General features: G+C 67.2%; 62 protein-coding genes and 1 tRNA gene (1 of these 63 cut by a window edge). 29 read left to right on the top strand and 34 right to left on the bottom strand.

Annotation, left to right across the window (positions count from 1 at the left end; translation table 11 throughout):
* Positions 1-707: MBL fold metallo-hydrolase (locus tag A5658_RS01240; protein WP_067330034.1), on the bottom strand; the 707-nt coding region annotated here is incomplete at its 3' end.
* Between the two features lie 29 nt (positions 708-736).
* Between A5658_RS01240 and A5658_RS01245 the strand changes: the two genes are divergently transcribed.
* The gene (locus A5658_RS01245) at positions 737-1402 is read left to right on the top strand and encodes a nitroreductase family protein (protein ID WP_067330037.1); all 666 of its coding nucleotides are present in this window, start codon (positions 737-739) and stop codon (positions 1400-1402) included.
* Here A5658_RS01245 and A5658_RS01250 read toward each other — a convergent pair.
* Positions 1399-4296, bottom strand: coding sequence for an aminotransferase class I/II-fold pyridoxal phosphate-dependent enzyme (locus tag A5658_RS01250; RefSeq protein ID WP_067330040.1), 2898 nt, complete (start codon positions 4294-4296; stop codon positions 1399-1401). The two genes, A5658_RS01245 and A5658_RS01250, sit on opposite strands and share 4 nt — an antisense overlap.
* A gap of 148 nt (positions 4297-4444) precedes the next feature.
* On the opposite strand from A5658_RS01250, the gene A5658_RS01255 reads away from it, so the two are divergent.
* Positions 4445-4951 carry a hypothetical protein gene (locus A5658_RS01255; protein WP_067330043.1) on the top strand — a complete coding sequence of 169 codons (507 nt, stop codon included), beginning with the start codon at positions 4445-4447 and terminating at the stop codon, positions 4949-4951.
* Between the two features lie 11 nt (positions 4952-4962).
* Positions 4963-5394, top strand: coding sequence for a nuclear transport factor 2 family protein (locus A5658_RS01260; protein WP_067330047.1), 432 nt, complete (start codon positions 4963-4965; stop codon positions 5392-5394).
* A 71-nt stretch (positions 5395-5465) separates the two neighbouring features.
* Here A5658_RS01260 and A5658_RS01265 read toward each other — a convergent pair whose 3' ends face one another.
* On the bottom strand, positions 5466-5759 hold the full coding sequence (locus tag A5658_RS01265) for a hypothetical protein (protein WP_067330050.1): 294 nt from the start codon (positions 5757-5759) through the stop codon (positions 5466-5468).
* A 307-nt stretch (positions 5760-6066) separates the two neighbouring features.
* Here A5658_RS01265 and A5658_RS01270 point away from each other — a divergent pair, with 307 nt between their 5' ends.
* Genes A5658_RS01270 through A5658_RS01280 form a run of 3 tightly spaced genes read left to right on the top strand, consistent with a single transcriptional unit; the run spans position 6067 to position 8469 of the window.
* Positions 6067-6762, top strand: coding sequence for a response regulator transcription factor (locus A5658_RS01270; protein WP_067330053.1), 696 nt, complete (start codon positions 6067-6069; stop codon positions 6760-6762).
* A 55-nt stretch (positions 6763-6817) separates the two neighbouring features.
* Positions 6818-7192, top strand: coding sequence for a response regulator transcription factor (locus A5658_RS01275; RefSeq protein ID WP_082992863.1), 375 nt, complete (start codon positions 6818-6820; stop codon positions 7190-7192).
* Positions 7174-8469, top strand: a complete 1296-nt coding sequence (locus A5658_RS01280; protein WP_067330060.1) for a sensor histidine kinase — start codon at positions 7174-7176, stop codon at positions 8467-8469. The genes A5658_RS01275 and A5658_RS01280 overlap by 19 nt, the downstream gene beginning before the upstream one ends.
* On the opposite strand, the gene A5658_RS01285 is transcribed toward A5658_RS01280, so the two are convergent.
* Positions 8457-9116 (bottom strand): response regulator transcription factor, encoded by a 660-nt coding sequence (locus tag A5658_RS01285; protein WP_067330063.1) that lies wholly within the window; start codon positions 9114-9116, stop codon positions 8457-8459. The genes A5658_RS01280 and A5658_RS01285 overlap by 13 nt on opposite strands.
* Positions 9117-9198: 82 nt before the next feature.
* Between A5658_RS01285 and A5658_RS01290 the strand changes: the two genes are divergently transcribed.
* On the top strand, positions 9199-9888 hold the full coding sequence (locus A5658_RS01290; RefSeq protein WP_067330066.1) for a TetR/AcrR family transcriptional regulator: 690 nt from the start codon (positions 9199-9201) through the stop codon (positions 9886-9888).
* A gap of 46 nt (positions 9889-9934) precedes the next feature.
* On the opposite strand, the gene A5658_RS01295 is transcribed toward A5658_RS01290, so the two are convergent.
* Positions 9935-10017: transfer RNA gene (locus A5658_RS01295), tRNA-Tyr, on the bottom strand.
* Positions 10018-10098: 81 nt separating this feature from the next.
* Here A5658_RS01295 and A5658_RS01300 point away from each other — a divergent pair.
* Genes A5658_RS01300 through A5658_RS01310 form a run of 3 tightly spaced genes read left to right on the top strand, consistent with a single transcriptional unit; the run spans position 10099 to position 13138 of the window.
* Positions 10099-10590, top strand: coding sequence for a YajQ family cyclic di-GMP-binding protein (locus A5658_RS01300; protein WP_067330255.1), 492 nt, complete (start codon positions 10099-10101; stop codon positions 10588-10590).
* 42 nt (positions 10591-10632) lie between these two features.
* Positions 10633-12111: an NAD(P)/FAD-dependent oxidoreductase gene (locus tag A5658_RS01305; RefSeq protein WP_067330069.1), complete on the top strand. Its 1479-nt coding sequence runs from the start codon at positions 10633-10635 to the stop codon at positions 12109-12111.
* 4 nt (positions 12112-12115) lie between these two features.
* The gene (locus tag A5658_RS01310; protein WP_067330072.1) at positions 12116-13138 is read left to right on the top strand and encodes an NAD(P)H-dependent glycerol-3-phosphate dehydrogenase; all 1023 of its coding nucleotides are present in this window, start codon (positions 12116-12118) and stop codon (positions 13136-13138) included.
* A gap of 82 nt (positions 13139-13220) precedes the next feature.
* Here the strand turns inward: A5658_RS01310 and A5658_RS01315 are convergent, their stop codons facing one another.
* The 3 genes from A5658_RS01315 to grcC1 form a co-directional block, all read right to left on the bottom strand.
* Positions 13221-13559, bottom strand: coding sequence for a type II toxin-antitoxin system HicB family antitoxin (locus tag A5658_RS01315; protein ID WP_067330075.1), 339 nt, complete (start codon positions 13557-13559; stop codon positions 13221-13223).
* Positions 13560-13701: 142 nt separating this feature from the next.
* The gene (htpX, locus tag A5658_RS01320) at positions 13702-14565 is read right to left on the bottom strand and encodes a zinc metalloprotease HtpX (protein WP_067330078.1); all 864 of its coding nucleotides are present in this window, start codon (positions 14563-14565) and stop codon (positions 13702-13704) included.
* Between the two features lie 70 nt (positions 14566-14635).
* Positions 14636-15643 (bottom strand): nonaprenyl/(2E,6E)-farnesyl/geranylgeranyl diphosphat synthase, encoded by a 1008-nt coding sequence (grcC1, locus tag A5658_RS01325; RefSeq protein ID WP_082992864.1) that lies wholly within the window; start codon positions 15641-15643, stop codon positions 14636-14638.
* 21 nt (positions 15644-15664) lie between these two features.
* Between grcC1 and menJ the strand changes: the two genes are divergently transcribed.
* Complete coding sequence (gene menJ / locus A5658_RS01330) at positions 15665-16885, top strand: menaquinone reductase (RefSeq protein ID WP_067330083.1); 1221 nt, start codon at positions 15665-15667, stop codon at positions 16883-16885.
* A 1-nt stretch (position 16886) separates the two neighbouring features.
* On the opposite strand, the gene A5658_RS01335 is transcribed toward menJ, so the two are convergent.
* Complete coding sequence (locus A5658_RS01335; protein WP_067330086.1) at positions 16887-17582, bottom strand: demethylmenaquinone methyltransferase; 696 nt, start codon at positions 17580-17582, stop codon at positions 16887-16889.
* Between the two features lie 58 nt (positions 17583-17640).
* Between A5658_RS01335 and A5658_RS01340 the strand changes: the two genes are divergently transcribed.
* A complete protein-coding gene (locus tag A5658_RS01340; protein WP_067330258.1) occupies positions 17641-18465 on the top strand; it encodes an SDR family oxidoreductase in 825 nt (274 codons plus the stop codon).
* Between the two features lies 1 nt (position 18466).
* Here A5658_RS01340 and A5658_RS01345 read toward each other — a convergent pair whose 3' ends face one another.
* Positions 18467-19621 (bottom strand): glycosyltransferase family 1 protein, encoded by a 1155-nt coding sequence (locus A5658_RS01345; protein WP_067330089.1) that lies wholly within the window; start codon positions 19619-19621, stop codon positions 18467-18469.
* A gap of 85 nt (positions 19622-19706) precedes the next feature.
* Here A5658_RS01345 and A5658_RS01350 point away from each other — a divergent pair, with 85 nt between their 5' ends.
* Positions 19707-20336: a thioredoxin domain-containing protein gene (locus A5658_RS01350; RefSeq protein ID WP_067330092.1), complete on the top strand. Its 630-nt coding sequence runs from the start codon at positions 19707-19709 to the stop codon at positions 20334-20336.
* Here A5658_RS01350 and A5658_RS01355 read toward each other — a convergent pair.
* The 3 genes from A5658_RS01355 to A5658_RS01365 are packed head-to-tail and all read right to left on the bottom strand — an operon-like array spanning position 20300 to position 23277.
* The gene (locus tag A5658_RS01355; protein ID WP_067330261.1) at positions 20300-20821 is read right to left on the bottom strand and encodes a DUF3592 domain-containing protein; all 522 of its coding nucleotides are present in this window, start codon (positions 20819-20821) and stop codon (positions 20300-20302) included. The genes A5658_RS01350 and A5658_RS01355 overlap by 37 nt on opposite strands.
* Before the next feature lie 17 nt (positions 20822-20838).
* Entirely contained in the window at positions 20839-22467 is a 1629-nt protein-coding gene (gene menD, locus A5658_RS01360; RefSeq protein WP_067330094.1) for a 2-succinyl-5-enolpyruvyl-6-hydroxy-3-cyclohexene-1-carboxylic-acid synthase, read from the bottom strand.
* Positions 22468-22488: 21 nt separating this feature from the next.
* A complete protein-coding gene (locus A5658_RS01365) occupies positions 22489-23277 on the bottom strand; it encodes an alpha/beta fold hydrolase (protein WP_067330097.1) in 789 nt (262 codons plus the stop codon).
* A gap of 91 nt (positions 23278-23368) precedes the next feature.
* Between A5658_RS01365 and A5658_RS01370 the strand changes: the two genes are divergently transcribed.
* Positions 23369-24196 (top strand): alpha/beta fold hydrolase, encoded by an 828-nt coding sequence (locus A5658_RS01370; protein ID WP_067330100.1) that lies wholly within the window; start codon positions 23369-23371, stop codon positions 24194-24196.
* Here A5658_RS01370 and A5658_RS01375 read toward each other — a convergent pair.
* From A5658_RS01375 to A5658_RS01390, 4 genes are read right to left on the bottom strand one after another with little or no spacing between them, the layout of a single operon-like run.
* On the bottom strand, positions 24193-24912 hold the full coding sequence (locus A5658_RS01375) for a DJ-1/PfpI family protein (RefSeq protein WP_067330103.1): 720 nt from the start codon (positions 24910-24912) through the stop codon (positions 24193-24195). The genes A5658_RS01370 and A5658_RS01375 overlap by 4 nt on opposite strands.
* Positions 24909-25868: a GlxA family transcriptional regulator gene (locus A5658_RS01380; RefSeq protein ID WP_067330106.1), complete on the bottom strand. Its 960-nt coding sequence runs from the start codon at positions 25866-25868 to the stop codon at positions 24909-24911. The genes A5658_RS01375 and A5658_RS01380 overlap by 4 nt, the downstream gene beginning before the upstream one ends.
* A gap of 55 nt (positions 25869-25923) precedes the next feature.
* Positions 25924-26874: an o-succinylbenzoate synthase gene (locus tag A5658_RS01385; RefSeq protein WP_067330110.1), complete on the bottom strand. Its 951-nt coding sequence runs from the start codon at positions 26872-26874 to the stop codon at positions 25924-25926.
* Positions 26871-28475 carry an amidohydrolase gene (locus A5658_RS01390; protein ID WP_067330114.1) on the bottom strand — a complete coding sequence of 535 codons (1605 nt, stop codon included), beginning with the start codon at positions 28473-28475 and terminating at the stop codon, positions 26871-26873. Before A5658_RS01390 ends, A5658_RS01385 begins: the two co-directional genes overlap by 4 nt.
* 77 nt (positions 28476-28552) lie before the next feature.
* On the opposite strand from A5658_RS01390, the gene fadD8 reads away from it, so the two are divergent.
* Positions 28553-30154: a fatty-acid--CoA ligase FadD8 gene (fadD8, locus tag A5658_RS01395; RefSeq protein WP_067330117.1), complete on the top strand. Its 1602-nt coding sequence runs from the start codon at positions 28553-28555 to the stop codon at positions 30152-30154.
* 74 nt (positions 30155-30228) lie between these two features.
* On the opposite strand, the gene A5658_RS01400 is transcribed toward fadD8, so the two are convergent.
* The gene (locus A5658_RS01400; protein ID WP_067330122.1) at positions 30229-30642 is read right to left on the bottom strand and encodes a PPOX class F420-dependent oxidoreductase; all 414 of its coding nucleotides are present in this window, start codon (positions 30640-30642) and stop codon (positions 30229-30231) included.
* A 17-nt stretch (positions 30643-30659) separates the two neighbouring features.
* On the bottom strand, positions 30660-31211 hold the full coding sequence (locus A5658_RS01405) for a TetR/AcrR family transcriptional regulator (protein WP_197503009.1): 552 nt from the start codon (positions 31209-31211) through the stop codon (positions 30660-30662).
* Positions 31212-31298: 87 nt separating this feature from the next.
* Here A5658_RS01405 and A5658_RS01410 point away from each other — a divergent pair, with 87 nt between their 5' ends.
* Complete coding sequence (locus A5658_RS01410; protein ID WP_067330126.1) at positions 31299-32204, top strand: aldo/keto reductase; 906 nt, start codon at positions 31299-31301, stop codon at positions 32202-32204.
* Here A5658_RS01410 and A5658_RS01415 read toward each other — a convergent pair.
* Positions 32201-32905 (bottom strand): VIT family protein, encoded by a 705-nt coding sequence (locus A5658_RS01415; protein ID WP_369830465.1) that lies wholly within the window; start codon positions 32903-32905, stop codon positions 32201-32203. The genes A5658_RS01410 and A5658_RS01415 overlap by 4 nt on opposite strands.
* A 39-nt stretch (positions 32906-32944) precedes the next feature.
* On the opposite strand from A5658_RS01415, the gene A5658_RS01420 reads away from it, so the two are divergent.
* The 9 genes from A5658_RS01420 (at position 32945) to A5658_RS01460 (ending at position 40684) form a co-directional block, all read left to right on the top strand.
* Entirely contained in the window at positions 32945-33403 is a 459-nt protein-coding gene (locus tag A5658_RS01420) for a nitroreductase family deazaflavin-dependent oxidoreductase (protein ID WP_067330133.1), read from the top strand.
* A gap of 2 nt (positions 33404-33405) precedes the next feature.
* Positions 33406-34308, top strand: a complete 903-nt coding sequence (locus tag A5658_RS01425; protein ID WP_067330136.1) for a 1,4-dihydroxy-2-naphthoyl-CoA synthase — start codon at positions 33406-33408, stop codon at positions 34306-34308.
* A gap of 79 nt (positions 34309-34387) precedes the next feature.
* Positions 34388-35269: an SDR family oxidoreductase gene (locus A5658_RS01430; protein WP_067330140.1), complete on the top strand. Its 882-nt coding sequence runs from the start codon at positions 34388-34390 to the stop codon at positions 35267-35269.
* Positions 35270-35282: 13 nt separating this feature from the next.
* Positions 35283-35669: a VOC family protein gene (locus tag A5658_RS01435; protein ID WP_067330144.1), complete on the top strand. Its 387-nt coding sequence runs from the start codon at positions 35283-35285 to the stop codon at positions 35667-35669.
* 116 nt (positions 35670-35785) lie between these two features.
* Positions 35786-37021: an inorganic phosphate transporter gene (locus tag A5658_RS01440; RefSeq protein ID WP_082992866.1), complete on the top strand. Its 1236-nt coding sequence runs from the start codon at positions 35786-35788 to the stop codon at positions 37019-37021.
* Positions 37018-37311 carry a hypothetical protein gene (locus A5658_RS01445; RefSeq protein ID WP_067330148.1) on the top strand — a complete coding sequence of 98 codons (294 nt, stop codon included), beginning with the start codon at positions 37018-37020 and terminating at the stop codon, positions 37309-37311. Before A5658_RS01440 ends, A5658_RS01445 begins: the two co-directional genes overlap by 4 nt.
* A 59-nt stretch (positions 37312-37370) precedes the next feature.
* The gene (locus A5658_RS01450) at positions 37371-37673 is read left to right on the top strand and encodes a DUF3349 domain-containing protein (protein ID WP_067330151.1); all 303 of its coding nucleotides are present in this window, start codon (positions 37371-37373) and stop codon (positions 37671-37673) included.
* A 59-nt stretch (positions 37674-37732) separates the two neighbouring features.
* Positions 37733-38821, top strand: a complete 1089-nt coding sequence (menE, locus tag A5658_RS01455; RefSeq protein ID WP_369830466.1) for an o-succinylbenzoate--CoA ligase — start codon at positions 37733-37735, stop codon at positions 38819-38821.
* Between the two features lie 111 nt (positions 38822-38932).
* A complete protein-coding gene (locus A5658_RS01460; RefSeq protein WP_067330156.1) occupies positions 38933-40684 on the top strand; it encodes an NAD-binding protein in 1752 nt (583 codons plus the stop codon).
* Between the two features lie 5 nt (positions 40685-40689).
* Here the strand turns inward: A5658_RS01460 and A5658_RS01465 are convergent, their stop codons facing one another.
* On the bottom strand, positions 40690-41466 hold the full coding sequence (locus A5658_RS01465) for an S-methyl-5'-thioadenosine phosphorylase (protein ID WP_231997170.1): 777 nt from the start codon (positions 41464-41466) through the stop codon (positions 40690-40692).
* 38 nt (positions 41467-41504) lie between these two features.
* On the opposite strand from A5658_RS01465, the gene A5658_RS01470 reads away from it, so the two are divergent.
* Positions 41505-42380, top strand: coding sequence for a 1,4-dihydroxy-2-naphthoate polyprenyltransferase (locus tag A5658_RS01470; RefSeq protein ID WP_067330161.1), 876 nt, complete (start codon positions 41505-41507; stop codon positions 42378-42380).
* Between the two features lie 80 nt (positions 42381-42460).
* On the opposite strand, the gene A5658_RS01475 is transcribed toward A5658_RS01470, so the two are convergent.
* A complete protein-coding gene (locus A5658_RS01475; protein ID WP_067330164.1) occupies positions 42461-42775 on the bottom strand; it encodes a DUF4229 domain-containing protein in 315 nt (104 codons plus the stop codon).
* A gap of 47 nt (positions 42776-42822) precedes the next feature.
* On the opposite strand from A5658_RS01475, the gene A5658_RS28315 reads away from it, so the two are divergent.
* Positions 42823-42984 (top strand): hypothetical protein, encoded by a 162-nt coding sequence (locus tag A5658_RS28315; RefSeq protein WP_197503010.1) that lies wholly within the window; start codon positions 42823-42825, stop codon positions 42982-42984.
* A 60-nt stretch (positions 42985-43044) separates the two neighbouring features.
* Here the strand turns inward: A5658_RS28315 and A5658_RS01480 are convergent, their stop codons facing one another.
* From A5658_RS01480 to A5658_RS29045, 8 genes are all read right to left on the bottom strand, one after another.
* Positions 43045-44325: a MinD/ParA family protein gene (locus A5658_RS01480; protein ID WP_067330168.1), complete on the bottom strand. Its 1281-nt coding sequence runs from the start codon at positions 44323-44325 to the stop codon at positions 43045-43047.
* 98 nt (positions 44326-44423) lie between these two features.
* Entirely contained in the window at positions 44424-45389 is a 966-nt protein-coding gene (ccsB, locus tag A5658_RS01485) for a c-type cytochrome biogenesis protein CcsB (RefSeq protein WP_067330171.1), read from the bottom strand.
* Positions 45386-46930 (bottom strand): cytochrome c biogenesis protein ResB, encoded by a 1545-nt coding sequence (locus A5658_RS01490; RefSeq protein ID WP_082992874.1) that lies wholly within the window; start codon positions 46928-46930, stop codon positions 45386-45388. Before A5658_RS01490 ends, ccsB begins: the two co-directional genes overlap by 4 nt.
* Positions 46931-46977: 47 nt before the next feature.
* Entirely contained in the window at positions 46978-47739 is a 762-nt protein-coding gene (locus A5658_RS01495) for a cytochrome c biogenesis CcdA family protein (protein WP_067330178.1), read from the bottom strand.
* Positions 47736-48320: a TlpA disulfide reductase family protein gene (locus A5658_RS01500; protein ID WP_067330181.1), complete on the bottom strand. Its 585-nt coding sequence runs from the start codon at positions 48318-48320 to the stop codon at positions 47736-47738. The genes A5658_RS01495 and A5658_RS01500 overlap by 4 nt, the downstream gene beginning before the upstream one ends.
* Positions 48317-48925 (bottom strand): histidine phosphatase family protein, encoded by a 609-nt coding sequence (locus A5658_RS01505; RefSeq protein ID WP_067330185.1) that lies wholly within the window; start codon positions 48923-48925, stop codon positions 48317-48319. The genes A5658_RS01500 and A5658_RS01505 overlap by 4 nt, the downstream gene beginning before the upstream one ends.
* Positions 48925-50199, bottom strand: a complete 1275-nt coding sequence (hemL, locus tag A5658_RS01510; RefSeq protein WP_231997173.1) for a glutamate-1-semialdehyde 2,1-aminomutase — start codon at positions 50197-50199, stop codon at positions 48925-48927. Before hemL ends, A5658_RS01505 begins: the two co-directional genes overlap by 1 nt.
* A 202-nt stretch (positions 50200-50401) precedes the next feature.
* On the bottom strand, positions 50402-50524 hold the full coding sequence (locus A5658_RS29045; protein ID WP_255361300.1) for a hypothetical protein: 123 nt from the start codon (positions 50522-50524) through the stop codon (positions 50402-50404).
* A gap of 781 nt (positions 50525-51305) precedes the next feature.
* Here A5658_RS29045 and A5658_RS01515 point away from each other — a divergent pair.
* Positions 51306-51701 (top strand): nitroreductase family deazaflavin-dependent oxidoreductase, encoded by a 396-nt coding sequence (locus tag A5658_RS01515; RefSeq protein WP_067330192.1) that lies wholly within the window; start codon positions 51306-51308, stop codon positions 51699-51701.
* On the opposite strand, the gene A5658_RS01520 is transcribed toward A5658_RS01515, so the two are convergent.
* Genes A5658_RS01520 through A5658_RS01535 form a run of 4 tightly spaced genes read right to left on the bottom strand, consistent with a single transcriptional unit; the run spans position 51698 to position 55263 of the window.
* Positions 51698-53050, bottom strand: coding sequence for an amino acid permease (locus A5658_RS01520; protein ID WP_067330196.1), 1353 nt, complete (start codon positions 53048-53050; stop codon positions 51698-51700). The two genes, A5658_RS01515 and A5658_RS01520, sit on opposite strands and share 4 nt — an antisense overlap.
* 36 nt (positions 53051-53086) lie before the next feature.
* The gene (locus A5658_RS01525; RefSeq protein WP_067330199.1) at positions 53087-53680 is read right to left on the bottom strand and encodes a TetR/AcrR family transcriptional regulator; all 594 of its coding nucleotides are present in this window, start codon (positions 53678-53680) and stop codon (positions 53087-53089) included.
* On the bottom strand, positions 53667-54530 hold the full coding sequence (locus A5658_RS01530) for an oxygenase MpaB family protein (protein WP_067330201.1): 864 nt from the start codon (positions 54528-54530) through the stop codon (positions 53667-53669). Before A5658_RS01530 ends, A5658_RS01525 begins: the two co-directional genes overlap by 14 nt.
* Before the next feature lie 46 nt (positions 54531-54576).
* Complete coding sequence (locus A5658_RS01535) at positions 54577-55263, bottom strand: DUF5642 family protein (protein ID WP_067330205.1); 687 nt, start codon at positions 55261-55263, stop codon at positions 54577-54579.
* Positions 55264-55375: 112 nt separating this feature from the next.
* On the opposite strand from A5658_RS01535, the gene A5658_RS01540 reads away from it, so the two are divergent.
* A protein-coding gene (locus tag A5658_RS01540; RefSeq protein WP_156751195.1) for an alpha/beta hydrolase family protein crosses the window boundary here: on the top strand, positions 55376-55690 show its 5' end (the start). The gene runs 570 nt beyond the window's last position; 315 of the gene's 885 nt are visible here — the first part of the coding sequence; the start codon lies at positions 55376-55378; the stop codon falls past the right edge of the window.

Genomic DNA, 55690 nt, shown 5'->3' on the forward strand with positions numbered 1-55690 from the left:
AAATGTGCCCACCCGTCGACATGGGCCGGAATGACGAGCCGGGCGCCCAGCACTTCGGCGGCGGCGGCCGTCCGCTGGCCCGTCATCGTCAGCGGGCGGCCCCGCTCCTTGGCCGGGACCCGAGCCGCGCCGGCGAAGATCACCGCCACATCGACGCTGCCCACCCGGTCGGCGATCTCGCGCACGGCCGCGACCGAAGCGTTGTCGCCACTGAGATACACCGTCGGCAGGCCCACACCCGACAGCACGAATCCCGTCACCTCGCAGTTGACGTGCCCGCCGTCATCGCGAACCCCGTCGGCCGGTCCGTGTACGGCCGGAACCGCTTGTACCGTAATCGCTTTGGCACCACCCTCGGCGGGAAGCTGGAAGGTTTCGAACGGCTTGAGCCCCACGGCCGGTGGCCCGAGCCGGCCAGCGGCGCCCGGGTTGGTCAGCACCAGTGGGGCGGCCAGCGCCACCCGCCGCCCCTCGTCGTCGAAGTTGTCCGGGTGGTTGTCGTGGCTGACCAACACCGCATCGATGGGCCCGAGCGCGTCGGCGGGTATCGCCGGCCCGACCATCTTCTTGAGGTAGTCGTGCGGGCCGGGCTCGTCGAACGTCGGGTCGATCAGGAACCGTCGGCCGCCGAGGTCGACGACGGTCGTGGGGCCGCCCAGGACGCTGAATGCGACGTCGTGGCGGCGGGCGTCTACGCGAGTGCTCACGTCATGGACTGTAGGCGCACTATGGGTTGGTGGACATCTACGACGTCATGCGCACCACGTTCGCTGCACGCGAATTCACCGGCGACCCATTGCCCGACGACGTACTCGAGCGAATCCTCGACAATGCCCGCTTCGCGCCCAGCGGCGGCAACCGGCAGGGCGCGCACGTCATCGTGATCCGTGATGCGGCGACCCGGCAACAGCTTGCCGAGCTGTCGATGACCGGTGCGCGGCGATACGCGGCGCAGATCGCCAACGGCGAAAGTCCGTGGAACCCACTACATGAGCCCGGCCCGACAGCCGAGCAGATCGCATCAACCGACGTCCCGGCTCAATTCACGGCGCCGCTTCTCGACGCCGCGGTGGTGCTGGCGGTCTGCGTCAACTTGGAGGTGGTCGCCGCGATGGATCAACGCCTGGACCGGATCGGCGTGATCAGCGGCGGGTCGGTCTACCCGTTGGTGTGGAACATCCTGCTGGCCGCGCGCAACGAGGGCTTCGGCGGCACCATCTCGACGATGGCGGTGGCCGAGGAGCCGCGCGTACGCGAATTACTGGGCATCCCAGAGACTTACGCGCTCGCGGCGCTCCTGCCGCTGGGCAAGCCGGTCAAGCAGCTGACCAAGCTGCGGCGTGCCGGCGTCGCCGAGTTGGCCACCCGGGAACGCTTCGACGGCGAACCGTTCGACGGCTAGTCGGCGGTCACCGCGTCGCCGGGCTGCCGCTCGCCGAGCAACTCGTCCTGGCCGACCTCGGGCACGTCGTGGCCGTTGCCGTTGCCAGAACGCTTGGTCGGCTTCTTCTTCGAAGCCTTGGACGAGTCGACCGTGGCGTGGCCGTTGGTCGGCACACCCGCCGCGGCGGCTACCCCTTCGATGGCCTTCTCGGTGTACACCCGGTAGCCGAAGTTCGGCTCGTAGCCGTGGATCTCCTTGGTGTCCAGATCACGCATGAACTGCAGGATCTCGCGGCTGAACACCTGACCGGGCACCAGCACCGGGAAGCCCGGCGGGTAAGGCGTCACGTAGGTGGCCGACACGACATCGATTCCGGCATTGAGCTTTTCTTCGATCTGGTCGCCCATCAGGTACTCGCAGTTGGTGTCGTCGTATGACAGGTAGAAGGCCCGCCGGACGTCACCCTCGGGCGTCGGCTCTGAACCGCTGTGATCGCGGAACGCCGGGTGGAATCCGCTGAAGTCGCACAGCGGCACCGGACGTTCGGTCAGCCCCCAGACCGCCTGCTCGAAGTGCTCGCGCTCACCCAGGCTCATCTCCGAGATGGCCTGGTCGAGTTCGGTGGCGATGCTGACCAACACCTCGACCAGGAACGCCACCGAGCTGCGGGTGGTGCCGATATTGGTCATGAACAGCACGCTGTTGCGTGAGGTCTTGTTGATCTGGATGCCGTAGCGGTCCATCAGCTGCTCACGCTTGAACGTGTCGCCGTCATATCCGGTTCGCCCGATGGACAACGTGATTCGCGAAGGGTCGAGCACAAACTCGTCGTCGTGCCAGGCCGCCATCATGTTGCGCAGGCCAGAACGCAGCGGTTGGTCGATGGCCGTCGGGCGGTACTCAGTCGGGATAAGGTGCGCTGTGCCGAGGCAATTCATGTACTTGCTCAGCAGTGGGTGGTTGTCGATCGCGTCGCGTAGCTGCATGGCGTTCTCGATCTGCCGCTGCACCAATTCGGCACCTTCGAGCGCCACCTGACGGCGGCCCAGGTCCAGCGACGCCAAGATCTGGTAGTTGGGCGAGGTCGATGTGTGCGCCATGTAGGCCTCGTGGAACGACACCGCGACCTTCTGGTCGAAGTCCTGGTCGTAGACGTGGATCATCGACCCCTGCCGCAGCGAGGTCAACGTCTTGTGGGTGGACTGCGAGGCGTACACCCGCACCCGGGCGCGCGCCGGGTCCGGCATCAGCCGACGGTTCACAAGGTCGTCGTCGCTGGGCTTTTCGGCGGTTTGCGCGGCCAGGTACTTCTCGTACTCGGCCCGGTACTCCGGGCTGTGCAGCCGCTCGCGCACCGCCGCCGCGGACGCCATCGCGGTGCGGGTGCGATAGACCGGGTGGAACCGGGCGAATGCGAACCACGCCTCGTCCCACAGGAACACCAGATCGGGCTTGATCGCGAGGCATTCTTCCATCACCCGCTCGACGTCGTAGACGATCCCGTCGAAGGTGCAGTTGGTCAGCGACATCATCTTGACACGGTCCAGCTTGCCAGCGCGTTTGAGCGCCAACAGCTTTGACTTGATCTCGCGCAGCGGCACCGCGCCGTACATCGAGTAGTCGTTGAGCGGATAGGCCTCGAGGTACACGACATTCGCGCCGGCCATCATCATCCCGTAGTGGTGCGATTGGTGGCAGTTGCGGTCAAGCAGCACGATGTCGCCGGGGGCCACCACCGCCTGGGTGATGATCTTGTTGGCCGTCGACGTGCCGTTGGTGACGAAGTAGGTGTGCCGCGAACCATAGGCTTTCGCCGCCAGCTGCTGGGATTCCCGCAGCGGGCCGGTCGGCTCCAGCAGCGAGTCCAGACCACCACAGGTCGCCGACGTCTCGGCCATGAACACTTCCAGGCCGTAGAAGCCGACCATGTCTTTGATCCAGTGCGAGTTGACGATCGACTTGCCCTGCGAGATCGGCAGCGCGTGGAACACGCCGGTGGGCCGGTGGCTGTACTGCTTGAGCGCGCTGAAGAACGGGGTGCGGTACCGCGCGGCGACGCCGTGCAGGATCGACAGGTGCAGTTCCAACATGCCTTCGCGGGCATGGAACACGCGGCGGAAGTACTGGCCCAGCCGGCCGGCGATGTCCTCGACCTCGATCTCGGTCATCAGATAGAGGTCGAGTTCGGGCCTCAGCTTCGACAGCGACGTCGCGAGGATCTGCGCGCGTTCTTCGGGCGAGTAGTGGTCGGCCAGCTCGTTGGACACCCCGGTGTCGACGAACTCCGACAGCGACGACAGGTCGCGCGTGGATTGGTGCGAGAAGCGCCGCCGAATGACGACCGCTTGCAGATTGACGTTGAGCCGCGCCGCGATCAGCGCCTCGTCGCCACTGGCGACCACGACCAGTTCGTAGACGAATTCGTCGTCGGGGCGGCGCCACTTGCGGACCTCGTTGCGCAGCGCGCGCTCCTGGGCCTCGGTCATCTTCTCGACGACGAGCACCTCGAAGTACGGGCGGTCGCGCTCCGCCTCGGTCTGGCCCTCCAGCTGCCGTGGATCGGACGGGAACATGTCCAGCTCGTCGGCGCCGGCGTTCTCGACATCGCCCGTGCGGTACGACTCCTGGCTCAGTGCCCGGTTGATCCGCGCGACCAGCTGGCAGAACTTGTCATAGTTGCCTGCGGTGAAAAGCCTTTGCACGCGGGCGAATTGGGGGGAACCGGGGTACGCCCAATACGGCTCGAGTGAACTCAGTCGGCCCAGCAATTCCTGGCACGACGCGATGCACTTCTCCTTGAGCTCCCCGGCTGTGTCGGGGCGGGTCAGCCGATCGGCGGCCTCCTCCAACCGGCACCAGGAGTCGCTGCGGACTTGCCACAGGCTGTTGTACGCGCGCAAATGTTCAGTCATTCCTGGCCCCTTCGTGGTGCGTGGGGTCAAGGTTCGCAGACACAGCCCGCTGGCCGGTGACCAGCAAACAAACACTGGCCGTCCGTCGCGTAATGGTGGCGCCGGGTTGACGCTCCGCCCCGAGTAAACGCCGGGTTATGGTTCTGACGTGGGCTACCCGCAATTGCCGCAACGTCCGATCCCGCCGATTCACCACGTGTGGGTCGCCCAACCCGGCGACGGCCGGCGGTTATACCGCGGCACCATGCTCCATACCCCGGGGCTGCTTCGGCTCGGGATCATCTGGGCGGTGTGCCTGACACTGCTTATCGTCGCGGCAGCGCTCGACCCGTCCCACAACATCACCTGGGTATTCGTCGCGCTGCTGTTTCCGCTGTTGCTGATACTTTCCCTGTGGCGACGAAGCATGGCCCAAGCGGCGATGATGGCGCCGGGATCGGTGTGGGCGACCGGGTTCGGCACCAACGAGCTGCTGATCGTCACGCCGATCAGCACCGTGGTGTTCGATTACGCGGCGCTACGCCCACCGCGTGTGATCGGGCCGGCGGTGCTCATCCAGACCCGACGCCTGGTGGGCACGACATCGCTTCCGCGGGAGCTGTTTCCGCCGGATGCATTGGCGTTTGTTCACCAGCACACGATGCAGCCATCCTGAGGCGGATCGTCATGGAGATCTGGGAACTGATCGCGCGTGAGCGAATCCGTGACACCCTCGCGCGCTACAACTGGTCGGGGGACGGCGGGCGGCTCGACGAGCTCACCGAAACCTTCTGCGCGGACGGCGTTTTAGAGATTCGCGGCTTCGAGCCCCTGAACGGGCGCGCCGCGATCCTGGCCTTTCTCGGCGGCGTCACAGGCAATGTCGCTGGCAGGTCCGACGTGAGGCTGATCGTCCGGCACAACGTCGCCAACGTGCTGTTCCACGACGTGACCCCGGACCAGGCGCAGGTGTCGTGCTACTTCAGCGTCGTCACCCATATCGGTCTCGACCACGTCGGGCGCTACCGCGACACCCTGGTTCCCGACGGGGACGTCTGGAAAATCAGGCACCGCAAGGTCTCCACGGACTGGGCAGCGTCCAATTCGGTGATGGCTTAGCAGGCTCGCCCCGAGCTCGCGCATCAGAGCGTCGAGTCGGGGCGAGCCCGCCCAGTCGTACTGAAAAGCGCTCACAGCCGCTCCATTTCGCGGGCCATCCGCGACCGCTCCAGGTATCCCATGTCCACCGGGTAGTGCGGATGTGGTGGCGGCAGATGCAGTGAGCGCGTCGCCTCCATTACCGCATCGAACATCCGGCGGGTGATCGACGCCCTTGGCGACGATGCGGCGACCCGCGTTCCGAACAGCACTTCCTGCTCGGTGATCAGGACCGGCGCCGAAGAGGCGCTGACCTTTTCCGGGGTCTCGACAGTGTCGTGAATGACATCGCTCGGTATTGCGGATGCCGTCGTTGATGCGAACATTTCGCCTCCTCGTGTCTGCGGCCCGCTTGAGACGAACCTGCTCGGATAAGCAACGAGTCTCATCCGACGAGGGGTTGGCGAACAGAAAGCACGCACCACAACTGTGGTGGTGTGTACCCCCGGGTGCCAGCGTCAATTGCGCAAGTGCGGGCATCCACACCGCTTCGCGGCCGCGTCCCGAAATCAGGTAGTCGGCTACTCTAGCCCCCCGCGGCAAACGCGCGAATAGTTTCGCCTATCCAGATTCACCGCTTCTACCTGCAATAACTGTTTGACACCCTGACGATCAAGGAAGGACGGCAACACGGTGAGTGGTCCAATTTCGGTCGTCATCGCCGAAGACAGCCTTTTAGTGCGAGATAGCGTGCACCGCGCCCTATCCACTGATTCTGACGTGGAAGTCATTGGCATTGCCGAGGATTACGACTCCGCGGTCGACCTCATCGACACGCACCGTCCCACACTGCTTTTCACCGACGTACGCATGCCGCCGACGTCCACCGATGAAGGCGTCCGCCTGGCTCAGTGGATGCGGTCGGCGCATCCGGATATCGGGGTGATCGTGTTGTCGCAATACGTGGATCCCGCCTACGTGACGGGATTGCTCGGCGGCGGCACGGCGGCCCGGGGCTACCTGTTGAAGGAGCGCGTCTCTCACTTCGACCAGCTCAGCGAGGCAGTCCACCAAGTCGCTGCGGGGGGAACGGTGCTAGATCCGCTGGTGGTCGAGGCGCTGCTGGCCCGGCCGAGCTCGGCCGCGGCGCTGAGCCGGTTGACGCCTAGGGAACGCGAGGTGCTTGCGGAACTGGCTTCCGGGCTCAGCAACCGCACGGTGGCGGATCGGCTCGTGCTGACTCAGCGGGCCGTGGAGAAGCACATCAACTCGATCTTCGCCAAACTCGGATTGACCGGGGACGACTCGGTCGACCGGCGGGTCAGGGCGGTGCTGATGTTCCTCGACGAGAACAGCTCGACGAAACGCGACGTGCTGTGCGCATCGTGAAAACAGTGGTGTGTACACCATTGGTCGGCCCTTGTTCGCGCCGCATCATGGGGAGATGGCGGACGAACGGGTGCTGGTATGGGTTGTCGACGATCAGGCCAGTTTCCGCCGCGCCACCGCCGCCACCGTCGCCGCCACGAAGGATTTCGCAATGGGCGGAGATTGCGAAACCGGGGAATCCGCAATCGAACTCATTCCCAACGGGAGCGCCGGGATCGTGGTGATGGACATCCACATGCCGGGGATGGGTGGCATCGAAGCCACCCGGCGAATCCGCGCCGCACATCCCGACTTGGTCGTGCTGTTGACGTCGACCTACGACGTCGAGGACCTCCCCCCGGAAGTGGCGAATTGCGGCGCCGCGGCGTATCGACACAAGGAAGACCTCAGCCCCGAACTGCTGACCCGAATATGGCGAGCAACCCGCTGAACCCCACGACCGCAACCGAATCGGTGCCTTACTGGCAGGTGCCGAAAGTGCTGTTACGCGCGGCGGTCCGGTCGTCGCCTGTGCTCGGTCACGACCTGATTCACCGCTTCATGGTCGAACGCTTCCAGCTCTTCCTCGCGGGCCACCTGGCACTGTACTTCGGCGCCGGCGTGGTGCTGCCGATGTGGGAGTACCTGTACGTGCTGCGATCGGGATGGTTTCTGGGCATCGCCGCGGTATGCGCCGGGCAGTGCGTGGTGCTGGCGGTCGCGCTGCCGCTGGCCCGACGCGGACGGCAGCGCACGGCAATCACGTTGGCGTGCATCGGCAACTGGATCGCCGCCTTGGTCATCACCTTCGTGGCACCGAACCTGCTGCCGGCGACCGTGCTGTTGGCCCTGGTGCCGGTCGTCTTCGCGCAGCCCTACATCCGGTGGCAGCGCGGGCTGACGTTCGCGGTGATCACGGCCGGCTGCGTACTGGCACTGGCCGTGGTCGCCCGCTTCCAGCATTTCTCCCAGTCAGCCGGGCACGTGCCAAGCTGGATAGAGCACGCGTTCATCCTGATTGCTTTGCCGCTGAACGCCTTTCACGTCTTGGTGATCGCCTGGAACAATGCGGCTGCGCTGGCGGTGTCGGAGCAGATGCTCGCCGAGCGAGCCGTCGAACTCGAGGCATCCCGCGGCCGGCTGGTCACCGCCGCCGACGAGGAACGGCGCCGCCTGGAACGCGACCTGCACGACGGGGCCCAGCAACACCTCGTCGCTCTGGCGGTGATGATTCAGCTCGCCCGCAACGCTGAAGACGGCCAGCACCAGCCGCTGCTTGCCGAGGCGGGCTGTCTGCTCGACACGGCGATCGCCGAGATCCGTCGGCTTGCGCACGGCATCTACCCGCCGTCGCTGGTCAGCGGGGGCCTCGCGCAAGCCTTGTCGTCGGTCGCCACCCACTCCCCCGTCCCGATTCACCTCGACCTGCGCGAGCTCGGCCGCTACCCGGCTCCTATCGAGGCCGCCCTTTACTTCTGCTGCAGCGAAGCGCTGCAGAACGCCGCCAAGCACGGTGGTCCCGACGCCGCCGTCACGATCACCGCCCGCTCCGACGACGGGATGCTCAACGTGACGATCGCCGACACCGGGCCGGGGTTCGAGCCCGCAACCATCGGCACCGGGCTGACCAATATGACTGACCGGATGTCAGCGATCGGCGGAAAGCTGTCGATCGACACCGGCCCGGGACGCGGAACCCGCATCACCGCGAGCGTTCACACGTCGTGAATGCCGATCAGGCCGTCTTGAACGGCGCGGGCAAACAGCGCCGCCTTGGACGGTGCTGAGCGGTGTATCTCGCTGTAGCGCCGTCGGATTCGCTGCAGGTGGGTCCTGACCGTGCTCGGCGCGATGTGCAGTTTCTTGCTGACCGACTCCTTGTTGTCGGTGAGCAGCCACTCGATGAGGACCCGCCGCTCCTGCGCGGTGAGTTCCGGGCGGCCGCATTGTTGCCCGGCTCGCACTGCCGCCGCCGCGAGCGGCCCGCGCGCTTCCATGCCCAGCTGAGCGGACATGATTGCATCGATGAGATGTTGTGGCGCTTCGGATTTCACGATGTAGTTGGCGGCGCCGACGTCCAGGCACTTCAGGATGATCTCAGCCGACGCGATGCGCGAATAGGCGACGACTCGATGCTTGAGGTCGCACAGCTGTTGCAGGCCAACGTAATCGGGCCGATCCTCACCCCGTTCGGGATCGAAGACGATCACCCCCGTCGGACCGGCGCAACGCTGACGCTCGTCGAGGAATTCGGCCACCGAGCGGTAGGCAGGCACGGTGCCGGTTGCGATCGATGCTTCCGTGACCCAGCGCATCACACCGGCGTGAACGATCGGGTGATCGTCGATCACCACCAGCGGGACGTTGCAAGTCATCTGACACCCTGGACGTCGGTTCCAATATCCGGTACATCACGTACCGTGTGAGATTAGCGGGACAAGACGTACCATGTAAAGCATGAATTCGACTGTGTCGCCCGGGGCGGCCGTCGACGGCCGGGCGGCCCGCTGGTCGGGACAGCGTGAGAAGCGTCGGGCGGAGTTCGTCGAGGCCGCGCTCGAGGCGATCGCCCGCTACGGACCGCAGGCGTCGACCGAGCAGGTAGCCGACCATGTCGGGGTGACCCGCACCAAGCTCTACCGCTATTTCGACGGCGCCGCTGACCTGCACCACAGCATCGCCCGACGAGCCAGCGACATGCTCACCGCCGAGCAGACTTTGGTCTGGGACGGGCCGATCAGCCCCATGCAAATGGTCACCGGAACCGTGTCGATGCACCTGCGGTGGCGGATGGAACACCCGAACTTGTACGAGTACCTGACCCGCCACTCGCTCAGCGACGACGACCACGCCGTCGCCGCCATCCACGACGTCAATCGCGCGGTCGCCGCGAATCTCGCGGAGGTGATCGCGAGGTTCTACCGCACGCTCGGGATCGACGAACGCTCGGCCGTGCCGCTGAGCATCGGGGCCGTCGGCTTCGTCGAGTCCTCGGTGACCCACTGGCTCAACGACCCGGCGCCGATGTCCCGCAAGCAATTCACCACCCAACTCGCCGAATGGATGTGGTCGCTGCTGAACACCGCGCCACTCCAGGCCGGGCTTCAGATTGACCCGCATCAACCGGTCGCGCCGCAAAGCCCCTGAAACGAATGGTCCCGCAGCGCGAACTCTCGCTGCGGGACCACCTCGGTGGCAGATCCAGGATTCGAACCTGGGTAGGCGTTAGCCGACGGATTTACAGTCCGCTCCCATTGGCCGCTCGGGCAATCTGCCGGTGTATTACGGGTAGCTAGCCTACAACGAAGATGTACTCCTATAACAAACAGCCCGACACCGATGGAAGGAGACGTATCGATGGCGGATTCATCGTTTGACGTCGTGAGCAAACTCGACCGGCAAGAGGTCGACAACGCCCTCAACCAGGCCGCAAAGGAACTCGGCACCCGATACGACTTCCGCGGCACCGACACCAAGATCGCGTGGAAGGGCGACGAAGCGATCGAGCTGACCAGCTCCACCGAGGAGCGGGTCAAGGCCGCCCTCGACGTGTTCAAGGAAAAGCTGATCCGGCGCGACATCAGCCTCAAGGCCTTCGACGCCGGCGAACCGCAGGCCTCCGGCAAGACCTACAAGGTCACCGGCACCCTCAAAGAAGGCATTGCCAGCGAACACGCCAAGAAGATCACCAAGCTGATTCGCGATGAGGGGCCCAAGAGCGTCAAGACCCAGATCCAGGGCGACGAGGTCCGCGTCAGCAGCAAGAGCCGTGACGACCTGCAGGCCGTCCAGGCCCTGCTGAAGGGTGCCGACCTGGAGGTGGCGCTGCAGTTCGTCAACTACCGGTAACGTGATCGGCACCACATCGCCGCGGTAGAAGCGAGGTTCGTGATGGGCGTGACCGACGTCGACGTCGTCATCATCGGCGCGGGCATCTCGGGGCTCGGCGCGGCCTACCGCATCACCGAGCGCAATCCGGGGACGAGCTACGTCATCCTGGAGCGCCGCGAGCAACTCGGCGGCACCTGGGACCTGTTCCGCTATCCGGGCGTGCGGTCCGACAGCAGCATCTTCACGCTGTGCTTTCCGTGGGAGCCGTGGACCAAGGAGCAACGCGTCGCCGACGGCGCTGACATCCGCGAGTACCTGAAGGAGACCGCGCACAAGCACGGGATCGACCAGCACATCGAGTTCGGCACCCACGTCCGCTCGGCGGATTGGGACTCCACGACCGACACCTGGACCGTCACCGCCACCCAGAACGGCTCCGAACGGACCTACCGCGGCCGCTTCGTGTTCTTCGGGTCCGGCTACTACAACTACGACGAGGCCTACACCCCGGACTTCCCCGGCTTCAACGAGTTCGAGGGCACCATCGTGCACCCCCAGTACTGGCCCGACGAACTCGACTACCGGGACAAGAAGATCGTGGTGATCGGCAGCGGGGCGACCGCGATGTCGCTGATTCCGTCGCTAGCCGAAACGGCGTCGAAGGTCACCATGCTGCAGCGCTCACCGACCTACCTGTTCTCGGCGGCCAGGAGCAGCGGGTCGACCAACTTTGTACGAAAAATTCTGCCCCGCAAGATTTCTCATGCCTATGCGCGACAGAGCAACGCGTTGATGGAAGGCGTGATCTGGTTCCTGGCCCGCAAGGCACCGGGCTTCGTGAAGTGGTGGATTCGCCAGATCGCGCTGCACTATCTGCCCAAGGGGTACGACGTCGACACCCACTTCAAGCCGCGCTACAACCCGTGGGATCAGCGGTTGTGCCTGATCCCCGACGCCGACCTCTACGTCGCGATCGGCGACGGCCGTGCCGAGGTGGTAACCGATCACATCGACCACTTCGATTCCACCGGAATCGCTTTGAAGTCGGGTAAGCATCTCGACGCCGACGTGATCGTCACGGCGACGGGTCTGCAACTGCAGGCGTTGGGCGGGGTGACCGTGTCGATCGACGGCGCCGAGGTCAAGCCGCAGGACCGCTTCGTCTACAAGGCCCACATGCTGGAGGACGTCCCGAATCTGTTCTGGTGTGTCGGATACACCAACGCGTCGTGGACCCTGCGCGCCGACATGACCGCCCGCGCGACGGCAAAGCTGTTGGACCACATGGCTACTCACGGCTACACCCACGCCTACCCCCATCTGTCGGGCGAGCCTATGCCCGAGAAGCCGGCATGGGACATCCAGGCCGGCTACGTGCTGCGGGCACCGCACGCGTTGCCGAAGTCGGGGATCAAGCGGCCGTGGAACGTTCGGCAGAACTACTTCGCCGACGCGATCGATTACCGGTTCGACCGGATCACCGAGGCGATGGTGTTCTCGCGAACTGCCGGTAAAGATCAGGCGACCGCAATACGCTGACCGAATGGCAGCTACGCGCGAACCGACCGTCGTCGTCCTGGGTGGCGGCTCTTGGGGCACTACCGTCGCATCGATCTGCGCGCGACGCGGCCCGACGCTGCAGTGGGTGCGGTCGGAGGAGACCGCCAAGGACATCAACGAGAACCACCGCAACACCAAATACCTTGGCGAAGAGCACGTCCTGTCCGAAAGCCTGCGCGCCACCACCGACTTCGCCGAGGCCGCGCAATGCGCGGACGTGGTGGTGATGGGCGTCCCGTCGCATGGATTCCGCGGGGTGCTGACTGAGCTGGCGTCGGAGCTGCGGCCATGGGTACCGGTGGTGTCGCTGGTCAAGGGTCTCGAGCAGGGCACCAACATGCGGATGTCGCAGATCGTCGACGAGGTGCTGCCCGGCCACCCGGCCGGTATCTTGGCCGGACCCAACATCGCCCGCGAGGTCGCCGAGGGCTACGCGGCCGCCGCGGTGCTGGCGATGCCGGACCAGCATCTGGCCGCGCAGCTCGGTCAGCTGTTCCGCACCAAGCGTTTTCGCGTGTACACGATCGACGACGTGTTGGGTGTCGAGATGGCCGGCGCGCTGAAGAACGTGTACGCGATCGCGGTCGGGATGGGCTACTCGCTCGGGATCGGCGAGAACACCCGCGCGATGGTGATCGCCCGCTCGGTGCGCGAGATGTCGAAGCTGGGCGAGGCGATGGGCGGCCAGCGCGACACGTTCGCCGGCCTGGCCGGCATGGGCGATCTGATCGTCACCTGCACCAGCCAGCGCAGCCGTAACCGGCACGTCGGCGAGCAGTTGGGTTCGGGCAAGACCATCGACGAGATCATCTCGTCGATGAACCAGGTCGCCGAGGGCGTCAAGGCGGCCAGCGTGATCATGGAGTTCGCCGACAAGTACGGGCTGAACATGCCGATCGCGCGCGAGGTGGACGGGGTGATCAACCACGGCGCGACCGTCGAGGACGCCTACCGCGGATTGGCCGCGGAGACGCCCGGCCACGAGGTGCACGGCGCGGGTTTTTGATGTGCACTGCCTGATCACACCGGTCACATACGCACCAAGACTTGGGGCCCACTCTTTTTTGGAAACGTGACCACATGCGATATCACAAGTCGAACAAGCCAATTGGCGATCGACCTGCGAGCTTCTGCACGACCCACTGATTCATCGACACGTTCTGCTCAGCGGCCTCCACGGTGAGCTGCGAGTGGAGCATCGGCGACGTCCTGACGACGAACCGTCCGCTGAATTTTCGATCGGTCAGTGGCGGCGGGATGTCGCCACCCTCGCGCTCGGCGAGGTAGTCGTCGACGGATTGCTCGACGCCGATGATCGCTTCGTGGAGGGTCGGCGCCGACTGCTTCAACCACGGCAGTTCCAGGCAGCGACCGACGTATTCGCGGTACTCAGAGGACCATTCGGCACGGTAGGTGTAACGGTTCACCTGTGTGGTGATATCACCTGGGCGCCGGGTCCGGGATTCGGCTTGTGGATATTCGATATCGACGGGACGGGTGATATCGCATATGGTCCCAATTCCAAAAAAGACCACCACCCGAGAGCGGGGACTGCTGGGGCTGGTGTGACTAGCGCCCGGCCATCTCTTCGAGACGACGGATGCGGTCTGCCATCGGCGGGTGGGTGGAGAACAACGCGCCCATCTTCTCGCCGGCGCGGAACGGGCTGGCGATCATCAGGTGCGCCTGCGCGGCCAGCTGCGGCTCGGGCGGCAGCGGCGCGGCCTGCACACCGCCGGAGATCTTGCGCAGCGCCGATGCCAGCGCTAACGGGTCACCGGTCAGGATCGCACCCGACTCGTCGGCCTGATACTCGCGTGACCGCGACACCGCCAACTTCACGATCGTCGCCGCGATCGGGCCCAGCAACGAAACCAGCAGCAGCGCAAAGGGATTGCCGCCTTCACGATCGTTGCCACTCATCGACCCGAAGATGAACGCCATGTTGGCCAGGGCGCTGACCACCGACGCCAGCGCGCCGGCCACACACGAGATCAGGATGTCGCGGTTGTAGACGTGCGACAGTTCGTGGCCCAGCACCGCGCGCAGCTCACGCTCGTTGAGGATGTTCAGGATCCCGGTGGTGCAGCACACCGCGGCGTTGCGCGGGTTGCGGCCGGTGGCGAACGCGTTGGGTGCGGCGGTGTCGCTGATGTAGAGCCGCGGCATCGGCTGGTGAGCGGCGGTGGCCAGCTCGCGCACGATCCGATAGATCACCGGCTCCTGCAGTTCGGACACCGGCTGCGCGTGCATCGCCCGCAGCGCCAGTTTGTCGCTGTTGAAGTAGGTGTAGACGTTCATGCCGACGGCGAACAGCACGGCGACGAACATCACGCCCCTGCCGAACAAACTGCCTACGAACACGATCAGTGCCGACATACCAACCAGCAACGCGAACGTTTTCGCCGTGTTGTGATGCGGATGCCAGGTCATCAAAGTCCTCCTACGACCAGCCGGATTCTCCCCATTTAACGCCGGTCAGCCACGGCAGAGTTCCGCACAACTAGCCGTGTCGGTGGATCGTGTAGTCGACCAGCGTCGCGAGCGCGTTGCGTCCGGGGCCTTCGGGCAACGCGGCAAGCTCCTCGCGGGCCTGCGCCGCGTACTGCGCAACGGTCTCCTTGGCTTTGACCATGCCGTCTGAGGCCCGCAGCAATGCCAGCGCCTCGGCGAGTGACGCGTCGTCCTCGACCGGGCCGGCCAGCAGCTCGCGCAGCCGATCGGCATCGGGTCCACGGTCGTGCAGCGCGTAGAGCACCGGCAACGTGTGCACGCCTTCGCGCAGGTCGGTGCCGGGCAGCTTGCCGGACTCGTCGGGGTCGCTGTCGATGTCGATGATGTCGTCGGAGATCTGGAACGCCGTGCCGACCAGGTCGCCCAGCCGACTGAGCCGCTCGGTCTGCTCGGCGTCGGCGCCGGAGAACATCGCGCCGAATCGGCCGGCGGCGCCGATGAGGCACGCCGTCTTCTCGTGGACCACCTTGAGGTAGTGCGCGATCGGATCGGCCTTGTCGGCCGCCCCTTTAGTTTCGCGCATCTGCCCGGTGACCAGCTGGGCGAACGTGTCGGCGATGATCCGCACCGCGTCCGGCCCCAGCCGCGACACCAGCCGGGACGCCGTGGCGAACAGGTAGTCCCCGGCCAGGATCGCCACATTGTTGTTCCACCGCAGGTTGGCGCTGGGGGCACCGCGCCGCACCTGCGCCTCGTCCATCACGTCGTCGTGGTAGAGCGTCGCCAGATGCACCAGCTCGATGACGGCGCCGGCAATCGTGACGTCATCGGAGTCCGGGTGCGGGCCCAGCTGAGCCGACAACACCGCGAACAGCGGTCGGAATCGTTTGCCACCAGCCTCGAACAGATGCAGTACCGCGTCCGTCATCAGGTCGTCTGACCCGCGCAGCTCGGTTTCCATCAGTTGCTCGATGCGGGCCACCCCGTCGCGCACGCTGGTGGCGAATTCGGCGTCGCCAAAATCCACGCCCGCCACCACTGTCGCCGGAGTCCTCACCCGACCAACATACTGGGGGACATGGACTCCCATGCCGACGTGGTGGTCGTGGGCGCCGGCCCGGCCGGATCGTCGGCCGCGGCCTGGGCCGCCCGGGCCGGTCGCGACGTGCTGGTGATCGACGCGGCCAACTTCCCCCGCGACAAGGCCTGCGGCGACGGGCTGACGCCGCGGGCGGTCGCCGAGCTGGAACGGCTCGGCCTCGGCGAATGGCTCGACGCCCGGATCCGGCACCGTGGCTTACGGATGAGCGGGTTCGGTGGCGAGGTCGAAGTCGAATGGCCGGGCCCGTCGTTCCCCTCGACGGGTAGCGCGGTGGCCCGGGTCGAATTGGACGACCGGGTTCGCAAGGTCGCCGAAGAGTCCGGCGCCCGCATGCGTCTCGGGGTCAAAGCCGTTGGTGTGAACCATGATTCGTCGGCACGGGTGACGTCGGTGACGCTGTCGGATGGCAGCCATGTCGGCTGCCGCGAACTGATCGTGGCCGACGGCGCCCGCTCGACACTCGGTCGCGCCCTGGGGCGACGCTGGCATCAGGAGACGGTGTACGGGATCGCGGCCCGCGGATACCTGGCCACCGCACGCAGTGAGGACCCTTGGCTCACGTCACATTTGGAGCTGCGCTCACCTGACGGCGCGGTGCTGCCCGGCTACGGCTGGATCTTCCCGCTGGGCAACGGCGAAGTGAACATCGGCGTGGGAGCATTGTCGACCGTCAAGCGGCCAGCCGAGCTGGCGTTGAAGCCGCTGATGTCGTACTACACCGACCTGCGCCGCGAGGAGTGGGGTTTCGAGGGCCAGCCCCGGGCGATGTCGTCGGCGCTGCTGCCGATGGGCGGCGCGGTATCCGGGGTGGCCGGCCGCAACTGGATGCTGATCGGCGACGCCGCGGCCTGCGTCAACCCGCTCAACGGCGAGGGCATCGACTATGGGCTGGAAACCGGGCGGCTGGCGGTGGAGCTGCTTGGCTCGGGTGATCTGTCTAAAGCCTGGCCGTACGTGCTCCAATCCCATTACGGCCGTGGCTTTTCCGTGGCACGGCGACTGGGGCTGTTGCTGACGTTCCCGCGGTTTCTGCCTGCGACCGGACCGATCGCGATGCGCTCGGCGACGCTGATGGGGATCGCGGTGCGGGTGATGGGCAACCTGGTCACCGACGAGGACGCCGACTGGGTGGCGCGGGTGTGGCGCGGTGGTGGTCGGATGTCCCGGCTGCTGGATCGCCGAAAGCCGTTCAGCTGACCTATTTCTCGCGCGCCTTGTACGCGGCGTGCAGCGCGACGATGCCGCCGGTCAGGTTACGCCAGCGCACCGCCGACCACCCGGCGGCCGATATCTGGTGTGCCAGATCGGACTGGTCGGGCCACGCTCGAATCGATTCCGCCAGGTAGACATAGGCTTCCGGGTTGCTCGACACCGCGCGGGCCACCCTCGGCAGGGCCTGCATGAGGTATTCCTTGTAGACGGTGGCGAACAGCCGGCTGGTGGGCGTGGAGAACTCGCACACCACCAATCGCCCACCGGGACGCGTGACCCGGGCCATCTCACGCAGCGCCTCGTCGCGTTGCGCGACGTTGCGCAGGCCGAAGCTGATGGTTACCGCGTCAAACACGTTGTCGCCGAAGGGCAGACGGGTTGCATCGCCGGCGACCTTGGGAACCATCCGGGCGTGCCCGGCGCCGAGCATCCCGACGGAGAAGTCGGTCGCTACGCACCATGCCCCGGAGGTGGCCAGCTCGACCGTCGAGACCGCGGTGCCGGCGGCCAGGTCGAGCACCTTCTCTCCCGGGCCGATGTCGAGTGCCTTGCGGGTGGCGCGACGCCAATATCTGTCCTGCCCGAGGGACAGCACGGTGTTGGTGATGTCGTAGCGGCGCGCGACACCGTCGAACATCGACGCCACCTCACGGGGGTCTTTGTCCAGCGTCGCGCGATTCACATCGTCGAACCTACCGTTTGCGGGGAATGCGCCGTCGACGAGTGCGTTGCACAACGGCGTGACAGAAAAAGTTTGGTTCATCACCGGTACATCACGTGGCTTCGGACGGGAATGGGCGATCGCGGCCCTGGAGCGGGGCGACAAGGTCGCCGCGACCGCGCGGGACACCTCGACGCTGGCCGACCTGGTCGACAAGTTCGGCGACGCGATCTTGCCGCTGCAGCTGGACGTCACCGACCGCGCCGCCGACTTCGCCGCGGTCAAGCAGGCCCACGAGCGCTTCGGCCGCCTCGACGTCGTCGTCAACAACGCCGGCTACGGGCAGTTCGGCTTCGTCGAGGAGCTGTCCGAGCAAGACGCCCGCGACCAGATCGAGACCAACGTGTTCGGCGCGCTGTGGGTCACCCAGGCCGCGTTGCCGTACCTGCGGGCTCAGCGCAGCGGCCACATCATCCAGGTGTCGTCGATCGGCGGCATCACGGCGTTCGCCGGCGTCGGCATGTACCACGCCTCGAAGTGGGCGCTGGAGGGCTTCTCGCAGTCGCTGGCGCAGGAGGTCGAGTCGTTCGGTGTGCACGTCACGCTGATCGAGCCGGCCGGGTTTTCCACCGACTGGTCGGGCTCGTCGTCGCGGCGGGCCGAGGAGCTGCCGGACTACGCCGAGGTTCACCGGGCGACGGAGGAGGTCCGCCGCACGCGGTGGGCCGAACCGGGCGACCCGAAGGCGTCGGCGGCCGCCGTCTTGAAGGTCGTCGACGCCGAGCAGCCCCCGCTGCGAGTCTTTTTCGGCACCGCCCCGCTGGAGTTGGCCAAGGCCGACTACGAGCAGCGGCTACGTACCTGGGAGGAATGGCAGCCGGTCGCCGAGTTGGCGCAGGGCTGAGTTACTCGCCCTGCGCGTGCCGGCGGCGCTCCATGCGCGCGCGGGCGATCGGCGACAGCACGGCCTCGTAATGGCCCAGTAGCTCGTCGCAGATGGCGGGCCAGCTGCGTTCGAGGATGCTCTTGCGGGCGGCCACCGAGTAGCGCTGGCGCTCGTCGACCAGATGCGCGACGGCCTGCGGCAGCTGTGCCTCGAATTCCTTGACGGGCAACAGCAATCCGGTGCGGTACGGCGTCACCAGGTCGCGGGGCCCGCCCGCGTCGGGGGCGATCACCGGCAGCCCGGAGGCCAGCGCCTCCTGCACCACCTGGCAGAACGTTTCGTGCTCGCCGGCGTGGACGAAGACGTCCATGCTGGCGTACGCGGTGGCGAGCTCTTCGCCGTACAGGGCGCCGGTGAAAACGGCTGTGGGCATTGCCGATTGCAGCTTGGCCCGGTCGACGCCATCGCCGACGATGACCACCTGGACGTCGCCGGCGGCGGCCAGCGCGGTGAGCCGCTCGACGTGCTTCTCGGGGGCCAGCCGGCCCACAAACCCGACGACCGGCTTGCCATCCGGCGACCAGTGTCGCCGCAGCGCCTCGTCGCGGGCCGATGGTGCGTAACCGATCATGTCGACGCCGCGCGCCCACTTGTGTACCCGTGGAATGCCATGCGCGACAAGTGATTCCATCGTCGCGGTGGACGGCGCCAGGGTACGGTCGGCAAGCTTGTGCAGGTGCCGGAACCACGCCCAGGCCGCCCGCTCGGTGGGTCCGATGCCATAGCTGGCCGCGAAGCCCGGCACGTCGGTCTGGTACACCGCGACGGTCGGCACCCCGAGCCGTCGAGCCGCCTTCACCCCACCCCAGCCGAGCAGGGCCGGCGACGCCAGATGCACGACGTCGGGCTCGAATCCGCGCATCACCCGCAGAATCCGCGGCAGCGGCAGACCCAACGGCAGGGTGGTCACCTTCGGGAACATCCAGGACGGCACCCGGTGCACCCGGATCCCGTCGTAGATGCGATCCGCGGGTGCCTCGCCGGGCGGGGTGTCGGGCGCGATCACGAGCGCTTCGTGCCCGGTGCGGCGCAGATGCTCGAGTGTTCGGACGACGGAATTACTCACGCCGTTGACGTGCGGGAGAAAGGATTCCGCGACAATCGCTACGCGCACACCATCACGGTGGCAGCGTCGCCTGTCGATATGGTTACCGACTGGCGTACGCGACACGAACTCTGACACAAAGGGGACTCCCACAATGCGGTCCTACCTGGGCGTATTGGCAACGGCGCTGGTATTGGTGATGTTCACCACCGGTACCGCGCATGCCGACGTGCCGCGAACCCTCGACGGCAACGGCGTGCTGGTCGGATCGTGGTTTGCCCCGGTGCAGTTGGAGATTTTCTGCGAACCGCAATGCCCGTACTGCGCGGAGCTGGAATCGACCGACGGCGACAAGCTGGCCGCCGCGCTCGCCAGTGGCCGGCTGGCGATCACGTACCGGTGGCTGACGTTCCTGAACGCCCGGCATCACAACGAGGTGTCCACCCGACTGGTCAACGCGCTGTTCCTGGCCGCCGACCCGGCCACGTCGCCGACCGCGTATCAGGCCTTCGTGCAAGACCTCTACCGCCACCAGAGCCACGACGGGCCCACACCAGATGCCGTCGCGTCGATGGCCCGCGAGACTGGGCTGCCCGACGTGGTGGCCGATCGAATCGCGGCCGGCGACGATGCGGTGGACGCCATCGCAGTGGGCGACGCCAACAAGGCGCGCCTCCACGACGAGAACACGACCGACCCGGGCACCCCGACGATCTACAACCTGAACACCAGAAGCGTTGTCGACACTCAAGATCCGGGCTGGCTCGACGCGCTGACCAGTTGACGGTCCAGCCGCTTGTCCACCCAGGCCAGGCCGGTCAGGGCCGCGGCCGCGATCAACCAGCCGAACACCGCGATGGAGCCCGCCGGGATGATCGCCAACTTGGCGTTACGGTGTTGCACCCGAACCAGATTGGGGTTGCGCTTGTCGTACTCGACGTAAATCCGCATGCCCGTTGCCAATTCGGACGGATACAGCACGCCGAGCTCGGGCCGATACGTGACCCGGTCCGGGGTGACGAACTCGATGGTCGAGCGACGCGGACCCGCGTCGAGCACCTCGGCCTCCGCGACACCCATGTTGTGGGTAATCGCAAAGTCGTCCCGCACCGCACCGGCCACCAATAACACCGACTGCAACGTCACCAGTCCGGCGACGATCAGCACCGTGATACGCCCCAGGCGCACCACGTGATGCCCAGTGGTGTTGGGGAATTCACCGTCGCGACCGTGGATCAGCACCCGGGCCCACGTTCTCAGCACGGCCAAGGCGCCGGCCGGTCGCGTCACAGAGCGGCCTTGATCGCGGCGTGCAATTGCCGCAACGACGACCGGTCCGCCTTGACCTCCAGCACCCGCATGCCGTCGGCCGGCTCGTCGAGGGCCGCACCGAGGTCGTCGAGCTCGATCTGGCGGCTGTCGATGTGGTACGCGCGGCACAGTGCGCCGACGTCGACGTCGTGCGGGGTACCGAACACGCGCGCGGACACGTCGGAGAATCGCGGGTCGCCTTGCTCGAGCAATTCGAAGATGCCGCCGCCGTTGTCGTTGGACACGACGATGGTCAGGTCGGCGGGAACTGGCTCGGTCGGCCCGATCAGCAGGCCGGAGCTGTCGTGGACGAAGGTCAGGTCGCCGATCAACGCGATGGTCCGGCCGCCGGTCGGGTCGTGCGCGAGCGCCGCCCCGATCGCGGTGGACACCGTGCCGTCGATGCCGGCGACGCCGCGGTTGGACCGGACCTTCACGCCATGTGGATTCAGTCCGACCAAAGCGACGTCGCGGACCGGGTTGGACGCGCCGAGCACCAGCTGGTCGCCGGGGCGCAGCGCGTCGACGACGGCCGCGGCCACGTGCAGCCCGGTGGTCAGTGGGTGCGCCGCGAGCTGCTCACGTACCGCGGCGACGGCGTGGCGGTTGAGTTCGGCACACCGGCTCAGCCAGGCCGGATTCGGCTCGCCGGTGGTGACGGCCCGGGTGCCGGTGGCCTGCGAGTTGCCCGAGACGTCGGGCCAGCGCGGCCCGGTGGTCAGCGCGTACACCGGCACCGACGGGTCGGCCAGCAGCGTCGACACCGGCCGGTGCAGGGTGGGCCGACCCAGCATGATCACCTGCTGTGGGCGCAGCCCCGGCAGCGTGAGCGGATGCAGCGGGTTGGCGGCCGGCGGTGCGGTGGGCTCGGCGACGGTCGGAAGCGCGGCCAGTTCCGGTCGCTCGCCGGCGCCGTGGCCGGCGATCACGACAGTGTTCAGGCTCAGGTCGATGTCCAGCGGCTGGTCGAAGGTGACCGCCGGCGTGTAGGTCCACGGCCTGTTACCCGGCCGCCCCGGCGGGATCGGCCCAGGCTCGGGGTCGGGCACCAGCGGCTCGCGCAGCGGGATGTCGAATTGCACCGGCCCGGCGTTGGCGCTGCGCTCACCGGTGGCGGCCACCAGCACGCGGCAGGTGGCGGAACGCCAGGTCGCGTTCAACGCCTCCATCCGCTCGGGAGCGTCCTCGGCCAGGCCGAGGCTGATCGTGGCGCGGACTTGGGTGCCGAAGTAGCCCAGCTGTTCCATGGTCTGGTTGGCGCCGGTGCCCAGCATCTCGTAGGGACGGTTGGCCGACAGCACGATCAGCGGTACCCGCGCATAGTTCGCCTCGACGACGGCCGGGCCGAGGTTGGCGACCGCGGTGCCGGAGGTCATCGCGACGCAGACCGGCTCGCCCGCGGCAATCGCCAGCCCGAGGGCCAGGAATCCTGCGGTCCGCTCGTCGATGCGGACGTGCAGCCGCAATCGGCCGTCGCGGTCGGCGTCCTGCAGCGCGAACGCCAGCGGGGCGTTGCGCGAGCCCGGGCACAACACCACGTCGCGGACACCGCCGCGAATCAGTTCGTCGACGACGACGCGGGCCTGTGCCGTCGAGGGATTCACCAGACCAGCCTAGCTATCAGGTCAGAACCCCATGCTGGTGAAGAACTTCAGCATCGCGGCGTTGACCGCTTCGGGCCGCTCCAGGAACCCGAGATGCCCGGTGTCGGCGATCAGCTGGTACTTGGCGCCGGGGATCGCGTCGGCCACCTCTTTGCCCAGATGCGGCGGCGTCACCACGTCGTCGGCGAATCCGATGACCAGCGTCGGCGTGTGGATGCCGCCGTAAGAGGGCAGGTGGTTGCCCTGTGGCGAGATCCAGCCCTGGCGTACCAGGCCCGGCGTGATCTTGATCGGCCAGATGGTGAACATGCTGATCCACTCGGCGACGGCCTCGTCGTTGCTCAGCGTCTTGGGTGAAAAGCTCTCCAGCAAACGGATTTTCGCGTCGTAGGAGGTCGGGATCTGCACGCCGGAGGCGGCCAGTTCGTCTTCGGCGGTGCGAAAGAAGTCGCGCGCTTTGTCCAGTCGGCCCCGGGTGGCCATCAACACCGCCTGGGTCACCAGCTCCGGGCGGGCCAGCATCAGCTCCTGGGCGATGAAAGACCCCATCGACACCCCCACGATGCGCACCGGCCCGACGCCGAGCGACTCGATCAGCGCCGCGGTGTCGGCGACCATGCTCTCGGTGGTGAACTGGTCGGCGCTCGCCGTCGCGCCCACCCCGCGGTTGTCGAACGTGATGACGCGGTAGCCGGCGTCCAGAAACGGGTTGACCTGATGCAGATGCCAGGTGCGTCCCAGACCGCCGCGACCGGCGATGAAGAGGACGGGCTCCCCCGTCCCGTTGTCGTCATAAGCCAGGTTGATCACGACGACGAACCTACGCGACAGCCAGGCGTTGGCAGTATTTGGCAGCCCACGGCGTCGCGCTGGCAGCGGGGTTGGCGTTTGACTGGGAACCATGACTCAACTGGCGCTCAAGCAGGCAACCATCGAATATCGCGAGTACGGGCCGCAGGATTCGGCGCATCCGCCGGTGTTCTTCGTCCACGGCGTTCTGGTCGACGGCGAACTGTGGCACGAGGTCGCCGAGAAGCTGGGCCGCCTGGGTTACCGCTGCATCGTGCCGACCCTGCCGCTGGGCTCACACACGATCCCGGTGACCGACGCCGCGGCGCTGTCGCTGCAGGGCGTCGCCGGGATCGTCAACGACGCAATCGAGGCCCTCGACCTGACCGACGTGACACTGGTCGGCAGCGACACCGGCGGTGGCATCTGCCAACTCGCGGTCGACGCCCGCTCGGACCGGATCGGCCGACTGGTGCTGACCAACTGCGATGCCTTCGACCAGTGCCCGCCGTTCCCGTTCGACAGGGTGTTCGGCCTGCTACGCGGGCCGATCTCGATCAAGGCGATGATGGAGCCGATGCGGCTGGCGGCGCTGCGCAACTCGGCCGCCGGCTTCGGCCTGTTGATCAGGCGCCCCGACAAGCGAGTGACGCTTCAGTGGATCAGGCCCTGCCTCAACGACTCTCGCATCCGCCGCGACCTCGCAACGCTCTTGCGCGACATCGCGGTCGCCGACCTCACCGACGTGGCAAACCGGCTGACGCGGTTCGACAAGCCGGTCACGCTGGTCTGGGGTCAGGGTGATGTGGTGTTCAAGCCGAAGCTGGGACGGCGGCTGGCGGCGGTGTTCAGCAACGCCAAGCTGATCGAGGTGCCGGATGCCCGCACGTTCGTCTCGCTGGACGAGCCCGACGCGGTGATCGACGCAATCGCCGCCTAGCGACGGGCTTTGGATCGCACCGCGCCCAGCGCGCGATCCCACAACAACTGCGCGCCGGCGGACAGCGTTGCCGGTATCGCGACGTCCCGGGCAAGCAGGGCGGTGGCGGTCGCCTTGGTTTTCGCCGACGCCTTCGACATGTGGCCGGAGTCGAACGGCGGTTGCGGGTCGTATTCGATCCCCAGCTGGATGGCCTTCGCGCGGTCTTCGCCCGCGATCTGGCCGGCCAGCCACAACGCCAGGTCGATGCCGGCCGACACCCCGGCGCTGCTGACGATGCTCCCTTCGTGCACCACCCGCTCGTCGCCAACGGCGTTGACGCCCAACGTTTTCAGCAGGGACAGCACGCCCCAGTGCGAGGTGGCGCGCTTGCCGTCGAGCAGGCCGGCGGCGGCCAGGATCAGCGAGCCCGAGCACACCGACGCCGTCCAGGTCGCGGTCTGGTGTGCGCTACGCACCCAGTCCAGCAGTTTCTCGTCGCGGGCATGCTCGACGGTGGTCAGGCCGCCCGGCACCAAAATCACATCCGGCGAAGGGGTTTCGTCGAAGGTGTGGGTGGCTCCGATGACCAGGGCGGCGGAGTCGGCGGTGATCGGGCCGGGCTGGTGCCACAGGAAGCGGACCTCGGCGTCGGGCAACCGGTGCAGCACTTCGTAGGGGCCGATGAAGTCCAGCGCGGTGAAACCCGGGTAGACGACGATCGCGATCTGGGTCATGCGAATGCCTTTCGGTATTGGTCGGGTGAGACGCCGACACGTCGAATGAAGTTGCGGCGCATGGTTTCCGCGGTGCCGAAGCCACAACGGGTGGCGATGGTCGTCACGGTGTCGTCGGTCTGCTCGAGTTCACGGCGCGCCGCTTCGGTGCGGACCCGCTCGACGTAGGCGCCCGGCGCCTCGCCGACTTCGTCGGTGAACACCCGGGTGAAGTGCCGTGGGCTCATCGCGGCGAGGCGAGCCAGATCGGTAATGCTATGCGCACCACCGGGTTCGGACTCGACCGCCTCCTGGACGGCACGGATCGGCTCGCGTTTGGCGCGGGCCACCCAGACCGGGGCCGCGAATTGGGTCTGCCCGCCGGGCCGGCGCAGGTGCAGCACCAGCCAGCGCGCGACTGTCTGAGCGACCTCGGTGCCGTCGTCCTCTTCGACCAGTGCCAGCGCCAGGTCGATGCCCGCGGTCACTCCGGCAGCCGTCCACATCGTCGGGGAACTGTGAACGTAGATCGGATCCGGATCGACGTCGATCGCGGGGAATTCGCGGGCCAACCGGTCGGCCGACCCCCAGTGGGTGGTGACGCGGCAACCGTCGAGCAGACCCGCCTGCGCGGCCAGGAAGGCGCCCGTACACACGGTCACGACGCGGCGGACATGCGGCGCCGTCGCGACGATCCAGTCGACGATTCTCGTGTCGGCGCGGGCGTCGTGCACGCCGGCGCCGCCGGGCAGCACCAGTGCGTCGACGGAGTCCTCGACGTCGGCAAGGGGAACGGTCGCCAACGTCACGCCGGAGCTCGACGTCACCGGCTGCCCGTCGACCGAGGCGATCACCGGCTGGTATCCGTCGAGGCCTTTGGCCGCCAGCACCAGCGACGCCGTCGCGAAAACCTCCAGCGGCCCCACCAGGTCGAGCGTCTGCATGCCGGGAAAGGCGAGGAAAAGCACCGTACGCATGGAATCAAGTGTTGGGGATCAGAACCCATGTCGTCTACGCCATGCACCCCACAAATTAGGCCATCAGGGGGTAGCAGGCCCTGACCCGGTCGATCCACCACTGCCGACGGTCCACCGACGCGGCCAACGCCTGCAGCCGGGCCGGGTCGGGTGTCACCGGCCCGACCGGCAGATAGCCGTCGACGGCGACGACCGGTTCGGTGATGTCCTCGACGAACAACCGGCCGGTGCCCAGGCCGCAGGCGTGGTCGAGACGCGGCAGGGCCGAGGCCGCGGCCAACCCGGTCGCGATGCCCACCGCCGAGTCCAGTGCACTGGAGATCACGACGGGAATGTCGATCTGGCCGGCAATCGTCAGTAGCGCCGAAATACCGCCCAGCGGAGCCACTTTCAGCACCGCGATGTCGGCGGCGCCGGCGCGGACGACGGCCAACGGGTCACCGGCTTTGCGGATGCTCTCGTCCGCGGCGATCGGCACGTCGACCTGGCGGCGGACCTGCGCCAGTTCGTCGACGGTGGCACAGGGCTGCTCGATGTATTCAAGCGGGCCAAGGGCTTTCGCGGCGTCAATGGCCTGCGGAGGAGTCCAGGCACCGTTGGCGTCGACCCGCACGGTCGGCACCAGGGCACGGACCGCGTCGACGCGGGCGACGTCGTCGTCGAGCGTCTGACCCGGTTCGGCGACCTTGACCTTCGCCGTCCGCGCGCCGGGGAAGCGGGCCAGGATTTCGGGCACCTGCCCGGCCGGGACGGCCGGAACGGTGGCGTTGACGTCGATGCGCGTCCGCAGCGGCGGCGGGGGCATGCGGTAGGCCGAGTCGAGGGCGGCGGCCAGCCAGTGCGCGGCCTCGGCGTGGTCGTATTCGAGGAAGGCGCCGAATTCGCCCCAACCGGCCGGCCCGTCGATCAGCGCGAGTTCGCGAGTGGTGATGCCGCGGAAGCGAACTCGCATCGGCAGCGACACGACGTGCAGCCGGTCGAGCACGTCGTCGAGGGTGGCGGTCATGGCGCGTAGACCGGGCGGCCGGCCAGGAACGTCGCCCGGACCTCCAGCCCGGCGATGTCCTCCGGCGGCACCGTGCGCGGATCTGCCGACAGCACAACCAGATCCGCGTACTTTCCGACCTCCAACGAGCCGATGATGTCGTCGGCGAACAGCTGCCACGCCGCGTCGATGGTCTGCGCCCGGATCGCCTGCTCGACGGTCAGCCGCTCCTCGGGGCCAAGCACCCGACCGCTCGGCGCTTTGCGGGTGACGGCCACGCTGATGTTGCGCAGCGGCTCCTCCGGCGTCACCGGCGGGTCGTTGTGCAGCGAAATCCGCATGCCCGTCGCCACAGCGGAACCTGCTGGCATCCAACGGTTTCCGCGTTCGGGGCCGAACAGCCCGTCGACGATGACGTCGCCCCAGTAGTGGATCTGGTCGACGAAGATGCTGCAGGTGACGCCGAGATCGTGGGCCCGCTGCAACTGCTCGGGCCGGATCGCGCCGACATGCTCGAGCCTTAGCCGGTGGTCGTCGCGCGGATTGCGCCGTAAAGCCTCCTCGTAGACGTCCAGAATGGTGTCGACGCCGGCGTCACCCTGCACGTGACAGGCCATCGGCCAGCCCAACGGGAAGTAGGCGCCGACGATCTCGGTGAGCTGTTCGCGGGTGTAGTTCGCGCACCCGCACGACCCCGGCGTCACGCCGATCGTCCGCGTCGCGGCGGTGTCGAGGTACGGGAACGACAGGTCGATGTTGCCGATCCACGGCGAGCCGTCGACCCAGATCTTGATGCCGACCTGACGCAGTATGTCGTCGCCCTCGCCGGGCGTGGCATCGGTCGTCATCTGAGGGTTGGACATCTCGTAGGTCCGCAACCGCACGGTGAGCGCCTGGCGCAGGCCCTCGACGAGGGGCCGCAGCGAGGGATCGAACGCCATCTCCGAGCAGGTGGTCAGCCCGGCCCGGTTGAGTCGGCCGCACTCGGCCAGCAGCATCGCCGGGTAGTCGCTCGGCGAGATCGCGCCGTTGAGCAGCGGGAACACCGCGCCGGTTTCCTCTGCCGTGCCGTCGAGGTCACCGCCGGCGTCGCGACCGTACTTGGCGCCCTTCGGGTCGGCGGTGTCGCGGCCGAGGCCGGCGCGCTGGGCGGCCCGCGAATTGAAGTAGGCCTTGTGGCCGGAGTTGTGGATGATCACCAGGGGGTTGTCGGGCGCGATCTCGTTCAGCCAGGCCAGCGTCGGCTCGGGCAAGCCGTCCTGCAGCAGCGGATCCCACCCGTTGAGGTAGGCGCCGTCGGCTCCGCGGCGGGCCACTTCACCGCGGATGACCTCGACCACCTGGTCGGCGTCGCGCATGGTGACCGGCCGGATGTCGACCAGCCGATCGGACAACGCGATGGCTTCCATCAGTGGATGTCCGTGCGCCTCAACGAAACCCGGCATCACGCAGCCGTCGCCGATATCGATCGTCTGGGTCGAAGCACCGATAAACCCGGCCACGTCGGCGCGGTCACCGACGGCGACGATCCGGCCGTCGACCACGGCCAGCGCCTCGGCGGTGGGCCGGGCGTCATCGACGGTCAGGACGGTTCCGTACATGACGACATCTGCGGCTGCCATGCCCACGAATGCTAGTGATCCTCGGAGTATCCGAGGGGGCAGCAGACACAAATTGCAACACGTTCTAGTCTGGCCGTATGAGTGACAACCTGTTGCGCCATCCGACCCATAACGGCCACCTGCTGGTCGGCGCGCTCAAGCGCCACAAGAACCGGCCGGTGCTGTTCCTCGGCGATACGACGCTGACCGGGGGCCAATTGGCCGAGCGGATCAGCCAGTACACCCAGGCGTTCGAGGCGCTCGGCGCCGGCACCGGAGTCACCGTCGGCCTGCTCTCGCTCAACCGGCCCGAGGTGCTGATGATCCTCGGCGCCAGTCAGACCCAGGGCTACCGGCGCACCGCGCTGCATCCGCTCGGCTCGCTGGACGACCACGCCTACGTGCTGTCCGACTGCGGCGCCAGCTCGCTGATCGTCGACCCCAACCCGGCGTTCGTGGAACGCGCCCTGGACCTCCTGGAAAAGGTCGACTCGCTCAAGCAGATCCTGACGATCGGCCCGGTTCCCGAAGCGCTGGCCGGGGTGGCGGTCGACCTGTCCGCCGAGGCGGCCAAGTACGAGCCCAAGCCGCTGGTGGTTGCCGAGTTGGCGCCTGACCACATCGGCGGCATGGCCTACACCGGCGGCACCACCGGCAAGCCCAAGGGCGTGCTGGGCACCACCGGGAACATTGCCGCGATGACGCAGATCCAGCTCGCCGAGTGGGAGTGGCCTGAGCACCCGCGGTTCCTGATGTGCACGCCGCTGTCGCACGCTGGGGCGGCGTTCTTCACACCGACCGTGGTCAAGGGCGGCGAGATGGTGGTGCTGAGCAAGTTCGACCCGGCTGAGGTGCTCAAAACCATTGAGGAGCAAAAGATCACGGCGACCATGCTGGTGCCGTCGATGCTGTATGCGCTGATGGACCACCCGGACTCCAAGACCCGCGACCTGTCGTCGCTGGAGACGGTGTACTACGGCGCCTCGGCGATCAACCCGGTGCGACTGGCCGAGGCGATCAAGCGGTTCGGCCCGATCTTCGCGCAGTACTACGGGCAGTCCGAGGCTCCGATGGTGATCACTTACCTGGCCAAGGCCGATCACGACGAAAAGCGGCTGACGTCGTGTGGGCGGCCGACGCTGTTCGCGCGGGTGGCGCTGCTCGGTGATGACGGCAAGCCCGTCGCGCAGGGCGAGCCCGGCGAAATCTGTGTCAGCGGACCACTTTTGGCGGGCGGCTACTGGCAGTTGCCCGAAGCGACCGCGGAGACCTTCAAGGACGGCTGGCTACACACCGGCGACATGGCCCGCGAGGACGAGGACGGCTTCTACTTCATCGTCGACCGGGTCAAGGACATGATCGTCACCGGCGGCTTCAACGTCTTCCCCCGCGAGGTCGAGGACGTCATCGCCGAGCACCCGGCCGTCGCGCAGGTCTGCGTGGTCGGTACGCCGGACGACAAGTGGGGCGAGGCCGTCACCGCGGTGGTGGTGCTGCGCGACGACGCGGCTCGCGACGACGCCGCGATCGAGGCGATGACCGCCGACGTCCAGGCAGCGGTCAAGGAGCGCAAGGGTTCGGTGCAGTCACCCAAGCGTGTGGTGGTCGTCGACGCGCTGCCGTTGACAGGGCTGGGGAAACCGGACAAGAAGGCCGTGCGGGCGCAGTTCTGGGAAGGCGCCGGCCGCGCCGTCGGCTGATGTTGCGTCGTGTGTGCGTCCAGCCGCACAGTCAGTGGCGTGCGTGCGGCTAGACGCACACACGGCTCAAGGCATCAGATCCCGACGCCGCCGACCTTGTCGATGCGGATGTGCGTGACCCATCCCGGCGGAGTGTCCTTGGGCGGGAACACCTTTGGGTCGAGCAGAGCCTCGGACAGCTCCGTGAGCAATTCGGGGGCACCGCCCTCTTCGACCCGTGCGGTCCCGTGGATGATGAGGTAGGGCCGAAGCGTCTTGCCGATGTCACCGGCCTCGACGATCGTCACCGCCACCCGGGGATCGCGGCGGACGTTGCGCATCTTCTGATGCTCGGAACGATGCGCGGTCACCAGCTCGTCGCCGTCGGGCGTCGAACGCAGCCCCACCCACACCAGGCTGACCTGGGGGCTGCCGTCGGGGTTGACCGTGACCAGAGTGGCGTCTTTGCCCTCGCCGATGAATTCCCGTGCCGCGTCGTTGAGTCTCATGCCTGCTCCAAGCGGTTTTACCGACTGGCTATTCCATCCACCAGCAAATCCAGTAGCCGACCGGTCTGCTCGGGCGAACCGCTGGCCAGGAAGATGCCGATCAGGCTGGACACCACGTCGTCGGCCTGAACGTCGGAGCGCAGGCTGCCGTCGTCGGCACCGGCCCGTAACAGCACGTCGACGGCTGCGGAGATGCTGGCGCGGATCTGACTTCCTTCGATGGCCCCCGACTCGACCATCGCGCGAAACGATTCGGCCATCCCGCGCTTGGCGGCGACGAACCTGGCGTACCGATCCATCCAACGCCGCAACGCGGCCTTGGGCGGATGCCGCTTGAGTAGTCGCGGGGCAGTCTCGGCCACTTCGGCGAGCTCGGTGCGATAGATCGCCTCGACCAGCGCCTCGCGGTTGGGGAAATGGCGGTACAGCGTGCCGATCCCGACCCCGGCGTCGCGGGCGATCGACTCCAGCGACACCTGCCGCCCGTCGGCTGCGGCGAACGCCGCCGTCGCCGCCTCGAGCAACTTCTCCCGGTTACGCCGCGCATCGGAGCGCACACTCTCGGTCAAATCGGAGGTGCCTCCGTTTCTGCTACAGTCGAATCAAACGGAGGGTCCTCCGCATCTCTACCAGTGTCTCACGACCGAGGGAGCACCATGACAGACAAACCGCAGCCCGGCGGTATCGGAAGCATCGGCGGCCACGAGGTCGCCCGAGTCGGCTACGGCGCCATGCAGCTGTTCGAGACGTCGCTCGACGACGCGGTCGCGGTGCTGCGCCGCGCAATTGAATTGGGCGTCAACCACATCGACACCGCGTCGTTCTATGGTCCGGGCGAGGTGAACCGCCGGATCCGCAAGGCGCTGGCGCCTTACCCCGACGACCTGGTGATCGTCAGCAAGGTCGGGGCCCGCTTCACCGGCGACGAGCCGATCCCGCTGGCCGCGGCGCAACGGCCCGCCGAACTGCGCGCCGCGGTGGAAGACGACCTGCGCCAGCTGGGCCTCGACCGGGTACCGGTCGTCAACCTTCGTCGCATGGATCTTTTCGCCGCCATTGGTGCCGAGGGCGACCAGATTGTGGACCTCGACGACCAACTCGCCGAGATGATCGCGATGCGCGACGAGGGCAAGATCGGCGCGATCGGGATCAGCAGCGTGCCGCTGGAGATCCTGCAGCGCGCGCTGCCCGCCGGCATTGCCTGCGTGCAGAACTCCTACAGCCTGCTCGAACGCTCACAGGAGGAGATGGTCGACGCCTGCGCGGCCGAGGACATCGCGTGGGTCCCGTACTTCCCACTCGGGTCGGCCCTCCCGGGGTTCCCGAAGGTCACCGATAACCCCGCGGTGCGCGAGGTCGCGGGCGAGTTGGGTGCCACACCGGCCCAAGTCGGGCTGGCCTGGCTGCTCGCTCACGCGCCGACGACGTTGCTGATCCCTGGAACGCGATCGATCGGGCACCTCGAAGAGAACCTCGGCGCCGGCGACGTGACGCTGGGCGCGGAGGCCTTGAAGCGGCTGGACGCCGTCATCGCGCCGGGCACCAGCGCGATGCCCGACTAGCCGATCGCGGCGCCGACCAGATGCCCGATCAGGTAAGTGACCGCGAGAGCCAGCCCTCCCCCGACGAAATTACGAAGTGCCGCACGGCATTTCGATGCTCCGCCCAGGCCCGCCGAGACCACGCCGGTGATCAGCAGCGCGAGTAGCACCGCCACCACGGTGACCGGGATCCGCAGCGCGACGGGTGCCACCAGGATGGCGATCAACGGCAGTAGTGCACCGACGCTGAATGCGCACGCCGACGACAGCGCGGCCTGCCACGGGTTGGTCAGCTCCTCGGGATCGAATCCGAGCTCGATGTCGGCATGCGCCGCCATCGGGTCGTTGTCGGTGAGTTCCTCGGCGGCGGTGCGCGCCGTCGCCGGGGATAGTCCCTTGCCCTCGAGCAAGGACGCCAGCTCGTCCAGCTCGGCGACGGGGTCGGCGCTCAGTTCGCGCGATTCCTGTTGCAGCAGAGCCTGTTCGGTGTCGCGCTGGGCGCTGACCGACACGTATTCGCCGAGCGCCATCGACACGGCGCCGGCGGCCAACCCGGCGATTCCGGCCGTCATGATCGGCCCGCGGGCCGCGGTCGCCGCGGCGACACCGACGACGATGCCCGCGGTGGAGACGATTCCGTCGTTGGCACCGAGGACCCCGGCCCGCAGCCAATTCAGGCGTGCGGAAACCGAACCCAGATGTGGTTCGTGTGGATGGGACACGGGCAAAGAGTAGACACCCGAGGCGGGTACCGTCGCGGTATGAGCGCGAACAAATCGGTCCGAGCACCGTGGTGGCTCAAACCCGCCAACAAGGTCTTCATCCGAATGTCGCGGCTGGGCCTGAGTTTCGGCGGCGAGAGCCCGGTGGTGCTGACGGTGGCGGGCCGCAAATCGGGCCGAGAGCGATCGACTCCCGTCACGCCGATGGAGGTCGAGGGCAAGGAATACGTGGTGGCCGGTTTCCCCGGCGCCGACTGGGTGGCCAACGTCCGCGCCGCCGGCGAGGTGACGCTGGCCCGCGGCCGCAACGTCCGGCAGGTCAGAATGGTCGAGTTGCCCGCCGACGAGGCCCGCCCGGTGTTGCGGTTGTTTCCCGAGAAGGTGCCCACCGGTGTGGGCTTCATGAAACGAACGGGCCTGGTGACCGACGGGCTGCCGGACGAATTGGAAGCGCTGGCCGGCCGCATCGCGGTCTTTCGACTAGACGGGATTCACTAGCGTTGAGCGACAACCCTTTTCACGCCGACCAGTGGAAACCGGTCGACGGGTTCGGTGAACTGACCGACATCACCTATCACCGCCACATCTCGGACGCCACCGTGCGGGTGGCGTTCGACCGGCCCGACGTGCGCAACGCGTTTCGGCCGCACACCGTCGATGAGCTGTACCGCGTGCTCGACCACGCCCGGATGTCGCCCGACGTCGGCGTGGTGCTGCTGACCGGCAACGGCCCGTCGCCGAAAGACGGTGGCTGGGCGTTCTGCTCCGGCGGCGACCAGCGCATCCGCGGCCGCAGCGGCTACCAGTACGCCGCCGGTGAGACCGCGGACACCGTCGACGTGGCGCGGGCGGGACGTCTGCACATCCTCGAGGTGCAGCGGCTGATCCGGTTCATGCCGAAGGTGGTGATCTGCCTGGTCAACGGCTGGGCGGCGGGCGGCGGGCACAGCCTGCACGTGGTCTGCGACCTCACCCTGGCCAGTCGCGAGCATGCCCGGTTCAAGCAGACCGACGCCGACGTCGGCAGCTTCGACGGCGGTTACGGCAGCGCGTACCTGGCCAGGCAGGTCGGCCAGAAATTCGCCCGCGAGATCTTCTTCCTGGGCCGGCCCTACACGGCCGAGCAGATGCATCACATGGGCGCGGTCAACGCCGTCGTCGCCCACGCCGAGCTGGAGTCCGAAGCCATCCAGTGGGCGGCCGAGATCAACGCGAAATCACCTCAGGCGCAACGGATGTTGAAGTATGCCTTCAACCTGCTCGACGACGGGCTGGTGGGCCAGCAGCTGTTCGCCGGCGAAGCGACCCGACTGGCGTACATGACTGATGAAGCGGTCGAGGGCCGCGACGCGTTCCTGGAGAAGCGGCCGCCCGACTGGAGCCCGTTCCCACGCTACTTCTAGGGGTCGACACGTAGCGGGCGCCGAGCGTGACGCCAGCGTCACGTTCGATCAAATAGGCACGCCCCTAGACTTCCGACCTGTGAGTTGGAACCCGATCCGAGCCCTGGCCGAGCAGATCACGCTGACCTCGATGCGCCCGCCGCTGCTGCCGCGCCTGCTGCCCAACCCCGGCGCCGCCGACATCGACCTGGCCGGCAAGCGCGTGGTGCTCACCGGCGCGTCGTCCGGGATCGGCGAGTGCGCTGCCGAACAGTTCGCCCGCCGCGGCGCGACCGTCGTCGCGGTGGCGCGTCGTCAGGATCTGCTCGACGAGGTCGTCGGCCGGATCACCGCCAGCGGTGGCGACGCGATCGCGATCCCCTGCGACCTGTCTGACCTCGACGCCGTCGACGCGCTGGTCGCCGACGTCGAAAAGCGCCTGGGCGGGGTCGACATCCTGGTCAACAATGCCGGGCGCTCCATTCGCCGACCGCTGGCCGAGTCGCTGGAACGCTGGCACGACGTCGACCGGACCATGGTGCTCAACTACTACTCGCCGCTTCGGCTGATCCGCGGCATCGCACCCGGGATGATCGAACGCGGCGACGGGCACATCATCAACGTCGCGACCTGGGGCGTGTTCAGCGAGCCGTCGCCGCTGTTCGCGGTCTACAACGCCTCGAAGGCTGCGCTGTCGGCGGTCAGCCGGGTGATCGAAACCGAGTGGGCGACAAAGGGTGTGCACTCGACGACGCTGTATTACCCGCTGGTGGCCACCCCGATGATCGCGCCGACCAAGGAGTACCAGGGCCTGCCGGCGCTGACGTCCGAAGAGGCGGCGGGCTGGATGATCGACGCGGCACGCACCCGCCCGGTCCGGATCGCGCCTCGGATGGCGATCGCCGCGCAGGCCATCGACACGGTTCTGCCGGGATTTGCCACCACGGCGATCCGGCGCCAGCGTTTGCAACCCAACGCGTGATAGACACGACGGCATGGAGATTCTCGCCAGCCGGGTCCTGTTCCGGCCGGTGGACTACCAGCGCTCGCTGAGCTTCTACCGGGATCAGATCGGTCTGGCGATCTTCCGCGACTACGGCGCGGGCACCGTCTTCTACGCCGGCCAATCGCTGATCGAACTGGCCGACCACGGCGCTCCGGAACAACTCGCGGGCCCCTTCCCGGGTGCGCTGTGGCTTCAGGTGCGCGACGTCGCCGCCACTCAGGCCGAGTTGCAGAGCCGGGGCGTCGACATTGCTCGCGAGGCCCGCCAGGAACCGTGGGGGCTGCACGAGATGCACGTCGTCGATCCCGACGGTGTGCTGTTGATTTTTGTGCAGATTCCGCCCGAGCATCCGCTGCGCCGAGACACCCGCGGTTAACGCCGCCACCTGGGAGGTTAACCCCAGACGAACATCTGACTACTAGTGCAAGATACCTTTGATTTGGGCCGCCGTTCTTTCGACAACGACGCCCAACTACCCCCAGAATTAGGCCCGTGAATCTTCAGCTGTTCCTTCTGATCATCGTCGTGATCACCGCCCTCGCATTCGATTTCACGAACGGCTTCCACGACACCGCCAACGCCATGGCCACCTCCATCGCGAGTGGGGCGCTCAAGCCGAAGACCGCGGTGACGCTGTCGGCCGTGCTGAACCTCTTGGGAGCGTTCCTGTCGACCGCGGTTGCCGGAACCATCGCCAAGAACCTCATCGACGGTCATCTGGTCAAACCCGATCTGATCTTTGCGGGACTGGTCGGCGGGATCGTCTGGAACCTGCTGACGTGGCTGCTGGGTATCCCGTCGAGCTCGTCGCACGCCCTGGTCGGCGGCATCATCGGCGCCATGATCGCCGCGGTCGGCGGGCACGGAGTGATCTGGACGGGCGTGGTTTCGCTGGTGCTGATCCCCGCCGTGGTCTCGGTGTTCCTGGCCGGGGTCGTCGGCGCGGTCGGCACCTGGCTGGTCTACCGGTTCGACCGCGGCGTTCCGGAAGAGCGCAGCGAGAGCGCGTTCCGTCGTGGCCAAATCTTCTCGGCGTCACTGGTCTCGCTGGCCCACGGCACCAACGACGCGCAGAAGACGATGGGCGTGATCTTCCTGGCCCTGATCTCCTACGGCGCGGTCAGCCGGACGCAGCACCTGCCGCCGTTCTGGGTGATCCTGGCGTGCGCTTGTGCGATGGCGCTCGGCACCTACACCGGTGGCTGGCGGATCATCCGCACGATGGGCAAGGGCATCGTCGAGATCAAGTCGCCGCAGGGCATGGCCGCAGAATCCTCTTCGGCCGTCATCATTTTGCTGTCCGCTCACTTCGGCTACGCGCTGTCCACCACGCAGGTGGTCACCGGCTCGGTGCTCGGCAGCGGGGTCGGTAAGCCCGGCGCCGAGGTGCGCTGGGGCGTCGCCGGCAGGATGGCCGCGGCGTGGCTGATCACCCTGCCCGCCGCCGGCCTGGTCGGCGCCATCGAGTACGTCATCGTGGACAAGATCGGCGGCTTCCCTGGTGCGATCATCGGCTTCCTGGTGCTGCTGGCCACCGCCGGGGCGATTTACCTGCAGTCGCGCAAGACCAAGGTCGACCACACCAACGTCAACGCCGAGTGGAAGGGCGATCTGACCGCCGGTCTCGACGAGGACGGCCACCCGGGCCTGGCCGGCGCCCCCTTCCGCAACGGAGAAATTCCCACCGACGCTGCAGCCACCGAGACCAAGAAGGCAGGCACGCTGTGATCCACTGGTTCAACTACCAAGCCTCACTCAAGATCTTGATCTTCGGCCTGCTGTTGGGCAGTGGACTGCCGGCGCTGTTCGCGATCGCCGTGAAGGTCGGCTCCTACGGTGCCGGGACTCCGGGCCCCGACGGCACGGCCACCGTGAACAGGAACCCAGCCCTGATCGCCGTCAGTTTCGCGATATACGCGCTGGCGTTGGTCGCAGTCGCCATCGGCGTGCTGTACGTCGCTCGGGACGCGCTCGGGGCGTGGACAGGCGTTTACCTGCTCGGAGCCAAGCCCGCGTAGCATCAAATTTCGTTCCCGAAGTTAGGCATCCGACGTCCCGCGGGGGAAGTGCACACACCGTGAACAGATTCCTGAACTCGGTAGTCGCCTGGCTGCGCGCCGGCTACCCGGAAGGCATCCCGGCGACCGACTACTTCCCCGTGCTCGCACTGCTGTCGCGTCGGCTGAGCAACGACGAGGTCAAGTTGGTGGCCCAGGAGTTGATAGACCGGGGCGACTTCGATCACGTCGACATCGGCGTGCTGATCACCCGGCTCACCGACGAACTGCCGGCCCCCGAGGACATCGAGCGGGTCCGGGCGCGGCTGGCCGCCAAGGGCTGGCCGCTGGAAGACGCCCACGACGGCGAGGACACCGCATAGCAGTCCTGCGGGCCTTCGCCGTGGCGCGCGACTCCTCGGCCGGCCCTTTGTTGGCGGCGCTGGAGCAAGTCCTGCACGGCCACGCACCCGCGCTGGTCCCGGTCGGCGCCGGTACCGACCGCTCGGCACTGGAAGCGCTGCGGGTCGACGAGCCGATCGACGACGATGTGGCGCTGGTGGCGACGACGTCGGGCACTACCGGCGCGCCGAAGGGCGCGCTGCTCACCGCCGCCGCGCTGACCGCCAGCGCGATCGCCACCCACGATCGGCTCGGCGGGCCCGGCCGCTGGCTGCTGGCCCTGCCGTCGTATCACATCGCCGGCATCCAGGTGCTGGTGCGCAGCCTGCTGGCCGGCACCTCACCGGTCGAGCTGGACGTCTCGACCGGCTTCGACATCGGCCAATTGCCTTCTGCCGTCAACGAACTCGGCTCTGGCCGGCGATACACCTCGCTGGTCGCCACGCAACTGGCGAAGGCGCTCGACGATCCCGCCGCCACCGCCGCGCTGGCCGAATTGGACACGGTGCTGATCGGTGGTGGACCGGCCCCGCGACCGGTCCTCGACGCTGCCGCGGCGGCCGGCGTGAACGTGGTCCGGACCTACGGGATGAGCGAGACCGCCGGCGGCTGCGTCTACGACGGCGTGCCGCTCGACGGCGTCATGCTCCGCATCGATAACGGCCGGATCGTGATCGGCGGGCCGACGCTGGCCAAGGGCTACCGCAATCCACCGGACCCAGACCCGTTCGCCGAGGCGGGCTGGTTTCGCACCGACGACGTCGGCGCCGTTGACGATTCGGGCGTGCTCCGCGTGCTGGGCCGGGTCGACGACGCGATCAGCACCGGCGGGTTGACGGTGTTGCCGCAGCCGGTCGAGGCCGCCCTGCGAACCCATCCCGCGGTGGCCGACTGCGCGGTGTTCGGGGTGGCCGACGAGCGACTGGGCCAGCGAGTGGTGGTCGCCGTCGTGCCGGCCGCCGGGGCCGCGGCACCCACGCTCGAGGAGTTGCGGGCGCAGGTGATGCGGACCCTGGATCACACCGCCGCGCCGCGTGAACTGTTTATCGTGGACGCGCTGCCGCTGCGCGGGATCGGCAAAGTCGACCGGACCGCGCTGGCGCGGCTGGCCGGAAACGACCTGTCCTAACGATGCGTATGCGCATCACTGGTCACACCGGATGAGATAATGCCCTGGTGAACCGCCCCAACCTCGTCGCATGCTCGGTGTCGTTCGGGTTTTCCAGCAGCGGACGAGACCATGCAGCGCCACATCATTGTCAGCGGTGACGATGCGCTGGCGACCACCATCGCCGACGAGCTGAAAAACGCCGGCGCGATGGTGGTGCGTCTGGTCAGTTCCGACCAATCCGAGGCCGGCGTGGCCCGCGAGCTTGTGTTGGCCGACATTTCTCAGGCGATGGCCGTCGTCTGCGCCGGTGATGACGACGCGGTGAACCTCGAAATCGCTTTGCTCGCAAGGAAAGCCAACCCCAACGTGCGCGTCGTATCGCGGGTGGCCAACGACGTGTTGCGCGAGGCCGTCGCCAACGACAACGGTCCGGGTGCGATCCTCGACGTTGCCGACATCGCCGCTCCGGCGATCGTCGAGGCCTGCCTGTCGCAGGCCACCCACGAATTCGATGCCGCCGGAATGACGTTCGTCGTCTCGGGCAAGGCCGCCTCTCGCGAGGCCACGCTGCGCGAACTCTACGGCGACCTCGCCCCGGTGGCGATCATCCACAACGAAGACTCGCCCGGTCCTGGCGAGGTCGAGATCTGCCCCGGCCGGGATCAGCGGGTGCACGCCGGTGACTGGGCGATGATGATCGGCACCGCCGAGGAATTGGCCGCCCAAGGCATCAAGGTCCCTGGCTCGTCGAGGTCGCGCTCGCGCCGCAACATCTTCCGGCGGGCCATCGATTCCATCCGCGGGGTGATCAACGACTTCAACCCGACGTTCTATCCGGTCGCGGCCGCAACGCTGATGGTCTTGGTTACTGCCACCTTCGTGCTGCGATTCGGCTACCGGCCGCCGCCCAAGATGGGTTGGGTCGACGCGTTCTACTTCACCATCGAAACGATGACCACCACCGGGTACGGCGACTTCAGCTTCGTCAACCAGCCCACCTGGTTGCGCACCTTCTCCACGCTGTTGATGTTCAGCGGGGTCACGACGACCGCGCTGCTGGTGTCGTTCGTCGCTGACGTATTGCTTTCGCGCCGTTTTATTTTCGCGTCCGCACGCCCGCGAGTGGGGCATCTGCGCAACCACATCGTCGTCGTGGGGCTCAGCGGACTCGGCATGCGGGTGGTCCAGGATCTGACCAACGCCGGCTACGACGTAGCGGTGATCGAGCAAAACGAGGAGAACCGCTTCCTGTCCGCGGTGCGCGACCTCGACGTGCCGGTGATCTTCGGTGACGCCACCCTGCGCCAGACGCTGCAGTCCGCCCGGGTCGATCGCGCCCGAGCGGTGGCGGTGCTGACGCGCAGCGACATCATCAACATCGAAACCGGCATCGTGCTGGCCGAAATGCTCGGCAAGAAGACCGCGACCCGCGAACACTGGACCGACATCCCCCTGGTGCTACGGGTGTACGACCGCACGCTGGGTTTTGCGGTGGCGCAGCGATTCGGCTTCGAGAACGTCCGCTCCACCGTCGAGCTGGCGGTGCCGTATTTCATCGGCGCGGCGATCGGCCTGCAGGTGCTGGGCACGTTCTCGGTGGGCCAGGCCTCGTTCGTGGTCGGGGGCATGCAGGTGGCCGCCGGCAGCGAGCTGGACGGCCTGCGCATGTTCGAGCTGTCCACCCAGGCCCGGGTGATCGCGATCGTCACGTCCAACGGCCTGCTCAAGCTGCACCCCCGCCGCGACGCCCGGCTGCACGCCGACGACACCGTGTATCTGGTCGGGCCGTATCGCGAGCTGATCGACACGCTGCGACGGGGACGGCCGCCGCGGCAGCCAAGCACCGACGAGGGGCGCAAACCGGCCAGCAAGGCCGGCTGAGCGCGCTACGTCTCGTCGAAGGGAAGCGGCATCCCGGTGTGCGAGAGGCACTCGGTACAGGTGTGCTCGGTGCCGACCCGCACGACGGCCTCGCGGACGAGCTTTTTGAACGGCTCGATGTTCTTGGCGAATTCCTCGATCACGTTGACGACCGTCACCCCGGTGCCCGATTCGATGCCGGCGTCTAGGTCGGTCACCAAAGCGATTGCTGCATAGCAGATTTCGAGTTCACGAGCCAGCACCGCCTCGGGATAGCCGGTCATGTTGACCAACGTGAAGCCCGCGGCGGCGAACCACCGGCTTTCCGCGCGGGTGGAAAACCGCGGCCCCTCGATGACGACCATGGTGCCGCCGTCGACGACATCGGGTAGCCCGGTGACCGCGGCCCGCAGCGTCGGGCAGTACGGGTCGGCGAAGGCCACGTGCGCGGCGCCGGAGTCGAAGTAGGTGTCGGCACGACGGCGGGTGCGGTCGACGAGCTGATCGGGCACCACCACCGCGCCTGGGCCGTGGTCGGTGGTCAGGCTGCCGACCGCGCACGGCGCGAAGATCTGCCGGACACCCAGTGCCCGCAGCGCCCACATGTTGGCCCGGTAGGGCACCTTGTGCGCGGGATAGCGGTGGTCGACGCCGTGGCGGGGCAGGAACGCCACCTCGTGTTCCCCGACCGTGCCGACGGTGACGGGTCCGCTCGGCTCACCGAACGGCGTATCGAGGCTGACGCTGCGGGCGGCCGAGTCGAAAAAGCTGTAGAAGCCGCTGCCGCCGATCACTCCGAGCACGCGCTCATTGTCGCGGACCCGCATGGAACGATCACAGGGTGGCCAGCCTTGCACAGTGGATCGCCGGTGCGCGACCGCGAACCCTCCCCAACGCCGTCGCTCCGGTGATCGCCGGCACCGGTGCCGCCGCCTGGCTGCACGCTGCGGTCTGGTGGAAGGCGCTGCTGGCGCTGGCTGTCGCGGTGGCCCTGATCATCGGGGTCAACTTCGCCAACGACTACTCCGACGGCATCCGCGGCACTGACGACGACCGGGCCGGGCCGTTGCGGTTGGTCGGCTCGCGGCTGGCGGCGCCGCGGTCTGTGCTCACGGTGGCGCTGGCGAGCTTCACGGTCGGCGCGGTGGCCGGGTTGGCGCTGGCGCTGACCAGTGCGCCATGGCTGATCGCCGTCGGCGCGGGGTGCATCGCCGGGGCGTGGCTGTACACCGGCGGCTCCAGGCCGTATGGCTACGCGGGCTTCGGCGAAGTCGCGGTGTTCGTGTTCTTCGGCCTGGCCGCGGTGCTCGGCACCCAGTACACCCAGGCGCTGCGAGTCGATTGGGTCGGCGGGGCGCTGGCGGTGGCGACGGGCGCGTTGTCGTCGGCGGTGTTGGTGGCCAACAACTTACGAGACATCCCGACCGACGCCGCGTCCGGCAAGATCACGCTGGCAGTTCGTCTGGGCGACAAGGGGACTCGCGTCTTCTATCAGACGCTGCTGAGCGCCGCCGGGGTGTTGACGCTGGCGCTGGCCGCGGCCACGCCGTGGTGTGCGCTGGGCCTGGTCGCCACCCCGTTGGCGGTGCGCGCCGCGAAGCCGGTGCGGACCGGGCAGATCGGGCCTGCGTTGATCCCGGTGCTACGTGATACCGGCCTGACGATGCTGGTCTGGTCGATCGCGGTGGCCGCGGCGTTGACGCTGGCGTCCCACTGAGGCTGGCTGTGCCGCCAACGCGCGCAGTTGTATGCCCGTTGCGGCGTGTCGACGTACAAACACGCACGCTCGCGGCCAGATCAGTCCGAGGCCGGCGGCTCCTCGCCACGCAGCCGGGCCCGCAGCTGTTCGCGGTCGCGGCGGCGGCGCGCGGTGGCTTCTTCGAGGCCGGCAGTGGCCCGTCGACGCAGTGGGGCGAACAGCCACATACCCAGCGGCATGGCGATCACCAAAGCGAACAGCAACGCAACGACGATCGGAAACTCATGCAACCCGAGCGCTCGACCGATCCCGTAGATCACCGCGGTGAGCGCGGCCACCAACGCCAACCGCGCGAAGACGTACAGCAACACGCTGGCGACCGGGCGTCCGGCCGAGCTCTCCCGGTTTGACACACTGCGAGCCTAGGTCGCCGCGTATATTCGGACCAAGGAGGTGTTGAGTGCTGTACCTGCTCCTGATCTTCGTCCTGGGATCGTTGGTATACATCGGCGTGCGCGTGGCTCGCGCTCAGCTCAACCGCCCGAAGAGCCGCGTCATCGGACCCGACGACGATCCGGACTTCTTGTGGCGGTTGAGCCACGGTGACAACAACCCGCGTTAGCGCTCAGGTTCGATTTGCCCAACTCCTCCTCAGGCCGTACCGGCCTGCATCGTCGTTGAGCTAAATGAAGTGCTCGTTGGACCGACGCAGATCACTCGGAAAACCGTCGGCGACAACGGCTGCCAACTCGATCAGCGCTTCGCGGGTGTCCCGCCGAAGCGCGTCCAGGTCGATCTCGGCACCCTCTTCGAGATGCGGGTCGAACGGCACCAAACGCACTGCGCGACAACGCCTTGAGAAGTGGTCCACCACTTTCTGCATGTCGACCTTGCCGGACCGCGGCCGCACCGCGTTGATTACCGCGATGGAATTGCTGACCAGCTCTTCATGGCCGTGCGCGTCGAGCCAGTCCAACGTGGCTGAGGCACTTCGCGCCCCGTCGATCGAGCCCGAGCTGACCACCACCAATGCGTCGGCCTTGTCCAGCACCGCCGACATCGCGGAGTGCAAAAGCCCTGTACCACAGTCGGTTAGCACCAAGCCGTAGAACCGCTCGAGGATCTCCAACGTCTTGGCATAGTCGTCTGCGCTGAACGCCTCCGACATCGCCGGATCACTGTCGGAGGCAAGAACTTCCAGCCGGCTTCGGCCTTGGGAGGTGTAGCTGCGGACGTCGCTGTAGCGTTCGATGCCCTCGGCGTCGCGCAGCAGATGCCGCACGGTGGCGGGTGTTTCCAGCGGCACCTTCTGGCTCAGTGTGCCGCGGTCGGGGTTGGCGTCCACGGCCACCACCCGGTCGCCGCGGATCGAGGCGAAGGTCGCGCCGAGCGTGGCGGTGATGGTGGTCTTGCCGACGCCGCCCTTCAACGACAGCATCGCGACTCGATAGCACCCGCGCAGCGGCCGGTTTACCTGAACGGTCAGGTCGTTGTAACGCATGGTGCGTGGGCTCTCGCCGACGTTGATCAGTTGCCCGGACAGCCGGTAGAGCCAGCGGCGCCAACCCTCCGTCGGCGCCGGCTTGACGTGCCGCAGCAACGTGCTGGTGGACAGCTCCGGGTACCGCGACGGCGGGACGTGCTGCTGCGAAAGTCCGGCGTCGGCCGGCGGGCCGCCGGCCGGTCCGCCGTAGTTGCCGTAGACGCGGCGCGGGGCATCCGGGGATTCCACGACGCGAGGAAGACCTTGATACGGCGTCTCGGCCCAAGCCCGCGGCTCGACACGGGTCTCCGGGAGCGGTGCGTTCTGGGTGGAGTTGTCGCCGAAACGGCGTTCGGTCCGGAATCCGGCAAACGCCCGGGTTGGCGGCTCAGCGGGCGGCGGTGATTGCGGCGGAAGCTGTGTGGTCGGATGGTCTCCGCGACGGTCGGCGTTCGCGTCCTGTGTCGGATGGTCAGCCACGTGAAAAATCCCCTCGTTGCAACACTCGGGTCGCTAGTTGTCGAACAGTGCTATTGATCGAACATAGCTCAGCACCCTGGGAAGCCGCTGAGCTGCGCTTATCCAACTCCGGCGTACGAATGCAGGCCGACGGTGACCAGGTTGACGAAGAACAGGTTGAACACCATGGCCACGAAACCAACCACGTTGATCCAGGCCGCTTTCCGGTCCCGCCACCCGGCCGTCGACCGGGCATGCAGGTACGCGGCGTACACCACCCATGCGATGAAGGCCACAGTCTCCTTCGGGTCCCAGCCCCAGTACCGGCCCCAGGCCTCCTCGGCCCAGATCGCGCCGAAAATCACCCCGAAACCGAACACCGGGAACCCGAAGATCGTGGTCCGGTACGCGATCCGGTCCAGCGTCTGCGCGTCCGGCAGACGCTGCACGAGCTGGGCGAACCTGCCCTGGGCGGTCGGCTCGCCCAACCGCGACGTGCGCAGAAGAAACAGAATGCTGGCCACGCCCGCGACCATGAACACCCCGGATCCGAGGCTCACCACCGAGACGTGAATGGGCAGCCAGTAGGACTGCAGCGCGGGCATCACCGGGGCGGCATTGGTGTAGAGCCAGCGCCCGGACACGGTCAGCAAAATCAGCACCGGCAGCAGTAGAAACACCCACAGCGGGCGGTACTGCGGGCGGCGCAGCACGATCGCGCCGGCGACCAGCCCGCAGAAGCAGGTCAGGTTGATGAACTCGTACATGTTGCCCCACGGCACCCGCTGGGTGGCCAGCCCGCGCAGCACGATGCAGCCGAACAGCAGCACGATCCCGGAGTAGACCAGGAACAGCCCGGCCCGCCCGACGCGTTCGTCGACGGGCCGTCGCGGGGCCTCGGTCACCACGCCGGGGGTTGCGCTGCCGGCGCCCACTCCTACCAGTTCACGATCGCTTGTGCGGCTACGGGTGTAGGCGAGTTCGACGGCCAGCAGCAGCAGGGCGACGACCATGATCACCACCGCGGAGGTGAACGCCCAGTCGGAGTTGCGCGCCAGCCCGAGGTGGATGTGCGTGGTGTTCACGGGTTACTCCTTCCGGTCGCGATCGGCTCGGCCTGCGTCACGCTCAGCCCCTCTTCGAGACGCGCCACAAGCCGCTCGAATTCGTCGCCCCAGCCGGCGTTGTCGGTCCGCGCCAAACCGCCTACCTGGACGTTGACCGTACCTGGCGTCGCCGTCTGCAGCCGCACCCAGACCCGGCGACGACGCACCAGCAGCGACACCACCAGCCCGGCCATCATCGCCATTGCCGACACCAGCACCCAGATCTGTCCAGGGTCGTGGGAGACCTGCAGGTTGACGAACGGCACCGCGCCGTCGAAGCGCACGATAGTGCCCGCCGCGGGCCCCTCGTCGATGCGAACCTGCTGGCCGATGCGCAGGTTGACCCGTTTGACCCGGGTGATCCGGTGCTGGTCGATCAGGCGCGGGTCGAGGGTGTACAGCGACTGCGGCCGGCCGCTGTCCAGGCCGGTGTCGCCGGAGTAGATGTCGACGGCGACCGCGGGGGCGATCAGCGCGGGGAAGCTCGACGACAGCAGCTTGCCGTCGAGTTGCTCGGTAGGTGCGAGCAGACCGGTGATCGCGATCTGATGCTGACGACGCTCGGCGGCGTTGGGATACGTCCCGGCGGGTGGGTCGATGCGCGCGACGCCCGACGACAGCAGCGTTCGCGGGTTGTCGGGTCGCCATTGCACGGTCGACGTGCGGACCTGCCCGTCGGGGAAGACGACGCTGAACGTCGGCGCGTAGCCGTGGCCCTGCAGGTACACCCGGTCGCCGCCGACCCGCAGCGGGTGGTTGACCTCCAGCCGGTAGGGCCGCCAGCTGCCGACGGTGAGGTCGCGACCGGATTGGTAGTCGATGTCGGCGGCGAACGACGTGGCCTGCCCGGACGGCAGGTACTTGGCCTTGAAGTCGTTGACGCGCAGGCAGATTGGATGCAAGGAGGTGCCGTCGACGGTGTTGCCGGCACGGAACGAGTCGAACGCGGCAGGTGATGCCGAGCAGAAGCCCGGTCCGCCGTCGGCGATCACGACGACGTTGCCCTCGTAGCCGAATAGCTTGCCGGCGGCGACCGCGACGAGCAGGCCCAGCAGCGAGAAATGGAAGACCAGGTTGCCGAATTCGCGCAGATAGCCCTTCTCGGCGGAGATTTCGATGGTGTCGCCGCGACGGACGATCGTGCGCCATCCGCGCAGCCGTTCGGTCATGGCGGTGGCCACCTTGTCGGCGTCACCGGCGATGCTGGCCACGGCGTGCTTGGGCAGCCGCGTCAGGTTGCGGGGCGCGGGCACCGGGGTCGCCCGCGTGCTGCGCGCGTGCTCGATCATCCGGGGCGTCAGGCAACCCAGCAGCGAGATGAACAGCAGCGTGTAGATCGCAGTGAACCAGAAGCTGCCAAACACGTTGAACGCCTGAACCTTATCCAGCAGCGGGCCGATCTTGGGGTGGGCGGCCAGGTAGTCGTCGACCTTGCTCGCGTTCAGGCTGCGCTGCGGCAGCAGTGCGCCCGGCATCGCGCCCAGCGCCAGCAGGAACAGCAGCACCAGCGCCGTGCCCATCGAGGTGAGCGCCCGCCAGGTGTTGCGGGCGTAGGCCAATACGCGGCTCAAATCGGCAACCTCACATCCGAGACGAACCCGTCGCGTAGCCAGGACACGAAGTCGTTCCAGCCGCCGCTGACCAGAGCGACACCAACCGCGATCAGCAGCACGCCGCCGAAGATCTGCAGGGCCCGGGTGTGCCGACGCAGCCAACCCAGACCCGCGACCGCCGAGGCTGATCCAAAAGCCAACAGCACGAACGGGATTCCCAGACCCAGGCAGTAGGCGATCACCAGCACGATGCCGCGGGCCACGCTGGCGCCGTCGGTCGCCGACGCGACGGTGACGACTCCGGCCAGCGTCGGGCCCAGACACGGCGTCCAGCCCAGCGCGAACACCGCACCCAGCAGGGGCGCGCCGGCCAGCGTCGACAACTGCTGCGGCGCGAACCGGAACTGGCGTTGCAGCGCCGGGACGTAGCCCACGAACACCAGACCCATCAGGATGGTGAGGAGCCCGCCGACCCGTTGCAGCACAACCTGATTGGTGATCAGGGTGGTGGTCATGCCCAACACGGCTACCGTGCCGAGCAGGAACACCGCGGTGAACCCGGCGACGAACAATGCGGCCGACCCGGTCACCCGCCAGCGCGCATGCGGCGGCGCATTCTCCGACTCGTCGACACCGACCACCGCGGCCAGATACGACAGGTAGCCCGGCACCAGCGGCACCACACACGGCGAGGCGAACGACACCAGTCCGGCCAGCACGGACACCGCTAGCGCGAGCAGAAGCGGTCCGGCCGTGGCGGTTTCGGTGAGGCTCATTTCTCGGCCGCGATCCGCTCCACCACCGGCTGCAGATCCTCGGCGAGCAGTTCGCGCAGGAATACCGCGGCGACGCGGTGCTGACGGTCCAGCACCACTGTCGATGGGATGACAGACGTCGGGTATTTGCCACCGAAGGCGAGCATCGTGCGCATCGCCGGGTCGTAGATCGACGGGTAGGTCACCTTGCGGTCTTTGACGAAGTCCTGCGCGGCCTCGCGGTTGTTGTCGCGCACGTCGATACCGAGCATCGCGACACCTTCGGCGTGGGTGGCGTCGTACACCTTCTGCAGCGCGGACGCTTCGGCGCGGCACGGCCCACACCACTGGCCCCAGACATTGATGACGACGAGGTTGCCGACGAAGTCATCCGCCGTCACCGTTCGGTTCGGATCCATCAGGTCAGGACCGGAAATCAGCCCGGGCCTGCCGCGGCGGTCGGGCGGGTTGTAGAAGATGTCGGTTTTGCCTCCGGGAGAGACGAATTCGAAGCTGCCGCCCTGCGCGACGGCGTCGTCGCCGGTGGAGCAGCCGGCCAACAGACCGACCACTACGAGGACGACGAACGCCAGCCTGGTCAACGCAGTGCCGGCTCCATGTACAGCACGTCGACCAGTCGGTCGCCGTCGTAGACCAGAGACGTCACCGATCCCACCGCACACTCGCGGCGGCGCGGGTCGTGCCAGAGCCGTTTGCCGGTGAGCGACAGCCGACCCGTCCACACCGGAAGCTGATGGCTGACGCAGACGGCTTCATGCCCGGTTGCGCGGGCCCGCGCTTTGTCGATCGCGGTGGTCATGCGGGCGGCGATCTGCTTGTACGGCTCGCCCCACGACGGGGTGAACGGGTTGCGCAGCTGCCACCAGAACCGCGGATCGCGCCAGGCGCCGTCACCGGGGCTCACCCGCCTACCCTCGAAGAAGTTGGCCGACTCGATCAGGTCGGGGTCGGTGTCGATGGTGAGGTTGTGCCGCGCCGCGATCGGCGCGGCGGTCTCCTGCGCACGCTGCAGCGGCGAGGCGATGACGGCAACGACGTCGCGGTCGGCCAGCGCGTCCGCTACCGCCTGTGCCTGTCGATTTCCCTTGTCGGACAACCGGAATCCAGGCAGTCGCCCGTACAGCACACCATCCGGGTTGTGCACCTCGCCGTGGCGAATCAGGTGGATGCGGGTCTGTTCGGCCATCAGGGTTTGGTCTCCTTGGCTGCGGCCTCGGCGGCCGCGGGCAGTGCGTCGGCGATCCGGGCGAACGCAGCGTCGTCGAGCGCCGCCGAAACGAACCAGGCTTCGAAGGCACTGCATGGCGGATACACCCCACCGTCGAGCAGCGCATGGAAGAACGGTGCGAAACGCCAGGTTTCGCTGGCGCGCGCCGACGCGAAGTCGGTCACCGGCGCGTCACCGAAGAACACGCTGAGCATGTTCCCGGCGCGTGGAATCTGATGTGGCACGCCGGCTTCGGTAAGCGCAAGCGACAGCAGACCAGCGAGTCGGTCGGCGTTGGCGTCGAGCGCGGCGTACACCGCGTCGTCGGCCGCCCGCAGCGTGGCCAGGCCGGCGGCAACGGCCACCGGGTTACCGGACAGCGTGCCGGCCTGATACACCGGCCCCAGCGGCGCGAGCCGTTGCATCACCTCAGCGCGACCACCGAACGCCGCGGCGGGTAGGCCACCGCTCATCACCTTGCCGAAGGTGAATAGGTCGGCGTCGACGGGATCGACTCCGTACCAACCACTTCGGCTGATCCGGAAGCCGGTCATCACCTCGTCGACGATCAGCAATGCGCCGTGTTGGGCGGTGATGTTTCGCAGGTCGGCGTTGAAACCCGCGGCGGGCGGGACAACGCCCATATTGCCAGGGCTGGCCTCGGTGATCACCGCCGCGATCTGGTCGCCGAACTCCTCGAAGGTCCGCCGCACCGCATCAATGTCGTTGTACGGCAGCACGATTGTGTCGGCGGCGGTGGCACCGGTGACGCCCGGCGAGGACGGCAGACCCAGTGTTGCGACGCCGGAGCCGGCGTCGGCCAGCAGCGCATCGACATGGCCGTGGTAGCAGCCGGAGAATTTCACGATCTTGGCTCGGCCGGTGAATCCGCGAGCCAGCCGCACCGCGCTCATGGTGGCCTCGGTACCGGAGTTGACCAGCCGGATCAGGTCCACGGGGGCGACCCGGTCGATGATCTCGGCGGCGAGTTCGCTTTCGGCGGGCGTCGGCGCCCCGAACGACAGCCCGCTGCTGGCGGCCTTGGTGACCGCGCCGACCACCGACGGGTGCGCGTGGCCGAGAATCATCGGGCCCCACGAGCAGACCAGGTCGACGTAGCGGTTGCCGTCGGCGTCGGTGAGCCAGTAGCCATGGGCCTCGGTGATGAAGCGGGGGGTGCCGCCGACGGCCTGGAAGGCCCGGACCGGTGAATTCACGCCACCCGGAATGACCGCGCTGGCAGCGTCGAACAGCTTCGACGAGACCTCGGTGCGCTGCGACGATGCAGGCCGAGCAGCGGCCTGAGGAGGAGCCGCGCGATCTTGTCCATGCACGTGCTCCAGTGTCCCAGCCGCGGAGAAAGTGTCGACTACAGGGTGTAGTTGTTCCGCCGATCGTCACATCCGCCACACCAGCCCCGTCCGGGTGGGGTGACCGGGGCAGATCAACGCATTGTCAGTCGATTACCCATTCGAGCTCGACGACGTGCGGGTAGTCGTCCTCCGGTAACGGCACGAGCTGATGCTGGTCGGCCCAATCCAGCGGGTCGACCTCGACGGGCAGCGCATCGAGTTCCATGGCGATCCTCCCCTTCTATGTGTCGTCGAAATTTTTGAGGAACCGGCCCGCCGCGGGAAAGCCCCGGACGGGGGGCGGCGCCGCAGCTTCCATGCGCGCCGACATTCAACCCGGCGACGGGCCGGTCTTTATTGCTGCGATGACATCACCTCCTCGCGTCGGTGTTGGTCGGTGCGGTGTACCGGAGGGCCCCGCTCGACGGCGCGCACCGCCTGCGGCGGGACGCGCCACCGTCCGCTTGGCTCCAACCAAGCCCGACCAGCGGACCGGGGCCCACGCAGGGCACGCCCAGTCGCTGGTGGTGCCGGCCGCTGGCGACAGGTGAGCCGTGCTGCTGCGTCGCACAAGATGGCGTCGACCTCGATGAACAGCGCGATTTCCTCGGGTGGGGGCAGCAACTGGACCCAAGGGCGACTATCTGAATATTCGCTGTCCACCGGCGCCGCCGTGCGCTTCCATGGCATCAGCACTGGCTCACTGACCGTCAGCATCTGACCGGCCAATCAGGCGTAAAGGACCTGCAGTCTGTCATATCGGGGGGACTGATTCCCACCCCGGAAAATCGTGCGATTCGCCAACATGGTCGCCACCTCCCAAACCATCGATCTCTGACTACTTAGCCATACAATCTATGTCTGAAGACACACGTTTTATACAACGCACCCAGTGACTCTCGCAAGAACCTTCGGAGAATTTTTTTCAAAACTCTGGCCCTCACCGAGGCCCACTTCGGCCCTCCTCGGGGTTGAGGTCTGCGGCGTGGTGGGGGTTGGATGGCGGTATGCAATTACCGCAACGGCTCGCCCGGTTCAACCGGCATGTAACCAACCCAATTCAGCGGATGTGGGCCGGCTGGGCCCCGTCCTTCGGCATCCTCGAGCACGTCGGACGGCGTTCCGGCAAGCCCTACCGCACCCCGTTGACGGTGTTCAATGCCGAGGTCGACGGAAAGCCGGGCGTGGCAATCCTGCTGAGCTACGGCCCGGACCGCGACTGGCTGAAGAACCTCAACGCGGCCGGCGGCGGGACGATGCGCCGCCACGGAAAGACATTCGGAGTCGCCAACCCGCGCACGGTCACCAAGGAGGAGGCGGCATCGCATGTCATCGGCGCGGGACGGCGGGTCTTTCCGAGAATCCCGTTCGAGCAGGCGGTGCTGCTGACCAAGACGGGCTAATCGGCCCGGGCCGCAACGCGTTTGGTGGCAAAGTACAGCGCGACGGTAACGGCCCAGGACAGCAGACTCAGCCAGAACTGCACGCGGGCGCTTGCGTCGAACGCCATCTGCACCAGCACCGCGGCGATCCCGGCTACGGTCAGGATCGACAGCACGGGGAAAAACCACATCGTGACGCGTAACTTCTCCGACGGCGTCCTGCGTCGTAACACGATCTGCGACAACGCAATCAGCAGATAGACCAGAAGCACGATCGCGCCCGACGAGTTGAGCAAGAATTGGAATACGGTGTTCGGCGCGACGCCGGCCATGATGACACACAGAAAGCCCACCATCGACGAGGTGACGATCGCGAGGTAGGGCACGCCACGGTCGCTGACCTTCAACATCCGAGCCGGCGCCTCGTGCTGCCCGGCCAGCACGAACAGCACTCGCGACGCGCTGTAAAGACCGGAGTTCAGGCACGACAGCACCGCGGTGAGCACCACCGCATTCATGACGTGGTCGGCGCCGGGGATTCCCATCTGCTTCAGCGCACCGACAAACGGTGAGGAACCGGATTGCACTGTGTTCCAAGGCATCACGACCGTAAGCAGAAAGACCGAGCCAACGAAGAAGATCGCGATGCGGGCAGCCACCGCGTTGGTGGCCCGCTGGACCGCCTTTCCCGGGTCGGGCGTTTCGGCGGCCGCGATGGTGGCGATCTCCGCGCCGACCATCGAGAAGATCACCGTCACGATCGCACCGAATGCGCCGTGCAGTCCGTTGGGCAAGAACCCGCCGTGGGCATGCAGGTTGGAGAAGTCCGCGTGCCTATGCGGCCACAGCCCGAACGCGTACATCGTACCGAGCAGCAGGAACAGCACGATGCTCGCGACTTTGATTCCGGCGAACCAGAATTCGAACTCGCCGTAGGACGACACCGAGAACAGGTTGGTCGCCGTCATCAACAGCATCAGGATCAGCGACAGCAGCCATAGCGGCGCGGGAAACCAGTACGTGATGACCTTGGCCCCGGCCACCGCCTCGAAGCCGACGACGATCACCCAGTAGTACCAATACAGCCAGCCCACCGAGAATCCGGCCCAGCCGCCCAACGCTTCTCGCGCGTACTCCGCGAACGAACCGGTCGTGGGATTCGCGGCCGCCATCTCGCCGAGCATGCGCATCACCAGGATGATCAGCACGCCGCACAGCGCGTAGGTCAGGAATGCGGCGGGCCCGGCTTTGCCGATGACCACACCCGAGCCGACGAAGAAGCCGGCGCCGATGATGCCGCCGATGGCGATCATCATCAGCTGACGCTGCGAGAGCCGTTGGCTGAGTTGCGGTGTGGCACTCCCCGTCATGACCGGACGCTAACACCTAACGGGGCATCGCTCGATTCAGACCGGCACGGCGCGCAGCGCGGCGGGCAGGCTGGGCAGGAAATGCGCGGTGGCAAATGCGCGGATGTCCTCGTCGTCGACGATCGGCTGGCGGCCCGGCAGCAACAACAGCATCGCCGCGTACCGCAGGATGGTGTCGGCCAGCTCGTCGACGGCGTCCGCGCCGATTCGCTCGGCGAACCCGTCCGGGAAAATCATTCGAAGCGCGGCAGCCATCCGCTCGACGGCGGCGCCCCAATGTTGGTGTGCCAACTCGATCATCAGGCCGGGCTCGTCGGCGAGCATCCGGGTCAGCACCCGGTGCTGGCGGAACCGTACCATCGACAGCGTGAACGCCTCGACGTAGTAATTCGACTGCGGCCGACGGCTTTTCAGTTCATCGGCGATGTTGGCGAACAGGACCGCGTTCTCGCGATCGATGACCGCGGCGACCAACTCGTCGCGGTTGGCGAAGCGCCGGTAGATCGTGGTGCGGCTGACCCCGGCGCGCCGGGCTACGTCGTCGAGTGCGACCCGGCGGAACCCGTGCTGCTGGAACTCGACGACAGCGGCGTCGAGGATGGCGTTGGTGGCCGCATCAACCCCGGGCATAAGCCGCTCTGGCAAAACCGTTGTAGCGCAACCGCATTGGCAGATGGTTCCACAGCCAGTTCACCGGCCGTGACCGCCACATCGCGGCGAACCGCTGATAGCGGCGGTCCTGGCGGTCACTCCAGGGCAGGCCGAGCAGTTCGCGGCCCCGCGGCGGCATCCCGCCGGTGGTCAGGAACGCCGCGATGGGGTTGAACACCGGCGCCACCAGGCGCCACGCCAGGGGCGACACACCTTTGGGCCTGGGAAACCCTTTAGTCACATATCCCACACCGTATTTCGCGGTCGGGTGGGCGACCATGACGCGGTCCATCATGTGATCCCAGTACTTCTCGAACTCCCGGTAGTCGGCGGGCATCGGACGTTCGCTGACGCCGTAGCGGCGATACCACGTCTTCGACTCGAGGTAGATCTGCTCTTTCTCGGCGTAGGTCAGCCGCTTGACGAAGGTGTCGGCAAAGTAGAGGACCTGCTCGACAAAGGTGGCGTGCGCCCAGAAGTAGGTGTCGGGGTCGAGCGCGTGATACCGCTCCCCGCTCGGCATTTCGCCCTTGATCTGGTGGTGGAAGTCGCGGACCTGCAGACCGGTGTTGTCGTCGTCGGATCCGTAGACGGTTTGGAAGATCGGCGGCAGCGACCGCTTGATCCGCGCGGAGGTGTCGCTGAAGAACGCCGAATGGTCGAGCACTCCCTGCCCGAGCTCGGCCAGCATGTTCTGCAACACCGCGGGTCGCGGGCCGATCAGGAACATCCGGTTGTCACCGAAGTAGCGCCAGACCAGCGATTGCGGCCCGAGCGGCAGGGCATCGGCGGTGGCATCGACGTCAGACGGCTCACGCAACTCGGTCATGTGGCACAGTGTTACAGATTTCGCACTTTGTAGCAAGGGGGGTCGATCAGTGACCGCGGACAGCGACCACCGCCTGGTTCAGCAGGTCTTCGAGACGGGCCGGGTCGGCTTTGCCGCCGACGGCGATCTCGACCCGGTCGCTGAGCTCGGCACGAAAAGTGGTTTCGTCCTCCACCTTCGGCCCCTGCGGGGTCGTCAGGTTTATGTGCGTCTTGGTACCGGTGGTCTTCACCCCTGCGATCGGTGGACCGGGAATCCGATCGGCGGTGCCCTTCAACTTGTCAGGGACGGTGAACGTGACGCGATCACAGCCGGCAACCTCAGGGGGATCCGTGACGGGCGCCGGCGCCTCCACGGCCATGATCACTATCTCTTGCGGTTTGCGGACTGCCACACCTTGGACCTGGCTACCCGCGACGAGGTGCGTCGACTTCGATAGCAACGCGCCGCACTGCGGCGGGTCGTACACGAACTCTTTTCGCATACCGGCCAGGTGGTCAGCCTCGTCTTGATTGACGGTGGTGTGCGGAATCGGAGTGGCCTCATTCTCCGGCGGGAGTTTGAGCCCAACCTGGTCGATCCGGGATATGTCGAAGCCGCCGGGCAGCTCTGACGTCGAGGTCGATGACGAGCTCTGTGTCGCGGACTTGCCGCCTGATCCACATCCGGCAAGTCCGGAAGCGACGGTGGCGCCAAGTAACAGGGTGACAGCGGCTCGGTCCCAGGTGTTCATGGGCCGAGGCTAACAGTGAGACCTGGCAGGCAATCGGGGAAAGTTAACACCTTGATTACGGAAGGCCATCGATCCGGCGCGGACGGGTCCGCGGCGCTGCTCAGGCGGCAATATATGCCTCGTGCCTGACCTGTCACGCCGTGCTGCTCTGCGCCTCGGTGTCGGTGCCGTTGCGGGGGCGACGGGAATCTGGTCGTTCGGCGCCCTAGTCGACCCGACGCAGGTGCCGGCCGACCCGAGCCCCTTCGAGCCCGCGGCGCCGGTGTCCCCGCCACCACCCGTCGCCGCACCAACTCCGTTGCCGACCAAGGTTTCTGGCTCGTTCGTATCGGCCGCGCGCGGCGGCGTGCTGACCAACTACATCATCGCCCGGCCGCCCGGCATCACCGGCCCGCTGCGCCCGGTGATCGCGTTGCACGGCGTGCGC

The sequence above is a fragment of the Mycobacterium sp. 1245111.1 genome (assembly GCF_001673405.1).
GTDB lineage: Bacteria > Actinomycetota > Actinomycetes > Mycobacteriales > Mycobacteriaceae > Mycobacterium.

Excerpts from the sequence above, each read along its gene's own strand:
- A5658_RS01250 (WP_067330040.1), bottom strand. The coding sequence starts at position 4,296 with ATGACTGAACATTTGCGCGCGTACAACAGCCTGTGGCAAGTCCGCAGC.
- A5658_RS01260 (WP_067330047.1), top strand. The coding sequence starts at position 4,963 with ATGGAGATCTGGGAACTGATCGCGCGTGAGCGAATCCGTGACACCCTC.
- A5658_RS01265 (WP_067330050.1), bottom strand. The coding sequence starts at position 5,759 with ATGTTCGCATCAACGACGGCATCCGCAATACCGAGCGATGTCATTCAC.
- A5658_RS01275 (WP_082992863.1), top strand. The coding sequence starts at position 6,818 with ATGGCGGACGAACGGGTGCTGGTATGGGTTGTCGACGATCAGGCCAGT.
- A5658_RS01280 (WP_067330060.1), top strand. The coding sequence starts at position 7,174 with ATGGCGAGCAACCCGCTGAACCCCACGACCGCAACCGAATCGGTGCCT.
- A5658_RS01285 (WP_067330063.1), bottom strand. The coding sequence starts at position 9,116 with ATGACTTGCAACGTCCCGCTGGTGGTGATCGACGATCACCCGATCGTT.
- A5658_RS01290 (WP_067330066.1), top strand. The coding sequence starts at position 9,199 with ATGAATTCGACTGTGTCGCCCGGGGCGGCCGTCGACGGCCGGGCGGCC.
- A5658_RS01300 (WP_067330255.1), top strand. The coding sequence starts at position 10,099 with ATGGCGGATTCATCGTTTGACGTCGTGAGCAAACTCGACCGGCAAGAG.
- A5658_RS01305 (WP_067330069.1), top strand. The coding sequence starts at position 10,633 with ATGGGCGTGACCGACGTCGACGTCGTCATCATCGGCGCGGGCATCTCG.
- A5658_RS01310 (WP_067330072.1), top strand. The coding sequence starts at position 12,116 with ATGGCAGCTACGCGCGAACCGACCGTCGTCGTCCTGGGTGGCGGCTCT.
- htpX (WP_067330078.1), bottom strand. The coding sequence starts at position 14,565 with ATGACCTGGCATCCGCATCACAACACGGCGAAAACGTTCGCGTTGCTG.
- menJ (WP_067330083.1), top strand. The coding sequence starts at position 15,665 with ATGGACTCCCATGCCGACGTGGTGGTCGTGGGCGCCGGCCCGGCCGGA.
- A5658_RS01350 (WP_067330092.1), top strand. The coding sequence starts at position 19,707 with ATGCGGTCCTACCTGGGCGTATTGGCAACGGCGCTGGTATTGGTGATG.
- A5658_RS01370 (WP_067330100.1), top strand. The coding sequence starts at position 23,369 with ATGACTCAACTGGCGCTCAAGCAGGCAACCATCGAATATCGCGAGTAC.
- A5658_RS01375 (WP_067330103.1), bottom strand. The coding sequence starts at position 24,912 with ATGACCCAGATCGCGATCGTCGTCTACCCGGGTTTCACCGCGCTGGAC.
- A5658_RS01380 (WP_067330106.1), bottom strand. The coding sequence starts at position 25,868 with ATGCGTACGGTGCTTTTCCTCGCCTTTCCCGGCATGCAGACGCTCGAC.
- A5658_RS01385 (WP_067330110.1), bottom strand. The coding sequence starts at position 26,874 with ATGACCGCCACCCTCGACGACGTGCTCGACCGGCTGCACGTCGTGTCG.
- A5658_RS01390 (WP_067330114.1), bottom strand. The coding sequence starts at position 28,475 with ATGGCAGCCGCAGATGTCGTCATGTACGGAACCGTCCTGACCGTCGAT.
- fadD8 (WP_067330117.1), top strand. The coding sequence starts at position 28,553 with ATGAGTGACAACCTGTTGCGCCATCCGACCCATAACGGCCACCTGCTG.
- A5658_RS01400 (WP_067330122.1), bottom strand. The coding sequence starts at position 30,642 with ATGAGACTCAACGACGCGGCACGGGAATTCATCGGCGAGGGCAAAGAC.
- A5658_RS01410 (WP_067330126.1), top strand. The coding sequence starts at position 31,299 with ATGACAGACAAACCGCAGCCCGGCGGTATCGGAAGCATCGGCGGCCAC.
- A5658_RS01420 (WP_067330133.1), top strand. The coding sequence starts at position 32,945 with ATGAGCGCGAACAAATCGGTCCGAGCACCGTGGTGGCTCAAACCCGCC.
- A5658_RS01435 (WP_067330144.1), top strand. The coding sequence starts at position 35,283 with ATGGAGATTCTCGCCAGCCGGGTCCTGTTCCGGCCGGTGGACTACCAG.
- A5658_RS01460 (WP_067330156.1), top strand. The coding sequence starts at position 38,933 with ATGCAGCGCCACATCATTGTCAGCGGTGACGATGCGCTGGCGACCACC.
- A5658_RS01490 (WP_082992874.1), bottom strand. The coding sequence starts at position 46,930 with ATGGGCACGGCGCTGGTGCTGCTGTTCCTGCTGGCGCTGGGCGCGATG.
- A5658_RS01495 (WP_067330178.1), bottom strand. The coding sequence starts at position 47,739 with ATGAGCCTCACCGAAACCGCCACGGCCGGACCGCTTCTGCTCGCGCTA.
- A5658_RS01505 (WP_067330185.1), bottom strand. The coding sequence starts at position 48,925 with ATGGCCGAACAGACCCGCATCCACCTGATTCGCCACGGCGAGGTGCAC.
- A5658_RS29045 (WP_255361300.1), bottom strand. The coding sequence starts at position 50,524 with ATGGAACTCGATGCGCTGCCCGTCGAGGTCGACCCGCTGGATTGGGCC.
- A5658_RS01515 (WP_067330192.1), top strand. The coding sequence starts at position 51,306 with ATGCAATTACCGCAACGGCTCGCCCGGTTCAACCGGCATGTAACCAAC.
- A5658_RS01520 (WP_067330196.1), bottom strand. The coding sequence starts at position 53,050 with ATGACGGGGAGTGCCACACCGCAACTCAGCCAACGGCTCTCGCAGCGT.
- A5658_RS01525 (WP_067330199.1), bottom strand. The coding sequence starts at position 53,680 with ATGCCCGGGGTTGATGCGGCCACCAACGCCATCCTCGACGCCGCTGTC.
- A5658_RS01530 (WP_067330201.1), bottom strand. The coding sequence starts at position 54,530 with ATGACCGAGTTGCGTGAGCCGTCTGACGTCGATGCCACCGCCGATGCC.
- A5658_RS01535 (WP_067330205.1), bottom strand. The coding sequence starts at position 55,263 with ATGAACACCTGGGACCGAGCCGCTGTCACCCTGTTACTTGGCGCCACC.